Source organism: Mycobacterium sp. DL99 (assembly GCF_004762045.1).
Lineage (GTDB): Bacteria > Actinomycetota > Actinomycetes > Mycobacteriales > Mycobacteriaceae > Mycobacterium.
The window spans coordinates 5,950,353-6,006,098 of sequence record NZ_SJOM01000007.1 but is presented as its reverse complement, the minus strand read 5'-3'; the positions used below and the strand labels follow the sequence as shown (position 1 = coordinate 6,006,098).

The 55,746-nt window shown below is 67.8% G+C and carries 56 protein-coding genes, 1 tRNA gene and 2 pseudogenes (2 of these 59 running past the window's edge); 25 read left to right on the top strand and 34 right to left on the bottom strand.

Translation table 11 applies throughout. From position 1 onward, the window contains the following. The 6 genes from EYZ64_RS29250 to EYZ64_RS29225 all read right to left on the bottom strand — a co-directional run. Positions 1-985, bottom strand: partial view of a PPE domain-containing protein gene (locus tag EYZ64_RS29250; RefSeq protein ID WP_135459185.1) — the 5' portion only. 98 nt of this gene lie to the left of the window's left edge; only the first 985 of its 1,083 coding nucleotides appear in the window; the start codon lies at positions 983-985; its stop codon lies beyond the left edge, outside the window. 48 nt (positions 986-1,033) lie between these two features. After that, on the bottom strand, positions 1,034-1,327 hold the full coding sequence (locus EYZ64_RS29245; protein ID WP_135459183.1) for a PE domain-containing protein: 294 nt from the start codon (positions 1,325-1,327) through the stop codon (positions 1,034-1,036). 24 nt (positions 1,328-1,351) lie between these two features. After that, a complete protein-coding gene (locus EYZ64_RS29240) occupies positions 1,352-2,530 on the bottom strand; it encodes a hypothetical protein (protein WP_135459181.1) in 1,179 nt (392 codons plus the stop codon). A 135-nt stretch (positions 2,531-2,665) separates the two neighbouring features. After that, a complete protein-coding gene (locus EYZ64_RS29235) occupies positions 2,666-2,950 on the bottom strand; it encodes a hypothetical protein (RefSeq protein WP_135459179.1) in 285 nt (94 codons plus the stop codon). A 403-nt stretch (positions 2,951-3,353) separates the two neighbouring features. Further along, entirely contained in the window at positions 3,354-3,707 is a 354-nt protein-coding gene (locus EYZ64_RS29230; protein WP_135459178.1) for a YbaB/EbfC family nucleoid-associated protein, read from the bottom strand. Next, entirely contained in the window at positions 3,704-4,021 is a 318-nt protein-coding gene (locus EYZ64_RS29225; RefSeq protein WP_135459175.1) for a hypothetical protein, read from the bottom strand. Before EYZ64_RS29225 ends, EYZ64_RS29230 begins: the two co-directional genes overlap by 4 nt. Positions 4,022-4,090: 69 nt before the next feature. On the opposite strand from EYZ64_RS29225, the gene eccA reads away from it, so the two are divergent. Together eccA and EYZ64_RS29215 are read left to right on the top strand one after the other, a co-directional pair. Further along, positions 4,091-5,899, top strand: a complete 1,809-nt coding sequence (gene eccA, locus EYZ64_RS29220) for a type VII secretion AAA-ATPase EccA (protein ID WP_135459173.1) — start codon at positions 4,091-4,093, stop codon at positions 5,897-5,899. Positions 5,900-5,953: 54 nt separating this feature from the next. Next, a pseudogene (locus tag EYZ64_RS29215) lies at positions 5,954-6,943 on the top strand (MinD/ParA family ATP-binding protein); the annotation flags it as partial. Positions 6,944-6,949: 6 nt separating this feature from the next. On the opposite strand, the gene EYZ64_RS29210 reads toward EYZ64_RS29215, so the two are convergent. Next, a complete protein-coding gene (locus tag EYZ64_RS29210) occupies positions 6,950-7,669 on the bottom strand; it encodes a class I SAM-dependent methyltransferase (protein WP_135459169.1) in 720 nt (239 codons plus the stop codon). 101 nt (positions 7,670-7,770) lie between these two features. Between EYZ64_RS29210 and glpK the strand changes: the two genes are divergently transcribed. Continuing rightward, positions 7,771-9,237 (top strand): glycerol kinase GlpK, encoded by a 1,467-nt coding sequence (gene glpK / locus EYZ64_RS29205; RefSeq protein ID WP_286175351.1) that lies wholly within the window; start codon positions 7,771-7,773, stop codon positions 9,235-9,237. A 1-nt stretch (position 9,238) separates the two neighbouring features. Here the strand turns inward: glpK and EYZ64_RS29200 are convergent, their stop codons facing one another. The 3 genes from EYZ64_RS29200 to EYZ64_RS29190 all read right to left on the bottom strand — a co-directional run bounded on the left by EYZ64_RS29200 (position 9,239) and on the right by EYZ64_RS29190 (position 11,250). Beyond that, entirely contained in the window at positions 9,239-9,919 is a 681-nt protein-coding gene (locus EYZ64_RS29200; protein ID WP_135459165.1) for a hypothetical protein, read from the bottom strand. A 20-nt stretch (positions 9,920-9,939) separates the two neighbouring features. Continuing rightward, positions 9,940-10,662 (bottom strand): PadR family transcriptional regulator, encoded by a 723-nt coding sequence (locus tag EYZ64_RS29195; RefSeq protein ID WP_135459163.1) that lies wholly within the window; start codon positions 10,660-10,662, stop codon positions 9,940-9,942. Between the two features lie 69 nt (positions 10,663-10,731). Continuing rightward, positions 10,732-11,250: a PadR family transcriptional regulator gene (locus tag EYZ64_RS29190; protein ID WP_135459161.1), complete on the bottom strand. Its 519-nt coding sequence runs from the start codon at positions 11,248-11,250 to the stop codon at positions 10,732-10,734. 58 nt (positions 11,251-11,308) lie between these two features. Here EYZ64_RS29190 and EYZ64_RS29185 point away from each other — a divergent pair, with 58 nt between their 5' ends. Together EYZ64_RS29185 and EYZ64_RS29180 are read left to right on the top strand one after the other, a co-directional pair. After that, a complete protein-coding gene (locus tag EYZ64_RS29185; RefSeq protein WP_135459159.1) occupies positions 11,309-12,619 on the top strand; it encodes a carotenoid oxygenase family protein in 1,311 nt (436 codons plus the stop codon). Positions 12,620-12,628: 9 nt separating this feature from the next. Next, a complete protein-coding gene (locus EYZ64_RS29180; protein WP_135459157.1) occupies positions 12,629-13,798 on the top strand; it encodes a cation:proton antiporter in 1,170 nt (389 codons plus the stop codon). Here the strand turns inward: EYZ64_RS29180 and EYZ64_RS29175 are convergent. Both EYZ64_RS29175 and EYZ64_RS29170 read right to left on the bottom strand, forming a co-directional pair. Continuing rightward, positions 13,770-14,696: an AraC family transcriptional regulator gene (locus EYZ64_RS29175; RefSeq protein ID WP_135459156.1), complete on the bottom strand. Its 927-nt coding sequence runs from the start codon at positions 14,694-14,696 to the stop codon at positions 13,770-13,772. The genes EYZ64_RS29180 and EYZ64_RS29175 overlap by 29 nt on opposite strands. A gap of 16 nt (positions 14,697-14,712) precedes the next feature. Further along, positions 14,713-15,465, bottom strand: a complete 753-nt coding sequence (locus EYZ64_RS29170) for a class I SAM-dependent methyltransferase (protein WP_135459154.1) — start codon at positions 15,463-15,465, stop codon at positions 14,713-14,715. A 98-nt stretch (positions 15,466-15,563) separates the two neighbouring features. Between EYZ64_RS29170 and EYZ64_RS29165 the strand changes: the two genes are divergently transcribed. Further along, positions 15,564-16,043, top strand: coding sequence for an anthrone oxygenase family protein (locus tag EYZ64_RS29165; RefSeq protein ID WP_135459152.1), 480 nt, complete (start codon positions 15,564-15,566; stop codon positions 16,041-16,043). Here EYZ64_RS29165 and lfrA read toward each other — a convergent pair. The 3 genes from lfrA to EYZ64_RS29150 are packed head-to-tail and all read right to left on the bottom strand — an operon-like array spanning position 16,034 to position 19,046. Next, positions 16,034-17,560, bottom strand: a complete 1,527-nt coding sequence (lfrA, locus tag EYZ64_RS29160; protein WP_135459150.1) for an efflux MFS transporter LfrA — start codon at positions 17,558-17,560, stop codon at positions 16,034-16,036. The two genes, EYZ64_RS29165 and lfrA, sit on opposite strands and share 10 nt — an antisense overlap. 24 nt (positions 17,561-17,584) lie before the next feature. After that, complete coding sequence (locus EYZ64_RS29155) at positions 17,585-18,160, bottom strand: TetR/AcrR family transcriptional regulator (RefSeq protein WP_135459148.1); 576 nt, start codon at positions 18,158-18,160, stop codon at positions 17,585-17,587. A 52-nt stretch (positions 18,161-18,212) separates the two neighbouring features. Beyond that, a complete protein-coding gene (locus tag EYZ64_RS29150) occupies positions 18,213-19,046 on the bottom strand; it encodes an RDD family protein (protein ID WP_135459146.1) in 834 nt (277 codons plus the stop codon). Between the two features lie 32 nt (positions 19,047-19,078). On the opposite strand from EYZ64_RS29150, the gene EYZ64_RS29145 reads away from it, so the two are divergent. After that, entirely contained in the window at positions 19,079-20,071 is a 993-nt protein-coding gene (locus tag EYZ64_RS29145) for a stage II sporulation protein M (RefSeq protein WP_135459144.1), read from the top strand. Here EYZ64_RS29145 and EYZ64_RS29140 read toward each other — a convergent pair. From EYZ64_RS29140 to EYZ64_RS29120, 5 genes are read right to left on the bottom strand one after another with little or no spacing between them, the layout of a single operon-like run. Then, positions 20,068-21,390: a DUF58 domain-containing protein gene (locus tag EYZ64_RS29140; protein ID WP_135459142.1), complete on the bottom strand. Its 1,323-nt coding sequence runs from the start codon at positions 21,388-21,390 to the stop codon at positions 20,068-20,070. The genes EYZ64_RS29145 and EYZ64_RS29140 overlap by 4 nt on opposite strands. Then, complete coding sequence (locus EYZ64_RS29135) at positions 21,390-22,349, bottom strand: AAA family ATPase (RefSeq protein WP_210115595.1); 960 nt, start codon at positions 22,347-22,349, stop codon at positions 21,390-21,392. The genes EYZ64_RS29140 and EYZ64_RS29135 overlap by 1 nt, the downstream gene beginning before the upstream one ends. Then, entirely contained in the window at positions 22,346-23,458 is a 1,113-nt protein-coding gene (locus EYZ64_RS29130; RefSeq protein ID WP_135459140.1) for a DUF4350 domain-containing protein, read from the bottom strand. Before EYZ64_RS29130 ends, EYZ64_RS29135 begins: the two co-directional genes overlap by 4 nt. Next, positions 23,455-24,042 carry a DUF4129 domain-containing protein gene (locus EYZ64_RS29125; RefSeq protein ID WP_135459138.1) on the bottom strand — a complete coding sequence of 196 codons (588 nt, stop codon included), beginning with the start codon at positions 24,040-24,042 and terminating at the stop codon, positions 23,455-23,457. The genes EYZ64_RS29130 and EYZ64_RS29125 overlap by 4 nt, the downstream gene beginning before the upstream one ends. Before the next feature lies 1 nt (position 24,043). After that, positions 24,044-25,015, bottom strand: coding sequence for a DUF7847 domain-containing protein (locus EYZ64_RS29120; protein WP_135459136.1), 972 nt, complete (start codon positions 25,013-25,015; stop codon positions 24,044-24,046). A 39-nt stretch (positions 25,016-25,054) separates the two neighbouring features. On the opposite strand from EYZ64_RS29120, the gene EYZ64_RS29115 reads away from it, so the two are divergent. Next, complete coding sequence (locus EYZ64_RS29115; protein WP_135459135.1) at positions 25,055-25,729, top strand: SIMPL domain-containing protein; 675 nt, start codon at positions 25,055-25,057, stop codon at positions 25,727-25,729. Between the two features lie 20 nt (positions 25,730-25,749). Then, entirely contained in the window at positions 25,750-26,214 is a 465-nt protein-coding gene (locus tag EYZ64_RS29110; RefSeq protein ID WP_135459133.1) for a GatB/YqeY domain-containing protein, read from the top strand. Positions 26,215-26,220: 6 nt separating this feature from the next. Here EYZ64_RS29110 and EYZ64_RS29105 read toward each other — a convergent pair whose 3' ends face one another. Next, a complete protein-coding gene (locus tag EYZ64_RS29105) occupies positions 26,221-27,015 on the bottom strand; it encodes an acyl-CoA thioesterase (protein ID WP_135459130.1) in 795 nt (264 codons plus the stop codon). A gap of 36 nt (positions 27,016-27,051) precedes the next feature. Continuing rightward, a complete protein-coding gene (locus EYZ64_RS29100) occupies positions 27,052-27,549 on the bottom strand; it encodes an SRPBCC family protein (protein ID WP_135459127.1) in 498 nt (165 codons plus the stop codon). A 69-nt stretch (positions 27,550-27,618) separates the two neighbouring features. On the opposite strand from EYZ64_RS29100, the gene EYZ64_RS29095 reads away from it, so the two are divergent. Next, positions 27,619-28,752, top strand: a complete 1,134-nt coding sequence (locus EYZ64_RS29095) for a serine/threonine-protein kinase (protein ID WP_135459124.1) — start codon at positions 27,619-27,621, stop codon at positions 28,750-28,752. Between the two features lie 48 nt (positions 28,753-28,800). Here the strand turns inward: EYZ64_RS29095 and EYZ64_RS29090 are convergent. From EYZ64_RS29090 to ponA2, 4 genes are all read right to left on the bottom strand, one after another. After that, a tRNA-Pro gene (locus tag EYZ64_RS29090) sits at positions 28,801-28,874 on the bottom strand. Positions 28,875-29,118: 244 nt separating this feature from the next. Continuing rightward, complete coding sequence (gene cds1 / locus EYZ64_RS29085; RefSeq protein ID WP_135459122.1) at positions 29,119-30,225, bottom strand: L-cysteine desulfhydrase Cds1; 1,107 nt, start codon at positions 30,223-30,225, stop codon at positions 29,119-29,121. Next, the gene (locus tag EYZ64_RS29080) at positions 30,222-31,166 is read right to left on the bottom strand and encodes a metallophosphoesterase (protein WP_135459120.1); all 945 of its coding nucleotides are present in this window, start codon (positions 31,164-31,166) and stop codon (positions 30,222-30,224) included. Before EYZ64_RS29080 ends, cds1 begins: the two co-directional genes overlap by 4 nt. Positions 31,167-31,193: 27 nt before the next feature. After that, complete coding sequence (ponA2, locus tag EYZ64_RS29075; protein ID WP_167858018.1) at positions 31,194-33,644, bottom strand: transglycosylase/D,D-transpeptidase PonA2; 2,451 nt, start codon at positions 33,642-33,644, stop codon at positions 31,194-31,196. Positions 33,645-33,969: 325 nt separating this feature from the next. Between ponA2 and EYZ64_RS29065 the strand changes: the two genes are divergently transcribed. The 5 genes from EYZ64_RS29065 to EYZ64_RS29045 all read left to right on the top strand — a co-directional run bounded on the left by EYZ64_RS29065 (position 33,970) and on the right by EYZ64_RS29045 (position 39,794). Continuing rightward, positions 33,970-34,299 (top strand): WhiB family transcriptional regulator, encoded by a 330-nt coding sequence (locus tag EYZ64_RS29065; protein WP_090430830.1) that lies wholly within the window; start codon positions 33,970-33,972, stop codon positions 34,297-34,299. A 94-nt stretch (positions 34,300-34,393) separates the two neighbouring features. Beyond that, positions 34,394-36,007, top strand: coding sequence for a PucR family transcriptional regulator (locus EYZ64_RS29060; RefSeq protein ID WP_135459117.1), 1,614 nt, complete (start codon positions 34,394-34,396; stop codon positions 36,005-36,007). Positions 36,008-36,130: 123 nt separating this feature from the next. After that, a complete protein-coding gene (locus tag EYZ64_RS29055; RefSeq protein WP_135459115.1) occupies positions 36,131-37,498 on the top strand; it encodes a type III PLP-dependent enzyme domain-containing protein in 1,368 nt (455 codons plus the stop codon). Between the two features lie 26 nt (positions 37,499-37,524). After that, positions 37,525-38,937 carry an amino acid permease gene (locus EYZ64_RS29050; RefSeq protein WP_135459114.1) on the top strand — a complete coding sequence of 471 codons (1,413 nt, stop codon included), beginning with the start codon at positions 37,525-37,527 and terminating at the stop codon, positions 38,935-38,937. Beyond that, positions 38,934-39,794, top strand: coding sequence for a serine hydrolase (locus EYZ64_RS29045; protein WP_135459112.1), 861 nt, complete (start codon positions 38,934-38,936; stop codon positions 39,792-39,794). Before EYZ64_RS29050 ends, EYZ64_RS29045 begins: the two co-directional genes overlap by 4 nt. On the opposite strand, the gene bagB is transcribed toward EYZ64_RS29045, so the two are convergent. Then, entirely contained in the window at positions 39,761-40,894 is a 1,134-nt protein-coding gene (bagB, locus tag EYZ64_RS29040) for an ATPase BagB (protein WP_135459110.1), read from the bottom strand. The genes EYZ64_RS29045 and bagB overlap by 34 nt on opposite strands. Next, positions 40,894-41,925 carry an ATPase BagA gene (gene bagA / locus EYZ64_RS29035; protein ID WP_167858202.1) on the bottom strand — a complete coding sequence of 344 codons (1,032 nt, stop codon included), beginning with the start codon at positions 41,923-41,925 and terminating at the stop codon, positions 40,894-40,896. The genes bagB and bagA overlap by 1 nt, the downstream gene beginning before the upstream one ends. 44 nt (positions 41,926-41,969) lie before the next feature. On the opposite strand from bagA, the gene sp36 reads away from it, so the two are divergent. The 3 genes from sp36 to EYZ64_RS29020 are packed head-to-tail and all read left to right on the top strand — an operon-like array spanning position 41,970 to position 43,365. Next, on the top strand, positions 41,970-42,131 hold the full coding sequence (gene sp36, locus EYZ64_RS29030; RefSeq protein WP_018603531.1) for a Sp36 family protein: 162 nt from the start codon (positions 41,970-41,972) through the stop codon (positions 42,129-42,131). Next, positions 42,128-42,583: a RidA family protein gene (locus tag EYZ64_RS29025; protein ID WP_135459106.1), complete on the top strand. Its 456-nt coding sequence runs from the start codon at positions 42,128-42,130 to the stop codon at positions 42,581-42,583. Before sp36 ends, EYZ64_RS29025 begins: the two co-directional genes overlap by 4 nt. Further along, complete coding sequence (locus EYZ64_RS29020; protein ID WP_502702994.1) at positions 42,580-43,365, top strand: MBL fold metallo-hydrolase; 786 nt, start codon at positions 42,580-42,582, stop codon at positions 43,363-43,365. Before EYZ64_RS29025 ends, EYZ64_RS29020 begins: the two co-directional genes overlap by 4 nt. Positions 43,366-43,450: 85 nt before the next feature. Here the strand turns inward: EYZ64_RS29020 and crp are convergent, their stop codons facing one another. Together crp and EYZ64_RS32815 are read right to left on the bottom strand one after the other, a co-directional pair. Next, positions 43,451-44,125, bottom strand: coding sequence for a cAMP-activated global transcriptional regulator CRP (crp, locus tag EYZ64_RS29015; protein ID WP_003883807.1), 675 nt, complete (start codon positions 44,123-44,125; stop codon positions 43,451-43,453). Between the two features lie 230 nt (positions 44,126-44,355). Then, positions 44,356-44,443: pseudogene (locus tag EYZ64_RS32815) on the bottom strand (hypothetical protein); the annotation flags it as partial. Positions 44,444-44,632: 189 nt separating this feature from the next. On the opposite strand from EYZ64_RS32815, the gene nth reads away from it, so the two are divergent. The 4 genes from nth to marP are packed head-to-tail and all read left to right on the top strand — an operon-like array spanning position 44,633 to position 47,957. Continuing rightward, positions 44,633-45,313 carry an endonuclease III gene (gene nth, locus EYZ64_RS29005; RefSeq protein ID WP_167858201.1) on the top strand — a complete coding sequence of 227 codons (681 nt, stop codon included), beginning with the start codon at positions 44,633-44,635 and terminating at the stop codon, positions 45,311-45,313. A 6-nt stretch (positions 45,314-45,319) separates the two neighbouring features. After that, positions 45,320-45,967, top strand: a complete 648-nt coding sequence (locus EYZ64_RS29000) for a TlpA family protein disulfide reductase (protein ID WP_135459097.1) — start codon at positions 45,320-45,322, stop codon at positions 45,965-45,967. 11 nt (positions 45,968-45,978) lie between these two features. Beyond that, the gene (locus tag EYZ64_RS28995) at positions 45,979-46,755 is read left to right on the top strand and encodes an NUDIX hydrolase (RefSeq protein ID WP_135459095.1); all 777 of its coding nucleotides are present in this window, start codon (positions 45,979-45,981) and stop codon (positions 46,753-46,755) included. A gap of 11 nt (positions 46,756-46,766) precedes the next feature. Further along, positions 46,767-47,957: an acid resistance serine protease MarP gene (gene marP / locus EYZ64_RS28990; RefSeq protein ID WP_135459093.1), complete on the top strand. Its 1,191-nt coding sequence runs from the start codon at positions 46,767-46,769 to the stop codon at positions 47,955-47,957. Here marP and EYZ64_RS28985 read toward each other — a convergent pair whose 3' ends face one another. Next, positions 47,958-48,899 (bottom strand): alpha/beta fold hydrolase, encoded by a 942-nt coding sequence (locus tag EYZ64_RS28985; RefSeq protein WP_135459091.1) that lies wholly within the window; start codon positions 48,897-48,899, stop codon positions 47,958-47,960. Further along, positions 48,899-49,405, bottom strand: coding sequence for a phage holin family protein (locus tag EYZ64_RS28980; protein WP_135459089.1), 507 nt, complete (start codon positions 49,403-49,405; stop codon positions 48,899-48,901). Before EYZ64_RS28980 ends, EYZ64_RS28985 begins: the two co-directional genes overlap by 1 nt. 174 nt (positions 49,406-49,579) lie before the next feature. Between EYZ64_RS28980 and EYZ64_RS28975 the strand changes: the two genes are divergently transcribed. Continuing rightward, positions 49,580-50,215, top strand: a complete 636-nt coding sequence (locus tag EYZ64_RS28975) for a S1 family peptidase (protein ID WP_135460313.1) — start codon at positions 49,580-49,582, stop codon at positions 50,213-50,215. A 66-nt stretch (positions 50,216-50,281) separates the two neighbouring features. Here the strand turns inward: EYZ64_RS28975 and acs are convergent, their stop codons facing one another. Then, positions 50,282-52,243 carry an acetate--CoA ligase gene (gene acs / locus EYZ64_RS28970; protein WP_135459088.1) on the bottom strand — a complete coding sequence of 654 codons (1,962 nt, stop codon included), beginning with the start codon at positions 52,241-52,243 and terminating at the stop codon, positions 50,282-50,284. Positions 52,244-52,369: 126 nt separating this feature from the next. On the opposite strand from acs, the gene EYZ64_RS28965 reads away from it, so the two are divergent. Then, a complete protein-coding gene (locus EYZ64_RS28965) occupies positions 52,370-53,110 on the top strand; it encodes a Fic family protein (RefSeq protein ID WP_135459085.1) in 741 nt (246 codons plus the stop codon). A gap of 427 nt (positions 53,111-53,537) precedes the next feature. Here the strand turns inward: EYZ64_RS28965 and EYZ64_RS28955 are convergent, their stop codons facing one another. Next, complete coding sequence (locus EYZ64_RS28955) at positions 53,538-54,395, bottom strand: HAD-IB family hydrolase (protein ID WP_502702993.1); 858 nt, start codon at positions 54,393-54,395, stop codon at positions 53,538-53,540. 422 nt (positions 54,396-54,817) lie between these two features. On the opposite strand from EYZ64_RS28955, the gene ssd reads away from it, so the two are divergent. Next, positions 54,818-55,746: the 5' portion of a septum site-determining protein Ssd gene (ssd, locus tag EYZ64_RS28950; RefSeq protein WP_135459081.1), read on the top strand. The gene runs 157 nt beyond the window's last position; only the first 929 of its 1,086 coding nucleotides appear in the window; it begins with the start codon at positions 54,818-54,820; its stop codon lies off the right edge, out of view.

The window sequence follows — 55,746 nt, the reverse complement described above, 5'->3', positions numbered from 1 at the left end:
CGCCGGCGGGCACCTCGGGGGCGGCCAGTTCGTCGAACACCGCGGTGTCGGGACCCCAACTGACGTTCGACACCGTGAACGGTGCGTCGTTCTGCTGCGCGGTGGGAAGCCAGGACTGTCCGGCGTCGGACACCCCGGCACCCGGTTCGCCCGCCCCGTCGAGAGTTGCCGCAGGCTGCACCGACTCGTAGTCGCGGCTCTGGTCGTTACGTCCCATGGCACCCATCGGTGCATAGGGAGCCCCACCCATGCCGGTGCCCGAGGAGCCTCCGGCACCGGTGAATCCGGTCTTCTGCAGCGCCTTCGGGTCAGCGCTCGACTTGACGCCCGGTGCGAACATGGGGGCCAGCGGCGGCGGTGGCACCGCCGCAACCCCGCCGGAGGCACCGCCGCCACCGCCGGGTGCGCCGTCGGTGCCCTGTTCGGCCTTGAGCGCATTGCCTTTTGACACCTGCGGAGGCAGAGGCTGATCCCACGGCTGGGCCAGCGGAGCAGCGGCCTCCTCGTACTGTTGCATGACGGCCGCGGCGTTGGCCGCATCAGCGGTGGCGGCCGCGTCGAACTCGGCGAACATCCCGGTCAGGACGGCCCCGTTGTACGCCGCCAGCGAGGCCATCATGTCCTGGGCGGTCTTTGTCTCGACGGCCGCCGCCACGCTGGGCATCGCGAGTACCGCCACCGTGTTCGCGACCGCGGCTTCCTCGGCGCGTTGGCCGTTGCCTGCTGCGCTGAGGCTGATCGCCTGCAGCCACTGGCCGAACTCTTCCAGGCGTTGCGCCGCCGCGCTGGAGGCCTGGCTGTCCCAGGCGGTCCGCAGGCGTGCCACCAGCTTGTCGAAATCAACGGAGACATTTGCCAATTCGTTGGCGACCCGGATCCAGGCCGCGCCGGCACCGCCGACCGATGACGGACCGGGCCCCTCGGTGAGGTCACGAGCCAGCTGCTCGGTGCTGCGTGACTCCCACGCAACGTCGGTGAACCCCACGCCCAGCAACCTCCCCTCGCGAAACAGAACCGGATGTACGTGTGACGGTCAGGCGGAGAAGTCCTCCGAGGCGGCAATGTTGGACGAATGGCCGCGCAGTGTCGCGGCCACCTCGTGGACCTCGGCCATACCCTGATCGGTGGAGGTGCCGAACGAGGTGTGGACCTCGTTGAGAGTCTGGGCAATTCGTTGTGACACCTCGTCACGGGCCGACGGGGTCACCGTGAGGTTGGGCGCCTCGTCTGTCATCACCCGCTGAACCCGGTTGGCGAGTTCGTCGAGCTGGCGGCTGATCTCCTGCACCTCTGCGGGCTGGATGGACATTCCGTCGGTGTCGGCCATGACCGTTCTCCTTGGTTGGGATGACTAGATCCGGAGTTCGACGTCCGGAGGCTGATACGGGTCGGCCTCCCCGAGGACCGGGGGTGCCGCAGTGCCGAGATCGCCGACGATCTCGCTGCCCTGGTCGGTGGTGTGCAGGAAGGACGCCGACGTGTGGTTGTTGCCGGACGAGGCGTTCGCGCCCTGGCCGGCGCCCATCGCCCCCATGGGCGCGCCCCCCATCATGCCGGGCGAGCCGACGCCGCCGACCCGTGGTGCAGCTGATTGTGATGGGGCGCTGGCACTTTCGGCCTGAATCATGGCCGACATCGGTAGCGACCGGGGCGCGGGCGTTCCGCCGCCCCCGATTCCGCCGCCGACACCGCCGGCACCCATTCCCCCACCCGCGAGCGCGGGGTCGCCTTCACCTTCTCCCAGAGCGTCGGCGGCCGGGTCCATCGGATCGATCGCGGGATTCGCGGCGTTCTGACTGGCCGCCGACGCCGCGCCGGTGCCGGCCTGCACTCCCGCCTCGGCGCCTTTGATCGCCATCGGCATCAGCGGGGCCAGGCCGGCCAGCGACGAGGCGCCCTCGGGGGCGGCGGTGATGCCCACCGGTGCACCGGCCGTGGTGACCTGGGCGGCCTGGGTGGCGAGCGAAGTCTGCAGCTCCGTCATCACCTCGGCAGTGGTGGCAATTGCCTTGTTGGCAGCGGCGATTGCCGCGGCCCACCCCCACGGGAAGATGATCATGGGCCCGATGGCCGCGATCGTCGCGGCGAACTCGGTGATGATGGCGATGAGCCGGACCCTGGCCTGGCCGACGTTGGCGGCGGCCGCGGTCAAACTGCTATTCAGGGCTTCGGATTGGGCACCTACCTCGGCCCCGTTGGAAATGGCGGTCGTGGTCTTGGCCGCCGCGGCGGTACCGGACGCGCCCTGCCAGGCGTCGCCCGCCGAGCTGACCGACCTCGCCATGGGGCCGCCGGTGGCCTGGAACATCTTGGCGATGGCCGGCAGCATCGTCGTCGGATCGACCCCGTCGAACATGCCGCTGCCCAGCGTGCTGAGCGCATCGGTGACCGGGCTGATCAACGCACTCGGATCCATCGGATTGGCGGGTGGCTGCTGTTCGGGTTGGCCTTCGGGCGGCGGTTCTTCTGCCGGCTTTTGATCCGCAATTGGCGGCAAACCCAGGCGGTCGAGAATTTGTTGGACTGGCAAATTCAGAAAGTCTTGCAGATTCTGTTCTTGAGCAGCGATAACCGGTGTGGCGTCGTAGCCGGGAATGCGTTGAGCCAACTGTCCAACGGGGGATACCGGCTGGGGAGGCAAAACTGTGGGCATGTGGCGTCGGGCCTAGGCGTCGTCGTTGGACAGGACGGCGGACCGAGCGCCTTCGGTGGCGGCCCCGGTGGCGGCGTGCACGCCGCCCACGAGCAGTGTGCCGGCCAAATTGTTGGCTTGAGCTGGGCCGAATGCTGCCAGATAGACCGCTCCGATCGGGCCTAGGGCGGCGGCCGCGGACATCAGCATCGCCGCTGAGTCGGCCGATCCGGCTGTGGTTATCGCGGATCCGGCCGCCTCGTTCGCGGCTGAAAAGGTGGCCATCCCCGAAGGTTGGGCGGCGAAAATATCGCTCATCGTGCTAATACCTTTCCAGCTGGAAGCGGGGCTGTGTGGGCACGAGACCAATAAACTATAGCCGCGCCTGCCGTCCGCAGCTAACTGAATTTTCCGCGAATAATGCGTGTAGATCGTTCGTTTTGGTAATTAGCGCAATGGCAAAAATTGCTGATCACGGTGATTTTGGATGGTTTCTGCGTGCACGCTGGGAAGGAGCTGTCGTCGGGTGTTTGCCGGATCGGGCGGCGATGTGGCGCGAGTGAATCATCTTGTGTTGAAACCCAATCCATGTCCCCGCGCTGATAGTTGCGGGTAACGCCCTGTGCGGTAACCGATTCGAATATCGACAGCGAACGTCAATTTTCAGCGCTGATAGCGGACTGTCAGCGTGAAACCCGCACGGATTGCAGATGAGCGAACCCTAGGCGCGTGGTTCGAAAGCGCCGCCGTCCCACCGCGTCAGCGGAGCCTGGTTCAACTCCCGCAGCCGCTGCGCGAATTCCTGGGACAAGAACTGCTGGCGGGCCGTCGCCACCTGCGCGGCAGCGCCTGCGGTTTCGACGATGAGCTTGGCCAGCGCGTCTGCACCCAGCTTGTGTGCGGTGGGTCCGAGCCAGAGCCCGGTCATCGCGCCCATGCCGTCGACTTCGGCGCTGACGTTCCCGTCACGGCTGGTGACCCGCGCCGAAATCGATTGGCAGTGCTCATCCATGGCTTGGACGAGATCACGTTGCTTGCGGATGCGGCCGATGAGGGAGTCGGCGAGACCGGTCACACTGACCTGCCCCAGGTCGTCGGGAGGTATTCCTCCTCGCCCAGGGCCTCGTCCTCCGCGCGGCCCAACTCGTCTTCGGTCGCCAACTTCAGTGGATCGATGACCGATGCGCTGTAACCCTTTTCGACCAGCTCGCGCCTGCGCTCGACCTGGGCGCGCGCCGCTGACAAACGGCACAGCGCCAGGATCTCATCGGCCAGTTGTGCAGGCGGTTTCTTCAACTCGACGGCGTCGAGGCGTAGCGCGACCGGCAGACCGCGTTCGGTGGTGCGCACCGTAATCGTTCCGCCAGCTGACTGCACCGGCTGTGCCATTCTGCTCAACTTAGTACACTCGCGGGCGGATCGCGGCTGACCGTGCAGTGAGGAGATGTGTCACCTCCGATGAGTGGATCTACCGATGCGCAGCGGGTTTTCGATGCCGGGGTGCTGTCGCTCGGCATTCCCATCGACGGGTTGGAGACCGAGCGCGACCTGCAGTACGCGACGCTGGCGTTCCGCCGGGCCACCGAGTACGACCCGGACATGTGCGATGCGTGGTTGGGCCGCGCGGCCACCGGAGACACGAGCCCCGAGGTCGTCTACCACCTCTACCGCACCAGCACACTCTCGTTGTTCCGTGAACAGCGCCGACTCGGGCTGCCGCAACGGGCATTGAGCGGACGCTTCCAGACCGGCTTGTACCTCGACTACCCCTTGAGCACCAAGACCGAGATGTGGCTTGCCTACGCGGCCAGCATGATTGGCGCCAGGGATTTCGACGAGGCCGAGCAGGTGCTCGACAAGCTGGAGCAGACCCTGGCGGCGTCGGACGGTGATACCGGCGAGATCTGTGCGTATATGCGTGGGGTACTGCATTTCACCACGCAGCGCTGGCCTGACGTACTGAGCGCGTTGAGCAAGTCGGGATCGTTCACCGACAGCTACATCGGCGCCGGCGCCGATCTGATGGTCGGGTCGGCCTGCGCGCAGATGGGATTGTTCGGAGAGGGCATCCGGCGGCTCGACCGGGCGATCGAGGGGCCGGTTCCGGGAGCGCGGCGCGCTGCGGAATTCTGCAAGGGGCTGACCCTGCGGGAGATGGGCGAGGAGCAGGACGCCCGGGTGATCTTCGAACGGATCTACAGCGAGGACCCCGGATTCGAGGCGAACGCCGCGGCGTTGGCCGATCCGAAGTACCGCCTGGTGATCACCTCGAAGGAGATCGTCGACTCGCGCTCCGACCGATGGGATCCGGCCAGCGTGCCGTCGGCAGAAGACCTGCTGGCGGACGATCTCTCTGAGCGCGGCAACGAATACCTGCGGGCAGCGCAGGAGGAGCTGGACCGGCAGATCGGCTTGTCGGAGGTCAAACTTCAAGTAGCCAAACTGAAGTCGGCGGCGATGCTGGCAAAGGTCCGCGGGGACAAGGGGCTCAGCTCCGCGGCGCGCAGCCTGCACCTGGCGTTCACCGGACCGCCCGGGACCGGCAAGACCACGATCGCCCGGGTGGTGGCGCAGACCTACTGCGGGCTGGGGTTGCTGAGAACACCGAACATCGTGGAGGCCAAGCGGCACGACTTCGTCGGCCAGCATCTCGGTAGCACGGCGATCAAGACGACCGCGCTGATCGACTCGGCAATGGACGGGGTGCTGTTCATCGACGAGGCCTACACACTGATTCAGACCGGGCTTTCCGGCGGCGACGCCTTCGGTCGTGAGGCGGTCGATACCTTGCTGGCCCGCATGGAGAACGACCGCGACCGCCTGGTCGTGATCATTGCCGGCTACGACGCGGAGATCGATCGCTTCCTGGCTTCCAACGATGGTCTGGCGTCACGGTTCACCAAACGTATCCGGTTCGGCTCGTACGGCCCCCACGAACTCGGGGACATCGGAAAGCTGGTCGCACGCACGAGGGATTCGGAACTGTCGCAGGCCGCCCACGAGGAACTCGTCAGCTCGTGCGTCGGGCTGTGCCAGAGCGAGGCGCTCGATTCGACGGGACAACTGCGGCCCGGCATCGACCTGGCCGGCAATGGCCGATTCGTGCGCAACGTGATCGAGGCGGCCGAAGAGGAACGGGAATACCGGCTCAGCGAGGTCCACGGTACGAACCTGTCGGAACTCGATGAGACGCAGCTGATGCGGATCGAATTGGCCGATATGCAGGCGGCACTCAAACAGGTGCTCGGTATGACGGCATCGAGTTGACGGAAGGAAGCAGCCATGACCGACAGCGATGACCAGCGGCTTGTGCTCGGGCCGCCGGAGCAGACTCCGTTCACGTCCATCAAGCCGGAGACTGCGACGAGTCATCGCCCGTCGCTGGTGCCGAGCAACGGCGATCTCGGGCTGGTCCGTGCCGCGCCCACCCCGAAATCGGGCTGGCGCAAGGCCGTCTACCGGGCTACCGGCATCAACCCGGGAGTCTCCGAGCAGGAAGCCGACCGCAAGTCACTCCTCGATCGGGTCAACCAGCCGGTGGTCGGCGGTCCGTTCAACATCGCTCTGTTGTCTCAGAAGGGCGGGGTGGGCAAGACGACCACCACGGTCGGGTTGGGGGCCACACTGGCGGCGACCCGCGGTGACCGGGTGATCGCGGTGGACGCCAACCCCGACTTCGGCACCCTGGCCCAGCGCGGACCCAACGAATGCGATTCCACGGTGCGTGACGTGCTCCTCGATGACGGCATATCGCGGTACTCCGACATCCGTCGCCACACCTCTCAAAGCACGAGCCGCCTGGAGATCTTGGCATCCGAGCGGGACCCGGCCACCTCGGAAGCCTTCTCGGAGTACGACTATCGCGGTGTTCTGAGTGTTTTGCAGCGCTTCTACAACATCATCCTGACGGACTGCGGCACCGGCCTGGTGCACTCGGCGATGGCGGGGGTACTCGATGCCGCGGATGCGATCGTGATCGTGGCCTCGCCTGCCATCGATTCGGCGCGCAGTGCGCTGGCGACCCTGGATTGGCTTGAGCGCAATGGTTATTCGCACCTGGTCCCGAAGGCGGTCGTGGTGGTCAGCGCGTCACGGCCGGGCGCACTCGGGCTCGACATGGGGCAGCTGTCCAACCACTTCCTGCCCAGGGTGCGAGCCCTGCACGTGATTCCGTTCGACGATCACCTGGCCGAGGGGGCCGAAGTGGACCTGGGCTTCCTGAGCGGGCCCACGCGGCAGGCGTTTCTGGAGCTGGCTTCCACTGTGGCCGACCTCTTCTCGGTGGCGCCGCAGGTCAAAAGGCGCGCCTGATGCGATTCACCTTGTGCGCCTTGCGATGACGATCTGGGGCAGGTTGAGTCCGCCGCGCAGGGTGAGCTCGATCGAGGGGTCGGCGTGACGAGCGAGGCTGCGCAATGCCGAGGGGCTGTAGCTGTGCAACGAGCTGATGACACCGTCGTGCACGAACGGCAGCAGCACGGCCGCGGGCAGCATCGTCGCCACGCCCAACAGATGCAGCGGGGCGGGCGGTCGCGGCAGATCGATGATCAGCAGGGTGTCGGCAACCCGGGTGCCCTCGGCGAACACCCGCGCCGCCTGCGCCGGGCGCAGGCGGTGGAACGACAATGCGAACAGGGCCAGGTCGTAACTGCCGTCGGCGGCGTCGATCGCCGTGGCGTCCATCTGACGGACCTCGGCGCGGGGATGGCTGCCCACATCACTCGCGGCGATGCGGGCCACCGACTCCGGGTCGACGTCGGTGACGGTGACCCGCGCCGACGGGTGATCGGCCAGCAGTTGACGCGACACCCCGCCGGGCCCGGCGCCCAACTCCAGGATCCGCGGATCGGGCACGTCGGCGACCAGATCGAGCGCGATCGCGGCGAACCGCTGGTCATTGTTGAAAAGCCGACTGGTCCAGTCCAACGCGCCGCTCGCCTGCCGGTCGGTCTCGAGCAGCCGATCCAGGCACGACGCGCGGAACCCGCCCCGTGGCATCCGGTCGATATCTGAGGGGTCGGGAGCCATGTAAGCCATGATGGACGTTTCGGCGGGCAGGAGCGACAGCGACCCGGGAAAGGGGCACAGTGGCCGACTTCGTAGCTGCAATCGACCAGGGCACCACCAGCACCCGATGCATGATCTTCGATCACGCCGGTGCCGAGGTGGGGCGCCATCAACTCGAGCACCAACAGATCCTGCCCAAGGCCGGGTGGGTGGAACACAACCCGGTCGAGATCTGGGAACGCACCTCCGCGGTGATCATGACCGCCCTGAACAAGACCAACCTGGTGGCCGGCGATCTTGCCGCGCTGGGCATCACGAACCAGCGGGAGACCACGCTGGTCTGGAACCGCCACACCGGGCGGCCGTATCACAACGCCATCGTCTGGCAGGACACCCGCACCGACCGCATCGCCGCCGCGCTCGACCGTGACGGCCGCGGTGACGTGATCCGGCGCAAGGCGGGCCTACCGCCGGCGACCTACTTCTCGGGCGGCAAGATCCAGTGGATCCTGGACAACGTCGAGGGGGTCCGGCGCGACGCGGAGAACGGCGACGCGATCTTCGGCACCCCCGATAGCTGGGTGGCCTGGAATCTCACCGGCGGCTACCGCGGCGGCGTACACGTCACCGACGTCACCAACGCCAGCCGCACCATGTTGATGAACCTGGAAACTTTGGACTGGGACGACGAACTGTTGTCGTTCTTCTCGATTCCGCGGCAGATGCTGCCCGAGATCAAGCCCTCGTCATACCCGGCCTCGTTCGGGATCACCCGCGACAACGGGCCGCTGGCCGGGCAGGTACCGGTGACGGGAATCCTCGGCGATCAGCAGGCCGCCATGGTGGGGCAGGTGTGCCTGGAACCCGGTGAGGCCAAGAACACCTACGGCACAGGCAATTTCCTGCTGCTCAATACGGGCGAGAAGATCGTGCGTTCGGACAACGGACTGCTCACCACGGTGTGCTACCAATTCGGCGACTCGAAACCCGTTTATGCCCTTGAGGGTTCGATTGCGGTGACCGGGTCGGCGGTGCAGTGGCTGCGCGATCAGCTGGGCATCATCAGCGGTGCGGCGCAGAGCGAGGCGCTGGCCAGGCAGGTGGCCGACAACGGCGGCGTCTACTTCGTGCCCGCGTTCTCCGGGTTGTTTGCCCCGTACTGGCGTTCCGACGCCAGGGGCGTCATCGTCGGGCTGTCCCGCTTCAACACCAACGCCCACCTGGCGCGGGCCACCCTGGAGGCGATCTGTTACCAGAGCCGCGACGTGGTGGAGGCCATGGAGGCCGATTCCGGTGTGCACCTTGAGGTTCTGAAGGTCGACGGCGGTATCACCGCCAATTCGCTGTGCATGCAGATCCAGGCTGACGTGCTGGGAGTCGACGTGGTCAAGCCCGTGGTGGCCGAGACCACCGCGCTGGGTGCGGCGTATGCGGCCGGGCTCGCGGTGGGGTTCTGGGAGAGCGCCGACGATCTGCGGGCCAACTGGCAGGAAGGCCAGCGGTGGAGCCCGCATTGGGATGACGAACAGCGTTCCGGCGGTTACGCCGGTTGGCGCAAAGCTGTGTCACGCACCCTGGACTGGGTCGAGATCGACTGATCTACTGTCGCTGGCACTTGGCGACGATCGCCTTGAACTCGTCGGAATACTGCACGCCGAGAACCGCGTGGTCGGCGCTCTGCTTGTTGCGGACGGCATCGGTGATCTGTCCGGCCAGCTCGGCCATCTTGTGGGCGTGCGGCCCGACCTCGCCGTCGGTCACCTGATCGGCGGCCTCGCGGATGAGTTTCGACCAATTCTCGTAGTCGCCCACTGCCGGACCTGGCTTGCCGGGGGGCGGGGGTGTGAGCGCGCCCAAGCTCGCGTTCGTGTAGTCCACCAGTAGCTGGGCCTGCCGGCAGCCCTTGTTCCCGGTGTAGGTCAGTGCGGTCACGCCCACGATCACCAGGACGGCGCACGCGGCGGCGGCGGTCGCGATAGCAATGTTGCGTGGCTCGGCATCGGGGACGCGTCGACGCCACATCACATGCGCGACGACAACGGCGGCCACACCCACCACCGCCATGATGATGGCATCCCGCAGGTCCCCGGAACCGACACCGGATGCCGAGCCGACGGCCCCCATCGTCGCGGCGGCGGCGAGAAGGACCAGAAGCCACTGCCAGATACCGCGCCGGCGCTGGTAGGCGTCGACGTCACGGAATTGGAGTCCGATGACCGCGCCGGCCGCGGTCAGGACTGCGACGACGGCCGGCGCGATGATTGTGACGAGGCTGCTCACAAAGGGCAGCCTACGGGCCGCTACTCCTCGCCGAGGATCTGGTAGATCTCGCGGCGGGCGTTGTTGACGGCGTCGAGGATGCGTTGGCGCTGGTCCTCGCTCGCGGTGAAGCTCGACTGACCGACGGCGGCCATCAGTTGGCTGGCGGCCGCGTGCAGGTTGGCTGCGCCGGGGTCGACATCATCGGCGATCTGCGCCCACGGCGGGGTTTCGATCTGGGCCGCGGCCTTCCGGCCCTCTTCGGTCAGCTCGAAGGTCTTCTTGCTGCCGTCGGATTCGGCCGGGATGATCAGTCCCTCATCGACGAGCAGTTGCAGCGTCGGGTACACCGAGCCGGGGCTGGGCTTCCACAGGTTGTTGCTGCGGGCGGCGATTTCCTGCGTCATCTCGTAGCCGTGCATGGGCCGTTCGGCCAGCAGGGTCAGGATGGCGGCACGGACGTCGCCGCGCCGGCCGCGTCGCCCGCCGCGGCCCCGGTGGCCGCCGAAAGGTCCGCCCATGGGGCCGCCGAGAGGTCCCGGCCCGAAACCGAAGCCGAAGCCTCGGGCGCCGCGCGGGTCGAAATTGAATCCGGTCTGGCAGGTGGGGTCGACGCCCTCTTCGCAGGCCGCCTCCGCCTGCGCGCGCATCTGCTCGCGCAGGTCCCGTCGGGCGTGGCGGATCTGGTGAAACATCGTGCGGGCTTCTTCGCGCCCGAAGGGTACGAAACCGAAGCCGCTCTGTGGGTTGAATGGGTTGGTCATTGGATAAGTCCTTCGTTGTCGTGGAGGAGCGCTGTCAGCGCTTCCGATGCGTCAACGATATATCGGGATCTATCGGTTGTCGATAGTCTTTTTGAGCCAATGTGCCCACTCGGCCTGCATGGCGTTGAAGCGCAGGCCGTACTCCAGGGCCCCGTGCCCGTACCGGTCCTCGTCGGTGTCGGCCCAGGGGATGGAGGCCTCCAGTTCCTTGAGTCGCGATACCTCGGATTCGGAGTGGGCGGCCAGGGCGGTGAGATGGTCAAGTGCCTGGTCGCGGGGCAATTCGCCGAGTAGGAACACCCGCAGCAGCCCGGCGCTGCGCTCGGGTGGGTCGTCGGCGGGATTGGTGATCCAGCGCTCGAGTTCGGTGCGGCCGGCGGCGGTGATGCGGTACTCCTTGCGGCCGCGGGGGCCGATCGCCGACACCTCGATCAGGCCGGCGTCGGCGAGCTTGTTGAGCTCGCCGTACAGCTGGCTCTGGGTGGCCGGCCAGACGTTCGCCATCGATTTCTCGAACCGCTTGAGCAGGTCGTACCCGCTGCCGGGGTGCTGTGCCAACAGGCCAAGTGCCGCCATGCGCAGACTCATGCCCGGAGTCTACCGTCCACTATTGACATGTCAGTTATGGAATGTCACCGTGGAGTGCATGACTTCAGCCCTGCCCATCGGTGAAGCCGACTTCTTCCGGCGCGGCAACTACGCGCCCGTCGCCGACGAACTCACCGAATACGACGTGCCCGTCGACGGCGCCATCCCCGCCGAACTCGACGGCTGGTACCTGCGCAACGGCCCGAACCCACGTCAGGCGACCGAGCACTGGTTCACCGGCGACGGCATGATCCACGGCATCCGCATCGAGAACGGCGCGGCCAAGTGGTACCGCAACCGCTGGGTGCGCACCGACAGCTTCATCAAGGACTTCCCGCTGTACAACAAGGACGGCACCCGCAACCTGCGGTCAGCCGTCGCCAACACCCACGTCGTCAACCATGCGGGAAAGACCCTGGCGCTGGTGGAAAGCTCGCTGCCGTACGAGATCACCAACGAGCTGGAAACGGTGGGCGCCTACGACTTCGGGGGAAAGCTCGCCGATTCGATGACGGCGCACCCCAAGATCTGCCCGACGACCGGCGAGCTGCATTTCTTCGGATACGGCAGCATCTTCGAGCCCTACGTCACCTATCACCGGGCCGACGCCGACGGTGAATTGACCGTCAACCAGCCGGTGGATGTCAAGGCGCACACCATGATGCACGACTTCGCGATGACATCGCGTCACGTCATCTTCATGGATCTTCCGGTGGTGTTCGACCTCGACATCGCCGTCAAGGGTGAAGGCGACATGCCCTACCGGTGGAGTGACGACTACGGCGCCCGCTTCGGCGTCATGCGCCGTGATGATCCGGCCGCCCCGATCCGCTGGTTCGACATCGACCCGTGCTACGTGTTCCACGTGGCGAACGCCCACGAAGACGGCAATTCCATCGTGCTGCAGGCAGTTCGATATCCCGAGCTGTGGCGTAACAACGGCGGGTTCGATGTCGAAGGCGTGCTGTGGGAGTGGCGGATCGACCTGGCGGCCGGCAGCGTCCGCGAACGCCAGCTCGACGACCTGGGGGTGGAGTTCCCGCGCATCGACGATCGCCTGGCCGGCCTGCCCGCCCGGTACTCGGTGTCCGTCGCGGACAACGCCTGGATCCGCCATGACCTGACCACCGGTGCCGGACTGCGCCACGACCTCGGGTCCGGCGGACCCGGCGAAGCCGTCTTCATCCCCGGCGCGGGTCCGGCCGACGAGAGCAACGGGTGGTACCTCGGCTACGTCTACAACCCCGAGCGCGACGGCAGCGACCTCGTGATCCTCGATGCGTCGGACTTCGGCGGAAAACCCGTCGCCACCATCAAACTGCCGCAACGCGTTCCATATGGCTTCCACGGGAACTGGATCAGCGCCTAATGTGAGCCGGTGGCCGCGTTCGGGTTCGACACATTGGCGCTGGTCACGGTCATCGGCCTGACCGGACCGGCGTTGGCCGCCGTGCCGCGGTTGCGCATCCCGGTGATCATCGGTGAGCTGGTCGCGGGGATCGTGGTCGGTAGCACCGGATTCGGCATCGTCGATCACACCGACCCGACATTCACCCTGCTGGCCAACATCGGTTTCGCGTTGGTAATGTTCGTCGTCGGCACCCACGTCCCGGTGCGCGACACCACGCTGCGCACCGCGATCCCCAAGGCGCTGCTGCGGGCGGTCTTCGTGGGTGCGGTGGCCGCGGTGCTCGGCGTTGTGATCGCGCGTGCGTTCGGCTCCGGGCACGCGGCGCTGTACGCCGTGGTGATGGCCTCGTCTTCGGCAGCCCTGGCCCTGCCGGTGATCGACGGGTTGCGCCTGGAAGGGCCGCCCGTGCTGTCCGTGACCGCTCAGATCGCCATCGCCGACACCGCGTCGATCGTGTTGCTGCCGTTGGTGATCGACATCCAGCGGGCCCCACGCGCGGCCCTGGGGGCGCTGGCCATCGCGGGTTGCGCGGGCGTTCTGTTCGTCGTGTTGCGGGCCGGGTACGCGCGGGGCCTGCGCCGGCGCGTGCACCACTACTCGGCGAAACACAAGTTCGCGCTCGAGCTCCGGTTCAGCCTGATCTTCCTGTTCGGGCTGTCGGCGGTCGCGCTGACCACCCACGTCTCGATCATGCTCGCCGGTTTCGCGCTGGGCCTGGTGGTGTCGGCGATCGGTGAGCCCCGCCGGCTGGCCAGGCAGCTGTTCGGTATCACCGACGGGTTCTTCGGCCCATTGTTCTTCGTCTGGCTGGGCGCCTCGCTGCAGGTGCGCGAACTCGCCGACCATCCCGAATTCATCCTGCTCGGTGTGGCGTTGGGCCTCGGTGCGGTGCTCGCGCACGGCGCGGGCCGGTTGTTCGGCCAGCCGGTGACGCTCGCGGTGTTCTCCGCTGCCCAGCTCGGCGTCCCGGTCGCGGCCGCCACCCTGGGTACCGAGCAGCACCTGTTGGCGCCGGGTGAGCCCGCGGCCCTGATGCTCGGTGCGCTGGTCACCATCGCCACCACGTCGATCGCCGGGGCGTTGGCGGCGCGGCGGGCAGGTGCGCCGATCAAACCGCCCGATGTTCATTCGGACTGACCCCGTAGGACCGCTTGAATGCGCTGCTCAACGCGAACGGTGTGGAGTAGCCGACCTGCCGGGCCACGGCGGCGATCGTGGCCTCACTGCCGCGCAGCAGGTCGGCCGCCAGCGCCAGACGCCAGCCGGTGAGGAACGCGATCGGTGGTTCGCCGACCTGATCGGTGAACCGGCGGGCGAACGCCGCCCGCGAACACCCCACGGCTGCAGCAAGATTGGCGACGGTCCAGGGATGCGCCGGATTGTTGTAGATCAGTTTGAGGGCAGGTCCGACGACAGGGTCCTGTTCGGCCTGCCACCACGACGGTGCATTGCCGTCCCGGTCGAACCACATGCGCAGCACGCCGATCAGCAGCAGGTCGAGCAGGCGGTCGAGGTAGGCCTCCTGGCCGGGTCCGTCGCGGCCCGCCTCGGTGGACAGCAGGTCGATCAGCGGGGTGTCCCACTCGTCCGCCCGCAGCACCAGCACCGCTGGCAGCGCATCGAGCAGACGGGCGCTGACCTCGCTGCGGCCCTCGTAGGCGCAGACGATCGACTCCGATGATCCGGTCGCGCTGTTGCCCCAGCTGCGAAGGCCCAGCGACATCTCGAATTGCAGATCTTCACCGGACAGGGTCGTGCAGCGTTGGCCGGGATTGATGACGACGCTCGGCGGCGTGGCCGGATCGTCTGCGAAGACATAGTTTTCGGTGCCGCGGGTCAGGGCGACGTCGCCCGCGCCCAACCGGAACGTGCCACTGTGCGTCCCGACGACGACCGCGTCACCGCGGGTCTGACAGATCAGCGCCAAAGGTGCTTCGTCGCGGATGGCCAGCGACCAGGGCGGATCCATGCGCAACCGCAGAACGAACGCGCCCCGCGCGCGTACCCCGTCGAGCAGTCCGACCAGGGCGTCCACGACCGTAGGGTAGCGCTCAACCCGGCTTGCGCGCCTCGATCAGGTGGCGTGACGAGTGCGCGACGAACGAACCGTCGGCCTGGATCTGCCGGTGCAACGCGGCGAGATGGTCCCGGTAGGCGCCAACGGTGAAGCCGGGCACGATCCAGATGACCTTGCGCAGGAAGTACACCACCGCGCCGATGTCGAAGAACTCCACCCGCAGCCGCTCGGCACGCAGGTCGACGATGTCGAGGCCGGCGGCCCGCGCCGCGACGGACTCGGTTTCGGGGTCGCGGGCCCTGCGGGCCTCCGGCTGTGGCCCGAGAAAGTACTCGGTCAGCTCGAAAATACTTGCCGGGCCGACATGTTGGGCCAGATACGTACCGCCCGGGGTCAACACGCGGACGATCTCGTCCCACCACACGGTGGCCGGATGCCGGCTGAGCACCAGATCGAATGCCGCGTCGGCGAACGGCAGCGGCGGCTCGTCGGGATCGGCGACCACGACGACGCCGCGGGGTCCCAGCAGCCGGGTGGCGCGGTCGAGATTGGGTGGCCAGGATTCGGTGGCCGCCATGGTCGGTGGGAACTCCGTCGCTCCGGCGAGCACCTCGCCGCCACCGGTCTGGACGTCCAGCGCTGAAGACACGTTCGCCAACCGCCGGCTCATCAGGCGCTGATAGCCCCACGACGGCCGGGCCTCGGTGGCCCGGCCCTCCAGCCAGGAGAAGTCCCAGCCGTCCACCGATGCAGCGTCGGCCTCGGCCACCAATTCGTCGAACGTCACCGCCCCACCATGGCAGTGCGAAGTCGGTGAGACAACCGAATATGTAATCGGGACTCTCGACTATGGAACGTCTTTCGGTGACGCCGTTGACTGAAGCCATGACCAACAGCCCCGTCGTCGTCCTCACCGCAGCCGCCGCCCTCGGCAGTGCCGCTGCCGGTGGAATCTTCTACGCGTTCTCCACTTTCGTGATGCGCGGCCTCGACCGCACCGGCCCGGCCGCTGCGATCACCGCCATGCGCGGCATGAACGCCGAAGCCAATTCCAACGCGCCGTTTCTGCTGTTTCTGCTCGGTTCGGCGCTGTTATCGGCGATCGTCGGCGTGATCGCGGTGGCCCAGATCGGCCGGCCGGGCAGTTGGTTCCTGCTGGCCGGCGCGATCTTCGGGGTCCTCGGCATTGTGGTCACGATGGCGTTCAACGTGCCGCTCAACAACCATCTCGACCAGATTGACCTGGCCGATGCGGCGGCCGAATGGCAGGCCTACTTCAGCACCTGGACGGCCTGGAACCACATGCGCACCGCCTCGGGGTTCATCGGCGCCGTGCTGCTGCTGACCGGTCTGCGTTACCGCTGAGCCTGCCTGCGGAACGCCGCCGCCACGATCCCGGCCGCCGTCAGTGCCAGCACCGCCGCGATGACCGCCGTCGGCGCGATGCCGGAATCGAACGCCGTGCGGGCCGAATCCAGCAGGCGCTCCCCGATTTCCGCGGGAAGATCCGCGGCCACCGAGGTGGCACCGCCGATGCTCTCACCGGCGTCGGCGGCCTGCGCCGGGGTCAGCCCGGCCGGTACCTGGATGTTGTTGCGGTAGAACGCCGTGAAGATCGTGCCCAGTGTCGCGGTGCCCACCACCGCGCCCAGCTCGTACGCCGTCTCCGAGACAGCGGACGCCGCACCGGCTTTCGCCGCGGGCACCGACGCCACGATGGTGTCGTTGGACACCGTCTGTGAGACACCGACACCGAGCTCCAGCACCAGGAACGACGCGATCACCGCGGCCACCGACAGATCGTGACGGAAGGCCAGGATCAAGCCGAACCCGGCGGCGACGAACACCAGACCGAAGATCATCAGCTTGTCCGGCGCAAACCGTTTGGCGGCCTTGACCACCGCCAGACCGGCGATCATCGACACCACCGCACCCGGCAGCGTCACCAGACCGGCCGCCAGCGGCGACAGGCCGAGCACCAGCTGCAGATGCTGCGAGATGAAGAAGATGAACCCGATCAGGCCGACGATCGACAGGAAGTTCGCCAGGATCGACGCGCTGAACGGCGCGTAGGAGAACAGCCCCATGTCGAGCATCGGTGTGGCACTGCGGTTCTGCCGGCGCACGAACAGCACGCCGGAGGCGATGCCGATCGCGAACGCCGCGACGACGCCGGCCGAGAGACCGTCGTGGGCAGCGGTCTTGATCGCCCATACGAACGGCAGCATCGCGGTGAACGACAGCGTCACGCTCACCAGATCCAGCGGGCCCGGGTTCGGGTCACGCGATTCCGGCACCAGCCGGGGGCCCAGCACCAGTAGCGGCAGCAGGATCGGCACGGCCACGAGGAACACCGAACCCCAATGGAAATGCTGCAGCAGCGCGCCGCCGACGATCGGGCCCAGCGTCGAGCCGGCCGTGAAGCACGAGGCCCAGATGGCGATCGCGAGCCGGCGCGACGACGCCTCGGTGAAGATGTTGCGGATCAGCGACAGCGTCGACGGCATCAGCATCGCGCCGAACACGCCGAGCGCCGCGCGGGCGGCGACCAGATAGGCCGCGCTCGGCGCGAAAGCCGCGGCGGCCGAGACGATCGCGAAGCCCGTGGCGCCGATCAGCAACAGGCGGCGCCGGCCGAACCGGTCACCGAGCCCGCCCATGGCGACCAGCAGCGCGGCCAGCACCAGGGAGTAGACGTCGACGATCCACAGCTGAGTGGACGCCGCGGGACGGAAATCCTCGGCGATCGCCGGAAGGGCGAAGGCCAGGACAGTGTTGTCGATGGCGATCAGCAGTACCGGCAGCATCAGGACCGCGAGCGCCACCCAGGCGCGTTTCGGGGTCGGTGTCACAGCCGGGCTGCCGTCGAGGCAGGTGGACATTGGGTTTCTCCAAGCAAGTTTGGGTCAGCCGCGCGGGAGTTGGATGGTGCCCGCGGTCAGGCTGGTCATGATGGCGTCGACGATCTGGTGGCGCGGTGTGCGGTCCTGCTTGGCGGCTTCATAGCCGGCGTCGAGCAGTGCCCAGAACACTCGCCGGGCCCACCCTGGGGGGTATTCGGGCCTGTCGACCGAGGCGCGGTTGAGAACCTCGACGATCGCCTCATCGCCGGTGTCCAGGTAGGCCGCCAGCTCGCGATCGGCCAGGATCGTCGGCTCGCTGTAGACGAACAGGACGATCGGCCCCAGATCGAGCTGGCATTCCACCACGCGACGCAGCGCCGCATCGACCGGCCCGTGCATCGGATCCGCGCGGTCGATCGCGGCGGTACTGAGCTCGTGGACGTGCCGGGCCAGGGCGCGCAGCAGATCGGAGCGCTCCGGGTAGTACCGGTGCACGGTGCTGCGGCCGACGTCGGCGGCGGTCGCGATATCGCTGAGCGAGGCCGTCGGATTGTCGGCCAGGACCGTCATCGCGGCATCGAGAATCGCCTTGCGGGTGCGCTCACGCGGCCCGCTGTGCGTCGTTGCCGAACTGGTCATGGATCAAAATGTAGCACGGCTGGGCCAAAATGGGACAGTGATGTCCCACACGTCAGCTGGGCGGAGTGAAACCGCTGGTCGGAGGTGGTGGCGGATAGCTCGGATAGGGCGCCGGGTACACCGCCGCAGGCGCTTGCGGCATCAGCCGGGCCAGCGCTCGACGGTGGCGCTCGGCCAGCACCGCGGCCAGCACATACTCGGCCGGTGCACCCGGCGGAGGCGGGGGTGAGATGCGCGAGGCGACCTCGCCGAAGATCCGATGCGCCATCTCATGACGTATCCGCGGATCGAGCTGCCCCGACCGGGACAGGAACTGCCTGGCCAACTCGGCCTGCTCGGGACCCAGGCCCGACAGTTCCAGCGAGCCGGCCCACCACGCCAGCGCCGGCGGCATGACCGGCGGCGGATTCAGCTTGGGTCCGCGCTCACTGATCACCACCGTGCCGGCGAAGATGTCACCGAGCCGTTTGCCCTTGGCCGACACCAGGCTGCAGATCACCGCGGGCCCACCGGTGAGCATCCAGATCTCGACGAAGCCGGCCAGCCCACGAAACAGGGCCTGGCGGAAGCGTTCCGGGCCGCCGTCCTCGGATACCACCCGCAGCCCCAGCGCCATCTTGCCCAGCGAACGGCCCCGGGTCGCCGTCTCCATCACCACCGGATAACCCACCAGGGTCAGCACCGTGAAGATGATCAGGATCGCGGCCGACAAGGCCTCGTCGAACTGGGTCAGGGTGATCGACCACAACACCACCCCCACCACATACCCGACGGCGATCACCACGATGTCGATCAGTGCGGCCAGGGTGCGCACCGGCAACTGGGCGATCGCCACGTCGAGGACGACGGCGTCCCCGGTCACCACCGGCGCGGGCTGCCAAACCATACCGACACACGCTACCGACTACGCTTTGCCAGGTGGATGTCGATGCGTTCGTCGTGGCCCATCGCCCCACCTGGGACCGGTTGGAGCAGTTGGTAAGACGACGCCGACGGTTGACCGGTGCCGAGGTCGACGAGCTCGTCGACCTCTATCAACGGGTCTCCACGCATCTGTCGATGGTGCGATCGGCCTCGCAGGATTCGGTACTGGTCGGGCGGTTGTCGGGGCTCGTGGCCCGGGCTCGCGCCGCGGTGACCGGTGCGCATGCCCCGCTGTGGCGTGAATTCGTCCGGTTCTGGACGGTGTCCTTCCCGGTGGTGGCCTACCGGTCCTGGCGCTGGTGGCTCGGATCGGCGGTGGCATTCTTCATCGTCGCCGTGGCAATGGCGCTGTGGATATCGGGCAACCCCGAGGTGCACGCCGCTATCGGAACCCCCAGCGAGATCGACGAATTGGTCAACCACGACTTCGAGTCGTATTACAGCGAGCACCCGGCCGCCTCATTTGCGTTGCAGGTCTGGGTGAACAACTCCTGGGTGGCCGCCCAGTGCATCGCCTTCGCGATCCTGCTCGGGCTGCCCATCCCGTACGTGTTGTTCCAGAACGCGGCGAACCTCGGCGTGAACGCCGGGCTGATGTTCAGCGCGGGCAAGGGGGACCTCTTCCTCGGCCTGATCACCCCGCACGGACTGCTCGAGCTGACCGCGGTGTTCCTGGCCGCGGCGGTGGGGATGCGGCTGGGCTGGACCGTGATCGCCCCCGGCGACCGGCCCCGCGGCCAGGTGCTGGCCGAACAGGGCCGGGCGGTGGTCGCGGCCGCCGCCGGACTGGCCGTCGTGCTGCTGGTGTCCGGTCTGATCGAGGCGCTGGTGACGCCGTCGCCGCTGCCCACCTGGATGCGGATCGGCATCGGCGTCGCCGCCGAACTGGCCTTCCTGGGCTACGTGTTCCATTTCGGGCGCAAGGCTGTGCGGGCGGGGGAGAGCGGCGACCTCGAGGACGCACCCGATGTAGTTCCCACTGCTTAGAGCTTGCCTGCCGCCTTCATCGCCAGGTAGTGGTCGGCCAGCGCCGGCGCCAGGTCTTCCGGCCGAGCGTCGACCACATCGACACCGTGCCCCCGCAACCGCGAGGCGATGGCCCGGCGGTCATTACGGGCCCGCTCGGCGGCGGCGGCGTCATAAACCTGTGCGGCATCGGAACGACCGGCGGCCAACTGGTCCACCCGTGGATCGGCGACCGCGGCCAGCAGCACCTGATGGCGCGCCGACAGTTGCGGCAGAACCGTCATCAATCCCTCATCGAGGGCCGAGGCATTCAGATCGGTCAGCAGCACCACCAGGGCCCGGCCCCGCACCCGGCGCAACACCGCCGAAACCATTGCGGTGGCATCGGATTCCACCAGCGCCGGCTGTATCGGTGCCATCGCCGCGACGAGTGAGGCCAGTAGTTCGGTGCGCGAGGCGCCCCACACCCCGGCGCGGGTGATGCGGTCGATGGCCAGGAAGTCGACGTGATCGCCCGCCCGCGAGGCCAGGGCCGCCAGCAGCAGCGCCGCGTCCATCGACCAGTCCAGTCGCGGCCACCCGCCCGGATCCAGCGAGGTCGGGTCCACCCCGACCCGGCCGGCCGAGGTACGTCCGGTGTCGAGCACGATCACCACCCGCCGGTCGCGCTCCGGGCGCCAGGTACGCACCACCACGTCGGCGCGCCGTGCAGTGGCCCGCCAGTCGATGGAGCGGACATCGTCGCCGACCACATATTCACGCAGGGAGTCGAATTCGGTGCCCTGACCGCGGATCAACACCGGTACCGCACCGTCCAGCTGCCGCAGCCTGGCCAGCCGGGACGGCAGGTGCTTGCGGGACAGGAACGGCGGCAGGATGCGTACCTGCCCGGGCAGCCGCTGCGAACGTTGCCGCCCCGCCAACCCCAACGGGCCGATCGAGCGCACCGTGACCAGCTCGCTGCGTTGGTCACCGCGTCGCACCGGATGCAACCGGGTGGCCAGGGAAACCTGCTGTCCGGCAGCGATGTTCACCTGGTGCGAGCGTGGCTGCGCCGACGCGCTGGGCGGCCAGGCGTCGCGAATCGCGCCGCGCACCGGGCGGCGTCCGGTGTTGTGCACGCTGAGCACCGCGTCGACCGTCTGGCCCAGGCGTGCGGTGGACTCACCGCCGCGGGCCAGGCGCAGTCCGCCGATCCGGCCGGCCAGCGCCACATCGGCGGCCACGGCCACGGTCAGCAGCGTCCCCAACACCGCGAAAGCCGTTGCCGGCCAGGGGGCCAACGCGATCGGCAGCACACAGACCAGGGCCACCAGACCGGCGCGGCCGGTGAGAATCATCAGCGCGGTACCGGAACAGCGGCCAGGATGCCGTCCAGCACTCCGTCGGCGGTGGCACCCTCCAGCTCGGCCTCCGGGCGCAGCGCCACCCGGTGGCGCAGCGTGGACCGCGCCATCGCCTTGACGTCGTCGGGGGTGACGTAGTTGCGGCCGGAGAGCCACGCCCAGGACCGTGACGTACCCAGCAGTGCGGTCGCGCCACGCGGTGACACGCCGAGCTGCAGTGACGGGGAATGCCGGGTGGCCCCGACGATGTCGACGATGTACCCCAGCACCTCGTCGCCGGCCAGCACCTGCCGCACCGCATCTCGGGCGGCCGCCAGCTCAGCAGCCCCGGCCACCGGCTGTACGGCCGACAGGTCACGCGGGTCGAACCCCTGCGCGTGCCGGCCCAGGATGGCGATCTCCTGATCCCGCGGCGGCAGCGGCACCGTGAGCTTCAACAGAAAGCGGTCCAGCTGAGCCTCGGGCAGCTGGTAGGTGCCCTCGTACTCGATCGGGTTCTGGGTCGCAGCGACGATGAACGGGTCGGGCAGCGGACGCGGCAGGCCGTCGACGCTGACCTGACGCTCCTCCATGGCCTCCAGAAGTGCCGCTTGGGTTTTCGGCGGTGTCCGGTTGATCTCGTCGGCCAACAGCAGATTGGTGAACACCGGGCCGGAGCGGAACTCGAACTCGGCGGTGCGCGCGTCGTACACCAGCGAGCCCGTGACGTCGCCGGGCATCAGGTCCGGTGTGAACTGCACCCGCTTGAACTCCAGTTGCAGGGCCGCGGCCAGCGTGCGCACCAGCAGCGTCTTGGCCACACCGGGTACCCCCTCCAGCAGCACGTGCCCGCGGCACAGCAGCGCCACCACCAGTCCGCTGATCACGGCGTCCTGACCGACCACCACCTTCGCGATCTCGTTGCGCAGGGCCAGCAGCGCTTCACGGGCCTGGTCGGAGGTGGGCTGAGTCACGAGTGTGCGACCTGCCTTTCGATATCGTCGAGTTGGTGTGCGAGGTGGACGAGTTCGGCGTCGGTGGCCGGGGGCGGGCCGAACAGGATGTAGCCGGCCGAGTTCGCGGCGGTGCCGCAGCGCGCGGCGACAGCGGCCGCGACGGCCCGCGGTGGCGCTGCGGTGTTCAAGCCGAGTCTCGGCAACAGCCGGCCCAGCGCCCCGGTGCGCAACGCGTCGGCGGCCCGGTCGCGCGCCCGGCGGGAGCGGTACAACCGCCCACGGCCCTCGACGGTCTCCGAGGCGCGGACCACGACCGGCAGGGATTCTGCCACCAATGGGCCGAGGCGCCGGGCCCGCGCCACCGCCAGTAGCGCCACCACCAGACACAGCTGCAGGACGATCCACCGGACCTGCGGCGGCATCAGATCCGACAACTTGCCGTCACCGGTCGAACTGGCCTCGAAATGCTGTGGTGCATACCAGATCACCCGTGGCGCGGTGCCGGCCAGATTCATCGCCAAGGCGGCGTTGCCCTCTTTGAGCAGACGTGAGTTCGTCATGAAGTCGCCGGTGCCGACCACGGTCACGGTGCGCGGCCCGTCGTGGTAGCGGGCCAGTGCGCCGTCGTAACAGAGGGTTACCGGGGTACTTCCGGCGGCGGCATAGGTATCGGTGGTGCCCAGCTGTGTCCGGCCGGCCCGATTTGCCTCGGGCAGCTCGCAATCCGGCTCGCCGCCGCCGAACTCCGTGGGCGTGTCGAGCCGGACCTGCGGGGCCAGCTTCTCCCTGGTGAGCCCTGAGGGCGCCACGAGCAGCAGGTCGCCGGGGGCATCGGTCAGCCGGGCCACGGTTTCTTGGCTGGCCAGGAACATGGTCTGCGCCACCACAAGCAGGGTGCCGGGGCGCGCGGCCCGCTGTGCCTCGTCGGCGGTGTCGGCGATGACCACCTCGACACCGTGGTCGCGCAGCAGGCTGACCAACGCGTGCGTCCCGTCCGGCGAAGTCGACTCGGGATCCATCACCCCACCCGGGCGTGGGGCGGTCAGGTAGACCGTCGCGACCGCCAGCACGACGATGACGACGAATGTCAGCAGCACCCAGCGGGCCGTGCGAAGACGCTCTCTCATGCGGGGACCACTTCGTCGAGCGCTGCGATGGCCCGGTAGGCCGATTCGGTGCCCGGCTGCTCACCGTAGGTGACGTCGTTGAATGTGGTTGCCGCGCTGAATAGTTCGGCCGACAGGCTGGGCAGTGCTGCCGCGGCGTCGCGGGCGAGTTCGGTCGCGGTGCGCCCGGGGACGGCGTCGAGCACGCCGGTTTCCTCAAGGTGGCGGGCCAGCGCGCGGACCCGATGCCGGATCGCCGCCGACCAATCGCCTTGTGCGGCATATTGTTCAGCGATCGACCGGTGCTGTGCGGCGCTGAGCTCCTGGCTGCCGAACAGGGCCTGGTCCGCGGTACGGGAGGTCCGCATCGTGCGACGCGCGATCCGCACCGCCACCACAACGGCCACCACGATGAGGATCACCAGCACCGAGATGGTGAACCAGCCACCGGGAATCGTGGAACCCGCGGCGGTGATCCGGTACAGCAGATCTTTGAGCCACTCGCCGATCTGATCGATCGGTGACGCCCGAGGGTAGATCGGCTTGGTCAGTTCGTTCTGCGCAGCGTCGTGCGCCGCGTCCCGGTCGATGTCGATGCTCGTCACCTCAGATGGTCCGGGGCAGCCATAGTTGGTCGGCGGTCTCGACCGGTGCACCCGCACCCGTCGCCAGCATCAGATCGAACGCCTCGGCCCGGAACCGGCGATCGGCATACAGCAGCACCACCACGCCCGCGCTGAACGGTGCGGTGACGATCTGCCCGATCGCGGCACCGACGGTGCTCAGGATCAGCGCCGGCATCGTGGGGCCGTCGGCGACCATCGTCATGATCTCCCCGGCCACGTTGAACGGCGCACCCACTCCCCAGCCGATCACCGCGGCCACGATCGTGGCCAGCACCCAGATGCCGAACACACGCCAGAAATCCTTGTTCACCAACGTGAATGAGCGCCTGACCGCCGCGACGATGCCGAGGTGCTCCAAGACGATCACCGCGGGGGCGAACAACAGAACCGTCGACACGTAGAGCACGCCGAGCAGCGCCAGCGGCACCAACAGCGCGCCGACCGCGAACGCGGCCAGGCCGCCGCCGAGGGCGCTCGCACCGACGATGACGATGGCGACGCCGCCGGCAACGACGGCCAACGCCATGGCCTGTAACGCGGTCAGCCCGATCAGCGCGGGTAACCGGCCGCGCAGCCGCTGCCAGGCCTCACCGACCGTGATGCTTCCACCGAACACCGAGCGGCCGATGACCACCGTGAGCATGCCGCTGAGCAGAAGTGAGGCCAGCGTGGTGACCACGATGCCGGTGAACGCACCACCGGCGAACGCCGCGATCGCCCCGGCGGACGGCGCCTCGCCCTGCAGCGTGGAGTCGAATTCGCCGAGCGCGGACAACGGCCCGACTTGCAGTGCGAGCGTGATGATCTGCGAGGCGAGCACGACCACGGTGGCAAGCCCCAGCGTCGCTTTCGGGTTGGTGCGGACGTAGGCGACCGCGCCGTTGAAGATGTCGGTCAGGCTCAACGGACGAAGCGGGATGACGCTCCCGAGATAAGGCCGACCGCTCGTCATCCCTTCACCGTAGTTCCCGTCAGCAACTACGGTGTGGGCATGCCGACCGAGATCATCGTGCGCGGGTCGTTCTCCGCCTTTCAGCCGCCCGAACGTGCGACGGTCCACGCCACCCTCGGCTACGAAGGCCCGGCCATCGAGCCGGTGTACCAGCGGGTGGTCCGCGACATGGACGCGGTGAAATCCTCGATCACACCGCTACACAACCCCGATGGCGGCCCGGTCACCTGGTGGTCCACCGGCCAGGTGCGTACTTGGGCCGACCGCCCCTGGAACAACGAGGGCAAGCAGCTGCCGCTGGTGCACCATGCCAGCGTCGACATCAAGGTCAAATTCAGCGATTTCACCGCGCTGTCGCGGTGGGTCGGCGGCCACGTCACCGAGACCGGCGGGTTCGCGTTGTCGCGGATCGAATGGGCACTGACCGCAGAACATCGCGACGAACTCGTCGTCGAGGTGCACACCGCCGCCGTGCGGGACGCCGTCACCCGGGCCCAGCGTTATTCCGACGCACTGGGCCTCGGGCCGGTCCGGCCGGTGGTGATCGGCGATGCCGGCATGGTGAGTCGGCCGCCCGAGGACTCGTCGCCCCCGCGGGCCCTGCGGGCGATGGCCACCACCCGCGGTGGTGGTGCGCCAGAACTGGACTTTTCACCCGCCGATATCGAGGTCGCGATATCGGTCGATGCGAAATTCGTGGCGGGCGAGGGCTAGTCGCAGCGTAGGTTGACGCTATGGCCGAGCTCAAGGACAAGCTGCGCGCGGATCTGACCAGCGCGATGAAGTCGCAGGACAAGTTGCGCACCGCAACCCTGCGGATGGTGTTGGCCGCGATCGGAAGCGAGGAGGTCTCGGGCAAGCAGGCTCGCGAGCTGTCCGATGCCGAGGTGATCGCGGTGCTGGCCCGCGAATCGAAGAAGCGCGGCGAGGCGGCCGAGATCTATACCCAGAACGGCCGCGGCGAACTGGCGGCCAACGAGCACGCCGAGGCCCGCGTCATCGACGAGTACCTGCCCACCCCGTTGACCGACGCCGAACTCGCCGACGTCGCCGACACCGCAATCGCACAGGTCGCCGAGCAGATCGGGGAGCGCCCCGGCATGCGTCAGATGGGCCAGGTGATGAAGGCCGCCACGGCAATTGCGGCGGGCAAGGCCGACGGTGCGCGGCTTTCCTCGGCGGTCAAGGCGCGGCTGTAGCGCGGCTCAGACGGGGATCCGCCAGAGCGCTTCCTGGCTGACGCTGGCGATCAGCGTGCCCGCAGCGTCGTAGAGCGAGCCGCGAGCCAGCCCACGGGAATCGTTGTGGTTCGCCGACTCCAACTCGTAACGGTGCCAGCCGCGGGGCACGAACGGGCGATGGAACCAGATCGAGTGGTCGAGGCTGGCGGCGAAGCCGAGATCGGACCGCAGCGGGACCGACGGCGGAAGCGCCGAGGGGACCGGTCCGAGGTCGGACAGAAACGTCAGGGTGCAGGCCCGGATCAGCGGATCGTCCTCGATCTCGTGCTGTGTGCGGATCCAGAACGGCGAGATCGCGAACTCGGAGTGGTCGGTGGGCATGGTGCGCAGGTCGAACTTGTCACCGAAATCCATGACATCGTGCTTGGGGCTGGCCGCGTCGAACTCCAAGGCCGGCGGAGTCTCGGGGGACCAGTCCAGACCCGGCTCGGGCTGGTGGAACGAGGCCATCATCTCCAGGATGACCTTGCCGTCCTGGCTGGCGGTGACGTGCCGGGTGGCGAACGCGCGCCCGTCGCGGGTGCGGTCGACGTGGAATTCGACGTCGGCGTTGTAGCTGCCGCCCCGGACGAAGTAGGCGTGCAGCGACTGTGGCAGCTTGCCGTCATCCACGGTGGCCCCGGCCACTGCCAGCGACTGCGCCGCGATCAGGCCGCCGAACAGCCGCTCGGTCGCCCCTCTGCGTGGTTCGCGAATGCAGAAGTCATCGCCGTGACGGTCGAACTGCAACAGTTGGGCGATCCAGCTCAGCGCGGCCATCGGCCGAGGCTATCAACTGCTTGGTTGGGGCTTCGCTCACACCTGCTTGGCGAAATAACGCCCGCCGTCGGAGGCCAGTCGCCCGAACGCCGCCTTGACCACCGGCGCCAGCCCCTTGAACGGCAGCGCGAACAGCGGCTTCGGCTCGATCGCGACGATCCAGGTGAACTGTGTCTGTCCGTCGCCCGCTGGTTCGACCAGGTAGTCCTCGGCGAACCGGCGCAACGACGGAATGTTGGCGTGATCAACGGTGAACGAGTAGCGGCGGCCCTCCTCCCAGCGGAAGAACGTCTCATGCACCCGGACCACCCCGGGTGCCAGCGTCACTTCACGGGAGCTGCCGACACCGAAGGGCCGCGGCGTCAACCAGTTCACCTTGGTGACCGACGGACCCCACGCAGCTAGGGACTCGTCGGATACCAGCGACTCCCACACCTTTTCGGGCGGTGCGGCGAAGCGCTTGTGATAGGCGAAGATGTGCGGCGCCGTCGTGAAGAAATCGGGATCGGCGGGTTCCAGCGTGAACCGGGGCATGGTGCCAGCATGCCGCAGAACGGCACTGCGGGATACTGGGTTGCAAGCCCATTTCCGGAGGGGAGAAATATGACGGCGGCGCTCGGCGGCCGCTACGAGCTACGCGGCGTGCTCGGCCGCGGCGGCATGGCCGAGGTGCACGATGGCTGGGACACCAGGCTGTCGCGTCCGGTCGCGGTCAAACTGCTCTATCCGGCCCTGGCCGCCGACGAGGTGACGCGTCGGCGGTTCGAGAACGAGGCGCGGGCCGCCGCCGCGCTGAACCACCCGAACATCGTCGCGGTCCACGACAGCGGTGAAGACCGCGGGACGCCGTACATCGTGATGGAGCGGCTGCCCGGGCCCACTCTGGCCGAGGAGATCGCGGCCGGACCGCTGTCCGCTGACCGCGTGCGCTGGGTGCTGGCCGACCTGCTCGGTGCGCTGACCGCAGCACACGAGGCAGGAATCCTGCACCGCGACATCAAACCCGGCAACGTCCTGATCACCGCGTCCGGTACCGCCAAGCTCGCCGACTTCGGAATCGCCAAGACCGACGGGGCCGCCCACACCCGCGTCGGGATGGTCTTCGGCACCGCGAACTACCTTAGCCCACAACGGATTACCGGCCGGCCGGCGTCGCCGTCGGATGATCTGTACGCCCTCGGCGTGCTCGGATACGAGGCATTGACCAGGCGGCTTCCGTTCGAACGCGACAACCCCGTGGCCACCATGCGGGCTGTTCTGGAGGAGCCGCTGGTGCCGATCGGGGTGCTGCGTCCGGACGTCGATCCGGTTCTGATCCGCGTGCTGGAACGCGCGATGGCGCGGGATCCGGCCTACCGCTTCGCCGATGCCGCCGAGATGCGGGCTGCCCTGCAGGCTGCGCCACCGGCGCGGCCCGCGACCCTGCTGCTGCCGGCTTCACCCCCGCCGCCCGCGCCCCGTCGCTCCCGCGTCCGGATGGCCCTGCTGACCGCAGGCCTTCTGGCCGGTGTCATCCTCGCGGTCATCTTGTTGATCTCGGACCCTCCGCCGCAGCGTGCGCCCGTCACGCCGGTGACCACGTCTGTTGAGCCGACCGTGCCGGCCGCGACGAGCATCCCGACGTTCACGCCGACCGTGCCCGAGGACCAGTGGGATCAGGGCAACAACGGGAACGGCAATGGCAATGGCAACGGCCATGGGAATGGCAAGGGCCACGGCAAGAAGGGCCACGGATAAAAGCAAGGCCCAGACCGGATTTCTCTGGTCTGGGCCTTGCTTGCACTGTCGGGGTGGCGGGATTCGAACCCACGACCTCTTCGTCCCGAACGAAGCGCGCTACCAAGCTGCGCCACACCCCGCGTGAAGCTTCGACAGCCTATCGCACCGGGTACCTCGAAAGCCAAACGGCCACCTCTGCGCCGATTTCTACCTCTGGGTTGTGGCGCGGCGCGGATCACAGCCCAGGCGTAGAAAACGGCGGGCAACGGGAAGGAATGCGTGGGTGGGTGGCGTTATACAACTCATGACTGTCCTGGGCGCCTCCGTCTACCTAGGGTTCTTCGCCCTGGCAGCGTTGTGGCTGTTCCTGACGGCCGAGACGGATCAGGACCAGCTGCCCGAGCGCTCGAACTCCGAGAGCACCGCCGCGGACTCCGAGGTGTCCAGCCCCTGGGCGCTGAGCCAGTCCGCATCGAAGTAGGTATCCGCGTAGCGGTCACCGCTGTCGGCCAGCAGGGTCACCACCGACCCGCTGCGGCCGTGCGCGATCATCTCGGCCAGCAGCCGGAACGCGCCCCACAGGTTGGTTCCGGTCGACGGCCCGACCCGCCTACCCAGCACCCGGCTCGCGTGATGGGCCGCGGCCACCGACCCGCCGTCGGGGACGGCAATCATCTGATCGACCACACCCGGCAGGAACGACGGCTCGACCCGCGGCCTGCCGATGCCCTCGATACGTGAGGACGCGCCCGTGACGACGTCATCGCGGCCCTGCGAGTAGCCGGGGAAGAACGCCGAATTCTCCGGGTCGACGACACACAACTGTGTGGCATGTCTGCGGTAGCGGATGTAGCGGCCGATCGTCGCGCTGGTGCCGCCGGTGCCGGCCCCCACCACGATCCACTCCGGGACCGGATGCGGCTCCAGGCGCATCTGCTCATAGATCGACTCGGCGATGTTGTTGTTGCCGCGCCAGTCGGTGGCCCGCTCGGCATTGGTGAACTGGTCCAGATAGTGCCCGCCGGTCTCCTCGGCCAACCGGTGCGCCTCGGCATACACCTGCGACGACTCGGCGACGAAATGGCAACGGCCGCCCTGGGCTTCGATCAGCGCGATCTTCGAACCGCTCGTCGAGGCCGGCACCACGGCGATGAACGGCAGACCGAGCAGCGCTGCGAAGTACGCCTCCGACACCGCCGTCGACCCCGAGGACGCCTCGATGATCGTGGTGCCCTCACCGATCCAGCCGTTGCACAACCCGTACAGGAACAGGGAACGGGCCAGCCGGTGCTTGAGGCTGCCGGTGATGTGGGTGGACTCGTCCTTGAGGTACAGCGCGACGTCCACTTCCTCGCGCCATCTGGTGGGCAGCGGATACCGCAACAGGTGGGTGTCGGCGCTGCGCTTGGAATCGGCCTCGATCAGCCGCACCGCGTTGTCGACCCACCGGCGTGGCCGGGGCCGCGACGCGGTACAGCCCGCTCCGCTCAATGGGCCGAGACGGTCGGGCTGGATTGCCCGGCCCTGATCCCGACGTGCCCGCCACCGGTCGGCGCTGCGACCAGCGTCAGCAGCGTGGCCTCCGGGCGGCAGCAGAACCGCACGGGCGCGAACGGCGACGTGCCGATGCCCGCCGACACATGCAGCTGCATGTGCGATCCCCACTTCGAGGCGCCCTTGGCCCGGGACCGGTCCAGCTCGCAGTTGGTCACGATGGCCCCGTAGAACGGCAGGCACAGCTGCCCGCCGTGGGTGTGCCCGGCCAGCACCAGCTGATAGCCGTCGGCGGCGAAGCGGTCCAGCACCCGCGGTTCGGGGGAGTGGGTGAGACCCAACGTCAGATTCGCCGCACCGTTGGCCCGGCCGGCGATGGTGTCGTAGCGGTCGCGCTTGAGATGAGGATCGTCGACGCCGGCCACCGAGATGTGCAGCCCGGCCACCTCGACGTCGCGACGGATGTGGGTCATGTCGAGCCAGCCGCGCTCGGTGAACGCCGCGCGCAGGTCCTGCCACGGCAGCGGCTCACCGTGCGTCCGGTGCTGCGGATTGGTGACGTAGTTCAGAGGGTTCTTCAGCCGCGGTGCGAAATAGTCGTTGCTGCCGAACACGAACAGGCCGGGCGCCGACAGCAGGTCGGTCAATGACTGGACCACGGCAGGCACGGCCTTCGGGTGGGCCAGGTTGTCGCCGGTGTTCACCACCAGATCGGGCTCGAGGCGCGCGAGGTCACGCAGCCAGGCCTGCTTGCGTCGCTGGTTGGGACGCATATGCAGATCGGAAAGGTGCAGCACCCGCAGGGGTGAGGAGCCCGGCGCCAGTACCGGCATGGTCGCTTCCCGCAGTACGAACGCATTGCGCTCGATGAGGGACGCGTAGCCGATTCCGGCAACCAGCGAACCGGCGGTGACGGCAGCTGCCTTCTTCACTGACATGCAGGCAAGCCTACTGCGAACCGCTCATCACGGGGGCGGTGGAGGCCCGAGCACCGGAACGGTGATCGGCGGCAGACCCGGGATTTCGACCACCGTCTGGCCGATCTCGGGCGGCGGACCACCTGGCATCGGGAACGGGAACTCGGGCGGCGGCGGGGCCGGCGGGATGCCGTTGCTGATCTGGATGGTGATGATCGAGCCGGGAATCGTCTGCCCGCTGGGAGCGGTCCCGACCACGGTGCCGGCGCGCGAGCTGCTGTTGACCGAGGCGGAACCGTCGGCCACCTGGAATCCGGATTCCTTGAGCCGCAGGCGCGCGGCCGTCTCATCCAGTCCGGTCACGGTCGGCACCACCGAACCCGGCCCGCCGTCGACGTAGCGCGGGTCGGTCGGCGGCAGGGCGACCGGGCCGAAGTTGTTGGCGATCGGCTTCAGCGCCGTGAACCACGTACGGGCCGGCTCGTTACCGCCGAACAGATTGCCGTCGCCGCACTGGCGCAGCGGGAACGAGCACAGCTCGCCGGGGGTGGTGGAGTCGTCATAGATGTAGTTGGCCGCGGCGTACTGGTTGGTGAAGCCCAGGAAGCCCGACGAGCGGTGCGCCTCGGTGGTGCCGGTCTTGCCCGACATGGGCAGGTCCCAGCCCACCGAACCGGCCGAACCGGAGGCGGTACCGCCGGCCTGGTCGTCCTTGCTCATGGCATTGGCCAGGGTGTTGGCCAGGCCCTCGGGCACTGCCTGATCGCACGTCTCGGTGGTCACCGACACCTCATTGCCGCGCCGGTCGAGTACCTGGGCGATCGGGTTGGGCGGGCACCAGGTCCCGCCCGAGGCCAACGTGGCCGCCACATTCGACAACTCGAGTGCGTTGACCTCGATGGGGCCCAGGGTGAACGAGCCGATGTTCTGGCGTTTGACGAAGTCGGCGAGGCTCTCGTTGCTCTCCGGGTCGTAGTCGCGGGCGGTGCCGGGCAACGCGTAGGACCGCAGCCCCAGCTTGACCGCCATGTCGACCGACCGCTGCACGCCGATCTGCGAGATGAGCTTGGCGAATGCGGTGTTCGGCGAGGTGGCCAGGGCATCGGTGACGCTCATCGAGCCTCGGTAGCCGCCGGCGTTCTTCACACACCAGGTTTCCTTCGGGCATCCCGGGGTGTCGCTACTGCCCAGCCCCTTGGCCTGAAAGAACGGAGGCACCTGCAGCTGAGTGTTGATGCCCATTCCCATGTCCATGGCCGCGGCCGTGGTGAAGATCTTGAAGATCGACCCGGCGCCGTCGCCGACGAGTGAGAACGGCTGCGGCTGCATGGTCTCGCCGGCGTCGGTGTTCAGGCCGTACGTGCGATTGCTGCCCATCGCCAGGACCGGATGAGATTCCTTACCGGGCTTGATCACGCTCATGACGCTGGCGACGCCGGGGGTGTCCGGCCGGGCGATGCTGTCGATCGCCGACTTCACCGTGCCCTGCACGTCCGGGTCCAGCGTGGTCTTGATCAGATAACCGCCCTTGGCGACCTGCTCCTTGGACAGCCCGGCGCGGGCCAGATACTCCAGCGCGTAATCGCAGAAGAACGCCCGGTCACCGGCGGCGATGCAGCCGCGCGGGAGCTCGTTGGGCTGCGGCAGGATGCCCAGCGGCTGCTGCTTGGCATCCCGCAGCGCCTCGGCTTCCTGAGGGATGTTGTCGATCATGGTGTCCAGCACCAGGTTCCGCCGAGCCAGGGCACCGTCCGGGTTGGTGTAGGGATTGAGCGCGCTGGTGGACTGCACCATGCCGGCGAGCAGGGCGGCCTGCTGCCAATTCAGCTCCGAGGCATTGACACCGAAATAGGTCTGGGCGGCGTCCTGAACGCCGAACGCGCCGCTACCGAACGAGACCAGGTTGAGATAGCGGGTCAGGATCTCGGGCTTGGTGAACGTCTTGTCCAGCGTGAGCGCCATCCGGATCTCGCGCAGTTTGCGGGCCGGAGTGGTCTCGATCGCGGCGCGGCGCTCGGCATCGGTCTGGGCGACGACGAGAAGTTGGTAGTTCTTCACGTACTGCTGCTCGATCGTCGAACCGCCGCGGGTGTCCATGTCGCCGCTCATATATCCGGTCAGGCCGGTCAGCGTGCCCTGCCAGTCCACGCCGTTGTGTTCGGCGAACCGCTTATCCTCGATCGAGACCAGGGCGAGCTTCATGGTGTTGGCGATCTGGTCGGTGGGCACCTCGAAGCGGCGCTGTGAATACAGCCAGGCGATCGTGTTGCCCTTGGCGTCGACCATCGTCGAGACCTGCGGAACCTCGCCGTCCACCAGGGCGGCCGAGCCGTTGGCCACCACATCGGAGGCCCGGTTGGACATCAGGCCGAATCCACCCACGAGGGGGAACATGAACGTGGCCACCAACACGCTGGCCAACAGGCAGCACCAGGCGAGTTTGATGATGGTGACCGCTTGGGGTGGCTGCGCGGGCGGTCGTGTCGGCTGCTCCGGCATGGGTACAGAGTAACTATCTCGCTGAGGCGGCCTTCTGGCGAGCGGGGCCACCGTCATATCCCGCTTGCCTGCAGAAACACCTCAGAGGGCCACGACTCCGGCTAGACGGCACGGCCGTCCCAAAAAAGTGGGTCGCAAACTGTTGCGTTAATACCCTCTGACCACCTAGCTTGGACACACAGTGCGATCCAGGTTACACGGGCTGGCGCAATGTGGCGTAGATCGCATAGGCGCTCTACACCGGGAGGTTCAAGGCCCGCCGTCTGGGGAGATGGCTGGAACGAAGGGATCGCTGGTGTCAGGTACACGAACTGTCGCAGACAAGATGAACGCTTCCGCCCCAGCCGCCAACCTGGTTCACCGAGGCGAGGGGGAAGCCCGGATCGCCTGGGTTTCCCAGGCGAGATGCCGCCAGGCCGATCCGGACGAGTTGTTCGTTCGCGGTGCAGCTCAGCGCAAGGCCGCGGTGATCTGCAGGCACTGCCCCGTGATCCTCGAATGCGGTGCAGATGCACTGGACAACCGCGTGGAATTCGGAGTTTGGGGCGGCATGACAGAACGTCAGCGTCGTGCCCTGCTCAAGCAGCATCCCGAAGTCATCTCCTGGTCCGAGTTCTTCGCCGCCCAGCGCAAGCACCACCGCAGCGCGGTCTAGCCTCCGTGTCCTTACGCGGGCTCACTCGGCCCGCGCGCGCCAAAATGCAGCCGACGGTAGTGTTTTCGGTTGTGGCACATGGTAATCAGCAGCAGTGAGTGAGCCTGCCAGCGTTCTTCCGTTGTCGGCGATGGTTTCTGGTGCCGCCGGCATGCTGATACCGCTGCCTGCGGCGGAAACCGGCGACGATCCGTTGTTGAGCGACGTCGCCCTGCATGAGCCCGGCACCCCGGCGGACTACAGCGGCACCATCGTGTTCGTCAGCACTCGCGTCGAGGACCGCTTCGCGCTCGGGTCGTTGCTCGATGAGGTGGGAACCGCTGCGGCCGTTGTGCTTCCACCCGACGCGACAACCGACGTGTCGATGTTGCCCAGCCACTCCACCAGACTGTTCCGGCGTTCACCATGGGTGGGCTGGAGCGAGCTGTTCCGGGTCCTGGTCCGGCTGCTCGGTGCGGGCCGCATCGTCAGCCCGGCCCCGCAGGTGGACAACTTGCAGGCTCTGGCCCGGTGGATCAGCAGCCAGACCGGCGCTCCGGTGACGATCGAGGACCTGGATTCCAGAGTCCTGGCGTATGCCGTCGTCGGGCCGGGTGTCGACCCGATCCGGAACCAGACGATCCTGGGTGGTGCGGTACCCGCCTGGCGGGTCGAGCGGCTGATGTCCACCGGATTCCTGCCCGCGGTCTGGCGATCCGATGACGTGGTCGTGCGCAATGCCGAGGATGACGACCCGGCCCGCATGGTGGTCGCGATGAAATCCGGCACCGAAACGCTCGGCACGATCTGGGCGGCGTTGGACGACGACACCGATCGCGAAGAACTACGGCAGCTGCTGCTGCAGGTGCGTCAGACCGCCGCGGCGATGATGCTGCGAGAAGTCCACCGCGACCAATACGAACGCCGACTCCAGGAGTCGGCTCTGGTCGATCTGCTATCGCGCGGGGTGGACCCCGGAGTCCCGGCGGCGTTGCTCGGGCTGCAACCGGACAGCAGACACACCGTGGTCGCGCTGGGGTCCGATACGCCCGCGTCGCGCGCCCTGATGTTCCATGTTCAGGCCCTGCGGGCCGGCGCCCGGACAGCGCGGGTCGGGGACGATCTGTTCGTCGTGCTGCCAGTGCTGGACGACGAGTCCGCCGAGGCGGATCTGGCCGACAGCCTGTCGAGGCATTTGACCCGGGTTTCGGCTGCCCACGCCGGCCCGGTCGCGGTCGGTCCCGTCGTCGACGCCATCGCCTACTTGCGGAATTCCGCAATCGTCGCCCGTCAGGTCCTCGACGCAGCCGCACTCAGCGTCGCGCAACAGCCGCGCGACCAGCGGCCTGTGCTCACCGCTGCCGACGTGCAGGACGCGCTGACCCTGGTTCGGGCGGCCGATCTGCTCGATCCGATGACCGACACGATCACCGAACCGCTGTCTGCCCTGCGCCGGCACGACACCGATCACGGCACCGCGTTCATCGACACGGTCGCGGCCGTGCTCGACCACCCGGGCAATCTGAGCGGGGCGGCCCGGGAACTGGGCATCCACGCCAATTCGCTGCGGTACCGACTGGACCGGATCCGTGTGGTCTCCGGTATCGACCTGCACTCGGCGGCAGCCCGCCTCCGCGCGTCCCTGGGGCTGCTGGTGTGGGAACGACGCGGTGAGGTCCGCGCCGCCCGCCCGCCCGTCGACATCGACAAGAATCGCGGATCCGGTTAGTGCATTTCGGAGATACCGCCATCAGGGTCTCGGGGGCTTCCTCCGAATCCGACGAAGATCCGCGCGGAATTCCTCAGCCCGCGTGGCTCTCCCCACCATGGGCTGTATTCATAGGATTTATCTGTGATTGATGCACCACTGCGTACCGGGCAACCACTGCCGGATCCGGACACGCTCCTGCACCGGCGCGGCGAAATCGTGGCCGGTGTGGTTCGGCAGGGATTCATCGGCGACCTGCACCCGATGTGCGGAGTCATCGACCTGGACACCCTCGATGAACTGATGCGGTCGCTGACCGAGGCCTACCCGTCGAGCATGCCGGCACTGCACACCATCGCGGCCAAGGCGATCACCCTGCGCCCGGTGCTCGCGCGGTTCGCCCAGGCGGGATTCGGATGCGAGGTGGCCAGCCCCGGTGAGCTCGAACTGGCGCTGGCCGCGGGCTTCCCGGCAGAACGCATCGTGTTCGACTCTCCGGCCAAGACCACGACGGAGATAGAGCGGGCGCTCGCGCTGGGGGTGTCGTTCAACATCGACAACTTCGAGGAGCTGACGCGGGTCGATCAGGCGATCGCCCGGGCGGCTGGGCATCGGTCGGTGATCGGGATGAGGCTGAATCCCCAGACCGGCGCCGGCACCATCGGCGCCATGAGCACGGCCACCACCACCTCCAAGTTCGGGATCGGGCTGGCCGACCATCGCGACGAAATCGTCGACGCCTTCGCGGACCGGCCGTGGTTGACCCAGCTGCACGTGCACAGCGGATCGCAGGGGATGAGCCTCGCGCACGCCGCCGAGGGCGTACGGCTGGTGGCCGAGCTCGCCGCCGAGATCACCGCACGGGTCGGCTTCCGGCAGATTCAGCGGATCGACATCGGCGGAGGATTGCCGGTCAACTTCGAATCCGACGACATCACACCAAGTTTCGCCGATCACCGCGCCGCGTTGGAGGCTGCGGTACCGCAGCTGTTCGACGGCACGTACGCCTTGGTGACCGAGTTCGGACGGGCGCTGACGGCCAAGGCCGGCACCATCGTCGCCCGGGTCGAGTACACGAAAGTCACCGGCGGCCGGCCGATCGCCATCACCCACGCCGGTGTGCAGGTGGCCACCCGTACGATCTTCGCGCCCGAGGCGTGGCCGTTGCGGGTCGAGATCTACGACCGGCAGGGGCGGCGCCGCGACGACGGTATGCGGGTACAGGATGTGGCCGGGCCCGCCTGCTTCTCCGGTGACATGATGGCCGTCGGCCGCGAATTGCCGTTCATTCGCGGGGGAGACCTGGTGGCTGTTCCGGATACCGGCGGCTACTACTTCTCCACTCACTTCTCGTACAACGCGCTGCCCCGACCCGCGGTCTACACCGTGGGGACCGACGCCGAGGGCGACCGACGCTGGTCGCTTGCCCGTCGGGCCCAGACGATCGAACAGATCGTCACCGAGGCCGGAGAACCGTCTCTTGTGCCGCTGCCTCTGCTCCCGTCCGCCTGACCCTCCGACTGATTGCGACCGCCCACATGCTCGAATCGACATCCCAGTCGTCCTCCACCGACGAACCCCGCTCCGGCCTGGCCAGGTCGCTGAAAACGCGACACATGACGATGATCGCGATCGGCGGTGCCATCGGAGCCGGGCTGTTCGTCGGTAGCGGTGCGGTCATCAAGACCGCCGGCCCCGCCGCGATCCTGTCCTACGTTCTGGCCGGCGCGCTGGTGTTGTGCACCCTGCGCATGCTGGGCGAGATGGTGGTCGCAAAGCCGCGGACCGGTGCGTTCGCCGACTACGCCCGGATGGGCATCGGGCCCTGGGCGGGCTTCACCCTCGGCTGGTTGTACTGGTACTACTACGTGATCATCATCGCGGTGGAAGCCGTTGCCGGGGCGAAGATCCTGTCCGTCTGGGTCGGTTTGCCGTTGTGGATCATGGCCATGCTGTTGATGGCCGTGATGACCGTGACCAACCTGATCTCGGTGCGGTGGTTCGGTGAGTTCGAGTTCTGGTTCTCCGGCATCAAGGTCGCCGCCATCGTGTCCTTCATCGTGCTGGGCTTGCTGTGGGTCCTGGGGCTGTGGCCGGGCGATACCAGCGGACTGAGCAATCTGGTGTCCCACGGCGGCTTCGCGCCCAACGGCGTCGGGGCGATCCTGGGCGCCGTGGTGGTGGTGATCTTCGCCTTCGGTGGAGCCGAAATCGTCACCATCGCAGCCGCGGAGAGCGCCGAGCCGGCGAAGTCGGTGGCCAGGGCCACCACCGGAGTCATCTGGCGGATCATCCTGTTCTACGTCGGATCGATCTTCCTCGTCGTGTGCATCCTGCCGTGGAACGACGCATCCGTGCTGTCCAGCCCGTATGTGGCCGCGCTGGACAAACTGGAGATTCCCGGTGCCGGCGCGATCATGAACTTCGTCATCCTCACCGCGGTGCTATCGGTGCTGAACTCGTCGATCTACACGTCCTCGCGCATGCTGCGGGTCCTCGCGTCACACGGCGACGCGCCGGAGTGGTTGGTGCGCACCAACTCCCGCGGCGTACCGACTCGGGCCGTACTGGCCAGCACGGTCATCGGCTGGATCTCCGTGGTGCTCGCCTACATCGCTCCCGATTCACTGTTCCTGTTCCTGGTGAACTCGTGCGGCGTGGTCGCGATCTTCATGTACATCATGATCGGCATCTCCGAACTGCGGGTACGCCGGGCCATCGAACGTGAAGACCCGTCCAAGCTGACGCTGAAGATGTGGTTCTTCCCGTATCTGACCATCGTGGTGATCGCGTGTTTCGTCCTGGTGCTGCTGGCCATGCTCTTCGACGTCGATCAGCGCGTCCAGCTGCTGGCCAGCGTGGTGAGCCTCGTCGTGGTCGTGGTGGCCTACGTCCTGCGCAAGCGGTTCGGGCGGGTGCCCGTCGACGCCGAGGTCGCCGAACTGGCATGAGCGGCTTCTTCTCCCGGGCCTCGTCCTGGCTGGCCGGCGCGGCGACCTGGTCGGCCCGCGTCACGGACCTCAACACCGGCCAGACCTTGTGGGAGCACACTCCGGACCGCGTGCTCAAGACGGCGAGTGTGGGGAAGGTCTTCCTGCTGGCCGAGGTGGCACGCCGGTTCGACGACGTGACCCTGAACCCCGGTGAAGTCGTCGCCGCCACCGCCGAGGACCAGGTGGCGGATTCCGGCATCCTTTATCTCCTGCGGCAGCAGGACCACCGGATCGATGACCTGTGCCTGCTGATCGGTGCGGTCAGCGACAACATGGCCACCAACATGCTGCTTCGCCGGCTGGGGCTCGACGAGGTGCAGCGCGCCACCCGCGACCTCGGGTTCACCGCCAGCGGGTTGCGGGACCGGGTGCGGCTGAACCGATCCCAGGATGATCCGCTCACTCTCTCAACGGGCAGCGCGGCAGAACTGTGCGACTTCGTCGGACGTCTGCACGCGGGTGACATCCACGGCGCCGCGGCGTCGGAGCGGGTGCGGCGATGGCTCGGCGTCAACACCGATCTGTCCATGGTGGCGCGGGCATTCGGCCTGGACCCACTGGCCCACACCGAGCCCGACGCCGGCTTCGAACTCTGGAACAAGACCGGGACCATCTCCGACGCGCGCATCGACATCGGATTCGTCGGGCACGCCGTGAGTGGACGCCGGGTGGCCTACGCCGTCCTGGCGAACTGGGCCTGGGGTGAGGACCATCGCGATCCGTGCTTGGCGGCGATGGGGCTGCTGGGCAGCGAGATCCGCCGATATCTGGAGGATGCCGGTCAGGCGGCCTCGGCCGCTTCTCCGGTGATCTGATCGGCGATCGCCCGCAGCGCTTCGAGATCGGATACATCGAACGGCAGCGACGGCACGCCGACGATCGCCACATGCGGGTTGGCGCCGGTGAACCGCGACAGCAGTCGGATCTCACGCTTGGCGGTGTGTGCCCGCTCGGCGTGGATGCGCAGCACTGCTGCGGTCAGCGATTCCGGATCCTGCGCCGCCAACTCGTCAGCGGCTTCCTCGGCCTTCTCAGCATGCAGATCGCACAGCGTGGGGTGGGTGCGGTTGAGGATCAGCCCGGCCAGCGGCATGTGCTCAGTCGACAGCCGATCGACGAAGAACGAAGCCTCACGCAGGGCATCAGGCTCGGCTGCCGACACCACCACGAATTGGGTGCCGCGCCGCTTGAGCAATTCGTAGGTGCGGTCGGCCTTCTCGCGGAACCCGCCGAACGTGGCATCCAGTGACTGCACGAAACCTGCCGCGTCGGAAAGCATTTGCGACCCCAGCACGGTGGACAGGGCCTTCATGGCCAGCCCGACGGCGCCGGTGACCAACCGCCCGATGCCGCGTCCCGGCGCCAGCAGCATCCGCCACAGCCGGCTGTCCATGAAGCTGCCCAACCGCTTCGGCGCGTCGAGGAAGTCCAGGGCGTTGCGCGACGGCGGGGTGTCCACCACCACCAGATCCCACTTGTCCTCGGCCAGCAACTGGCCGAGTTTCTCCATCGCCATGTACTCCTGCGTGCCCGCCAGCGACGTCGCCACGGTTTGGTAGAACTGGTTCTCCAGAATGCTGTCGGCGCGGTCCGACCCGGAGTACTGCACCACCATCTCGTCGAAGGTGCGGCGCATGTCCAGCATCATCGCGTGCAGTTCACCGGTGACCTCGGGAGCCAGCGGGACCCGCTGCGGGGTGTTGCCGAGATCCTTGATGCCCAGCGCCTGGGCCAGCCGCTTGGCCGGATCGATGGTGAGCACCACGACGGTGCGGCCGTATTCGGCAGCCCGTAGCGCCATCGCGGCCGCGGTGGTGGTTTTGCCGACTCCGCCTGCGCCGCAACAGACTACGACGCGGTTGGCGGTGTCGGACAGGATGGCGTGCATGTCAAGGGTGGGCGGTTTCGTGCTCACTATCGGACCCCCTGCTGTTCGAGTGCTTCGGCGAGTTCATACAGGCTGCCCAGGTCGACACCGTCGGCCAGCGCCGGCAGCTCGAGGCGGGGTACATCGATGGCGTCGAGTAGTTCGGCACTCTCGGCGCGGGCCGCGATCCGGGTGGCATGCTGGATCGACTCGGTGAGCAGGCCGGCGAAGTCGTTGTCCGCCAAGGTGATTCCAGCCTTTTTCAGGTCGGCGCGGACGGCATCGGCGTCGATGTCGCCCTCGGCGGCCTTGGCCAGATCCTCGGCGGGTAGGTAGGCCGGGATGTTGCGGTTGACGATGACGCTCCCGATCGGCAGGCCCATCTCGGTGAGCTCGTCGATCGCCTCCAGCGTCTCCTGGATCGGAAGTGCCTCCAGCAGCGTCACCAGGTGAATGGCGGTCTGCTCGGAGTGCAGCAGCTTGACCACGCCATCGGCCTGGGAGTGCACCGGGCCGCCCTTGGCCAGGTCGGAGACCGCCTTGGTGACATCCAGGAACCGCGAAATACGGCCGGTGGGAGGAGAATCCACCACCACAGCGTCATAGACGCCGCGCTTGCCCTTGGCGTCCTTGGCGGTCCGTGTCACGATCTCTTTGATCTTGCCGGTGAGCAGCACGTCGCGCAGACCCGGCGCGATGGTGGTGGCGAACTCGATGGCCCCGATGCGGCGCATCGCCCGGCCGGCCAGCCCGAGGTTGTAGAACATGTCGAGGTATTCCAGAAACGCGGCCTCGATGTCGATCGCGAGTGCGTTGACCTGACCGCCGCCGTCGGCCGTGGCGACCTTGACCTCCTCGTACGGCAGCGGCGGCACGTCGAACAGCTGCGCGATGCCCTGGCGCCCCTCGACCTCGACCAGCAGCACCTTGCGGCCGCCGGCCGCCAAGGCCAGGGCCAGGGCGGCAGCGACGGTGGACTTGCCGGTGCCGCCCTTACCCGATACGAAATGCAGCCGGGCCTTGGTCAGCCGCGACGGCCAGCCGACGTGTTTGGCGCCGCTCTCAGTGGTTGCCACCAGTGCATGCTAACCAAGCCTGAGCGTCCGACCGATAAGCTCAGCCCATGAGCGAACCAACCCGGTGGGAGTACGCCACGGTGCCGTTGTTGACCCATGCCACCAAACAGATTCTCGACCAGTGGGGACATGACGGCTGGGAGCTGGTCTCGGTGCTGCCCGGCCCGACCGGCGAACAGCATGTCGCCTACCTGAAGCGGCCGAAGTGACCGTGAGCGGACGGCTGGCCGAACTCGGGATCGAACTGCCCGACGTGGTCGCGCCGCTGGCCGCCTACGTGCCCGCGGTCCGGACCGGCAACCTGGTCTACACCGCTGGTCAACTGCCGATCCAGGGCGGCGAGCTGCAGGCCACCGGCAAGGTCGGCGCCGAGGTCAGCCCCGAGCAGGGCGCGGAGCTCGCCCGGATCTGCGGACTCAACGCGCTGGCCGCGGTGCACGCGTTGGTGGGCATCGACTCCGTCGTCAGGATCGTCAAAGTGACCGGGTTCGTCGCCTCCGCGCCCGGGTTCAGCGGGCAGCCTGGTGTCATCAACGGCGCCTCGGAGTTGTTCGGTGAGATCTTCGGTGAGGCAGGCGCTCACGCGCGTTCAGCCGTTGGCGTGTCGGAACTGCCGCGCAACGCGCCGGTCGAAGTCGAGATCATCGTCGAAACCGTGTGAGTGCCAGCGTGACCGAACACCCGGCCTACGGGCTGCTGAGGCCCGTGACCGGATCGGCCTCGGTCCTGCTGTGTGACAACCCTGGGCTCATGACCCTGGAGGGCACCAACACGTGGGTGCTGCGCGGCCCTGGTAGCGACGAGATGGTCGTGGTGGACCCCGGTCCCGACGATGAGGCGCACATCGCCCGCATCGCCGAACTGGGCACCGTCGCGCTGGTGTTGATCAGTCACAAGCACGAGGACCACACCGGCGGAATCGACAAGCTCGTTGAGTTGACTGGCGCCACCGTCCGATCAGTCGGCAGCGGTTTCCTGCGTGGCCTGGGGGGTCCGTTGACCGACGGCGAGGTGATCGACGCCGCGGGCTTGCGGATCAAGGTGATGGCCACCCCGGGGCACACCGTGGATTCACTGTCGTTCGTGCTCGACGACGCCGTGTTGACTGCGGACACCGTGCTGGGCCGCGGCACCACCGTCATCGACACCGAGGACGGCAGCCTGCGCGACTATCTGGAATCCCTGCACCGGCTGCAAGGTCTCGGCGCCCGCACGGTGCTTCCCGGGCACGGACCGGACCTTCCCGATCTTCAGGCGGTGACCGCGATGTACCTGGCCCACCGCGAGGAGCGGTTGGACCAGGTACGGGCAGCGCTGAGAGAACTCGGGGACGACGCCGGGGCACGACAGGTCGTCGAGCACGTCTACACCGACGTCGACCAAAAACTCTGGGATGCCGCAGAGAAGAGCGTCCAAGCTCAACTTGATTACCTGCGGAGCTGAGTAAACGCCGAAACGGTATTCCGGCAGCCGATTGCTCGAACGAATGCTGCCGGAATACCGTTTCGCGGAAAAACTAGCGGGCGCACTACCGTGCGCGCCGCGCCAACCTTTCAGAGTCGCTGATCAGCACGCTCTTGCCCTCCAGCCGGATCCAGCCGCGGTGGGCGAAATCGGCCAGTGCCTTGTTGACGGTCTCGCGGGACGCGCCGACGAGCTGGGCGATCTCTTCCTGCGTCAGGTCGTGCGTGACGCGCAGCGCCCCGCCCTCCTGGGTTCCGAACCGCTGGGCCAGCTGCAGCAGCTGCTTGGCCACCCGGCCGGGAACGTCGGTGAAGATCAGATCGGCCAGGTTGTTGTTGGTGCGACGCAGACGGCGTGCGAGCACGCGCAGCAGCTGCTCCGCGATCTCGGGACGGTCGGCGATCCACGCGCGCAGCGCGTCACGGTCCATCGACACGGCGCGCACCTCGGTGATGGTGGTGGCGCTCGAGGTACGGGGCCCCGGGTCGAAGATCGACAGCTCGCCGAACATGTCCGACGGACCCATGATGGTCAGCAGGTTCTCGCGACCGTCCGGTGACCGGCGGCCGATCTTCACCTTGCCGGAAATGATGATGTACAGGCGGTCGCCGGGCTCGCCCTCGGCGAAGACTGTATGCCCGCGCGGGAAGTCGACGGGCTGCAACTGCTTCGTCAGCGCCGACACGGCGGTCGGTTCGACGCCCTGGAAGATTCCGGCCCTGGCCAGGATCTCGTCCACGTTGCCCCTTAAGCTATTGGGTGTGTTGTCCTCTTACTGATACTTCCTGCTCAGTCTAGAGGTACGCGGTTTCGCGACTAGCCCACGCTACACACGATTGACAGGTCGAGACGCAGGAAACCCGGTTTTGATGGCCTGCGGCTCGTAGTACCGCGTCGGCAAACGCTCACTATCGAGGTCGATGATCACCGGCTTGACCCGTGGTATCACGGCCGCCGCCGGGCCCGGTTTTCGGTCCAACCCCGATTCGAGTCGCTCGAGCCCGAACGCCGCCAGCATGAGCAACCCCGGGATGAGCGCTACCAGCAACCACGACACAAGGCAGTAGTTAACACGGCGCAGGTCTCAGCGGGGTCACGAATCATCACCGGTCCGCGCCACGGTATGTCCGTCGAGGTCAGTACGCTGACTGTCGTGACTGCGGCTGCCGCCCCAACAGGGAAAACGCGCCGGTCCAAGAAGTGGGACACCGAAACCCACCTGGGCCTGGTGCGTCGGGCTCGACGGATGAATCGTGAACTGGCCCGAGCATTTCCGCATGTCTACTGCGAGCTGGACTTCACCAACCCGCTGGAGTTGGCGGTGGCGACCATCCTGTCGGCGCAGAGCACTGACAAACGGGTGAACCTGACCACCCCGGCCCTGTTCAAGAAGTACCGCACGGCGCTGGACTACGCGCAGGCCGATCGCACCGAGATGGAGGAGCTGATCCGGCCGACCGGTTTCTACCGGAACAAGGCCAACTCGCTGATCCGGCTCGGCCAGGAGCTCGTGGCCCGGTTCGACGGCCAGGTGCCCGACAACATCGAAGACCTGGTGACTCTGCCGGGGGTGGGGCGCAAGACGGCCAACGTCATCCTGGGTAATGCCTTCGACATCCCCGGGATCACCGTCGACACGCACTTCGGGCGGCTGGTGCGGCGCTGGCGCTGGACGACCGAGGAGGATCCGGTCAAGGTCGAGTTCGCGATCGGTGAGCTCATCGAACGCAAGGAATGGACCCTGCTGAGCCACCGGGTGATCTTCCACGGGCGCCGGGTCTGCCACGCCCGCAAGCCCGCGTGCGGGGTGTGTGTGCTGGCCAAGGACTGCCCGTCGTTCGGGCTCGGGCCCACGGATCCGGAGACCGCCGCGGCCCTGGTCAAGGGTCCCGAGACCGAGCATCTGCTGGCGCTGGCCGGGCTGTGAACCCAGATGAGTAGATCGGCCCGCTGGACCGTGGTGGTCCTGGTGGTCTTGGTGGCGCTGGGTACCGCGCTCTGGATGGAATTGCGCGACGAGCCGGCACCGCAGGCCGGGGCGGGGCAGTCCACCTCCCGTGATCACCGCGACGCCGATACCCCCGAGGCCCTCGCCGGGCCCCGGGCCCGCGCGGATCTGCCGCCGTGCCCGGGCCCCGGGACCGGAGAGGGGCCGGAAGCCTTGCGCGGCATCACCCTGGACTGCGCAGGTGACGGGAAGTCCGTCGACGTGGCGTCCGCGCTCGCGGGCCGGACCGTGGTGCTCAACCTGTGGGCCTACTGGTGCGGGCCGTGCGCCGACGAGTTGCCGGCGATGGCCGAATACCAACGCCGGGTCGGTGACGATGTGCTGGTGGTGACCGTGCACCAGGATGAGAACGAGACCGCGGCGCTGGTGCGGCTGGCCGAACTCGGAGTGCGGCTGCCGACGCTGCAGGACGGCCGGCGGCTGGTCGCGGCCGCGCTCAAGGTGCCCAACGTCATGCCTGCGACGGTGGTACTGCGCGCAGACGGTAGCGTGGCCGGGACCCTGCCCCGCTCGTTCGTCAGCGCCGACGAGATCGCGGCGGCGGTCGACGAGAAGATCCGCTCTAGCCGATAGGAGCACCCGGGGTGAGATCGACGCGCGACGGGCTGTTCCCGGATGCCGCCCCGGCATGGCTCAAGCCGCTGGTCGACAACCTCGACCGGGTGCCCGACGCCTATCGCCGGCGGGTGCCCCCGGACGTACTGGCCGGCATCGTCGAAGCCAACAACCAAGCCGCCCAGGCCGGCGCTCTGCGCGACGCCGCGGTGCTGGTGCTGTTCTCGGGCCCGCCCGAGGGTGCACCCCCACTCCTTCCCGAGGGCGCCGACCTGCTGGTGACGGTCCGCGCCTCGACACTGCGCCACCACGCCGGCCAGGCCGCGTTCCCCGGCGGCGCCACCGATCCCGGCGACCAGGGCCCCGTCGGCACGGCTTTCCGCGAAGCGTGGGAGGAGACCGGCATCGACACCAGCCGGCTGTACCCACTGGCCACTCTGGAGAAGATGTTCATCCCGCCGTCAGGGTTCCACGTGGTCCCGGTGCTGGCGTATTCACCCGACCCGGGCCCGGTGGCCGTCGTCGACGAATCCGAGACCGCCGTCGTGGCACGGGTTCCGGTGCGGGCCTTCATCAATCCGGAGAACCGGATCATGGTGTGCCGGGAAGCCAGCACCAGTCGGTTCGCCGGGCCGGCCTTTCTCCTCAACGAGATGCTGGTGTGGGGTTTCACTGGCCAGGTCATCTCGGCGATCCTCGACGTCGCGGGCTGGGCCAAGCCCTGGAACACCGAGGACGTCCGCGGACTCGATGACGCAATGGCCCTCGTCGGGCATGACAACGGTTACGGTGAAGCCCCATGTTGAAGTGGATATAGATGACACCCTCGGTCTGGCTCGATTTCGCAATCCTCGGCATCGGCTTCGTCGCAGCCATCTCAGGCTGGCGCTCCGGCGCGCTCGGTTCCCTGCTGTCGTTCATCGGTGTGGTGCTGGGTGCGGTGGCAGGCGTGCTGTTGGCGCCGCACGTGATCCCGCACGTCAGCGGTGACCGCACCAAGCTGTTCGCGACGCTGTTCCTGATCCTCGCGCTTGTGGTGATCGGTGAGATCGCCGGTGTGGTGCTTGGCCGTGCCGTGCGCGGCACCATCCGCAACCGCCTGTTCCGGGCGTTGGACTCGGTGGTCGGAGTCAGCCTGATGCTGGTCGCGGTCCTGGTCGCGTCGTGGCTGCTCGGTAGCCTGCTGACCTCCTCCGATCAGCCCAATCTGGCTGCGGCAGTGAAGAATTCGCGGGTGCTGACCGAGGTCGACAAGGTGGCGCCGGACTGGATGCGCTCCGTCCCGAACCGGTTGTCGGCGCTGCTGGACACCTCCGGGCTGCCCGATGTGCTCGAACCGTTCGGCCGCACCCCGATCGTCAACGTCGACGCCCCCGACGCCTCGCTGGCGACCGATCCCATCGTGACGACGAGCCGGCCCAGCGTGGTCAAGATCCGCGGTATCGCACCGAGCTGCCAGAAGGTGTTGGAGGGCAGCGGGTTCGTGGTCGCGCCCAATCGCGTGATGTCCAATGCCCACGTGGTGGCCGGCGCCGACAGCGTGACCATCGAGGCCGACGGCAAGACCTACGACGCGGGCGTGGTGTCGTACGACCCCAACGCCGACATCTCGATCCTCGATGTCCCGAATCTGCCGATCACACCGCTGCAGTTCGCCGAACAACCGGCCCCGAAGGGCACCGACGCGGTGGTGATGGGTTACCCGGGCGGCGGTGACTTCCTGGCCACCCCGGCCCGCGTGCGCGAGATCATCGAGCTCAACGGACCCGACATCTACCGGAGCACCACCGTCACCCGCGAGGTCTACACGGTCAGGGGCACAGTGCGGCAAGGCAATTCCGGCGGCCCGATGATCAACCGGGCCGGCAAGGTGCTCGGCGTGGTGTTCGGTGCGGCAGTCGACGACGCCGACACCGGGTTCGTGCTGACCGCCAAGGAAGTCGAGCGTCAGCTGGCCAAGGTCGGCAACACCCAGCGGGTGGCAACCGGGACGTGCATCAACTCCTGATCACTTGGCGTGCAGCTGGGCCAGGAAGCGGCCCAGCTGCTCGTTGACCGCCTCGGGCTGTTCCTCATGGCCGAAATGCCCTGCATCCGTGATCGATACGTAGCGGCCGTGCGGCGCATAACGTTGGGTCCGGTGCACCGGGTCGGTGAGGACATACGGGTCGGCGTCGCCGCGCATGTGCAACACCGGCACGTTGATCGGGCGTTTCATCGAGCGCATGAACCGCAGACCCTCGCCGCGCAGTTGGCTGCGAACCGCCCACCGCTGATATTCCAGTGCGCAGTGCGCGGCTCCCGGAATCTGGATGGCCTGGCGCAGATGGCCCATGGTGTCGGAGAAGTCTTGGCTGGTCTGCCATTTGGCCCCGGCCCGGCCGCGGATGAGGCGCTCCAACTCGGCGCCGTCGTGCCGGGTCAGCGCGTGTTCGGGCCACCCGGGCAGTTGGTAGCGCAGCATCGACGGCAACAGGGCCCGGCCCTGGTCCCGGCGGGTCAGTGTGGACGCCCGCAGAGCCACCGGGTGCGGTGAGCTGACGAGGGCGATCGCGTTGACCACGCGGGGGTGCAGCACAGCCGTCGCCCAGCACACCAGGCCACCGTCGGCATGACCGACCAGCGTCGCGGTCTTGTGTCCCAGCGCCCGGACCAGTCCGGCGGTGTCCCCGGCCAGGGTCCAGCCGTCGTAACCGCGCGGTGGTTTGTCGCTGTCGCCGTAGCCGCGCAGGTCGACCGCCACGACCCGGGCTCCGGTCAGTCCGGTGAGTTGGTGACGCCACGACCACCAGAACGAGCCGAACCCGTGCAGAAGGATGACCAGTGGACGGTCGGGCTGCGAGCTATCGTCTTCGCCCTCCACGACATGGAAGCGAATGCCGTTGGCGTGCACCTGCAGATGCCGCCATGGCCCCTCGATCCTGGTGATCGACGGGTCGGGTGGGGGCATTACCAGCCCGACGGGTCGGTGGCCGACTTGTTCTGGACGGCCGGCAGGGCGCCCTTGTCGTGGCCGGGCGTCAGTGCCTCGCGTGTCTCCTTGACCGATTCGATGGTCTGCTGGGGACCCTTGATCCGTCGCACCTTCAGGAAGCCGAACACCGCCAGCGCCCCGGTGGTCAGCACCATGAGGCCGAACACGATCAGGAAGGCAACCCAGCGCCAGAGCCAGGTGTCGAGCAGCTCGGCCAGGAAGAAGAAGAAAAAGAAGGTCGAGTAGAACAGGACGACCAGCGCGGCGATGAAGAACACGCTGCCGGTCAGGCCCTTCTTCACATCACGGGTGATCTCGGCCTTGGCCAGCTCCACCTCGGCGCGCAGCAGGGTGGAGACCTGCGCGGTGGCGTCTTTGACCAGGTCGCCGATCGAGGGGTCCGGCTTGGGGGCATGCGGGTCGACGAGCGGAATCGAGGTCACCGTCGTCGGAACGCCGTCCCTGCGGTCGCCTGTGCTCATGGCGTTCATGTTGCCATGCGGCGAACCCGTTAACGATCCCGGCCGACATCCGCGTCTTAGTAGACTGACCTCATTCTTGACTTGCGCGGGTCGGGCGCGTCGATCGGAGGACTCTTGACGAGCAGACACCGCTGGCAGTGGCTCATTGGTGCATCCGTCATCGGCATCGTGGCGATGCTGACCCCTGCCCCGGCGCGTGCTGATCCGCCGGTGGTGCTGGGCGGCGGCTCGGGCATCGTGGTCAACGGCGATGCGTTCTGCACGCTCACCACGATCGGGCACGACAGTGCCGGCCGGCTCATCGGTTTCACTTCGGCGCACTGCGGCGGACCGGGTGCCACGGTGTCGGCTGAAGGCGCCGACAGCGCGGGGGTGCTGGGCACGATGGTGGCCGGTAACGACGGCCTCGATTACGCGGTCATCCAGTTCGACCCGGCGAAGGTGACCCCGACCAACAACGTCAACGGGTTTCAGATCGACGGCCTGGGGCCGGATCCGGCGTTCGGTGAGATCGCGTGCAAGCTCGGGCGCACCACGGGATATTCGTGTGGCGTGACATGGGGTCCGGGCAAGGACCCGGGCACCATCGTCAACCAGGTGTGCGGGCAGCCCGGTGACTCGGGTGCGCCGGTGACCGTCAACAACCGGCTGGTCGGCATGATTCACGGCGCCTACTCCGAGGAACTGCCGACCTGCGTGGTGAAGTTCGTGCCGCTGCACACGCCGGCCGTGACGATGTCGTTCAACACGCAGCTGGCGGACATCACCGCCAAGAACCGACCGGGAACGGGATTCGTCCCGACTTCCTAGCGCCAGCAGACGCAAAACTGCCCCTTTTCAAGCGAAAAGGGGCAGTTTTGCGTCTGCTCGGCGGAGTTACTTGCTGGCGCGGATGGCCTCGAACACGCTCGGGTCCACCAGCGTCGAGGTGTCACCGAGCTCGCGGCCCTCGGCGACGTCGCGCAGTAGCCGGCGCATGATCTTGCCGCTGCGGGTCTTGGGCAGCTCGGGCACCACGTGGATCTCCCGCGGCTTGGCGATCGGGGAGATCTCGGTGGCCACCTGGGCGCGCAGCTCGTCGATCATGGTGTCGGCACCGCCGTGCGCGCTGGCCTTCAGGATCACGAACGCGCAGATGGCCTGTCCTGTGGTGTCGTCACTGGCGCCGACGACTGCCGCCTCGGCCACCCCGGAGTGCCCGACCAGGGCCGACTCCACCTCGGCGGTCGAGATGCGGTGCCCCGAGATGTTCATGACATCGTCGATGCGGCCCAGCACCCAGATGTTGCCGTCAGAGTCGTAGCGGGCGCCGTCACCGGCGAAGTACCAGCCCTGCTCGGCGAAGCGTGACCAGTAGGTTTCGGTGAACCGCTGCGGGTCACCCCAGATGCCGCGCAGCATCGCCGGCCACGGCTTGTCCAGCACCAGGTAGCCGGTGACGTGCTCGGCTTCGTCGGCGCCCGGTACCAGCTCGGTGCCTTCGTCGTCGACGATCCTGGCTGAGATGCCGGGCAGCGGAGTCATCGCCGAGCCGGGCTTGGCTGCGGTCACACCGGGCAGCGGCGAGATCATGATGGCCCCGGTCTCGGTCTGCCACCAGGTGTCCACGATCGGAGTCTTGTTGGCGCCGATGACTTCCCGGTACCAGCGCCAGGCCTCGGGATTGATCGGCTCGCCCACCGAACCGAGCAGCCGCAGGCTCGACAGGTTGTGCGCGGACGGGATCTGACGGCCCAGCTTCATGAAGGTGCGGATCAGCGTCGGCGCGGTGTAATAGATTGTGACGCCGTACTTTTCGATTATCTCGAAGTGGCGGTGCTCGGTCGGTGAGGTGGGGGTGCCCTCGTAGACCACCTGGGTGGCGCCGTTGGCCAGCGGTCCGTAGGTGATGTAGGTGTGCCCGGTCACCCAGCCGATGTCGGCGGTGCACCAGTACACGTCGGTCTCGGGTTTGAGGTCGAAAACGTTGTAGTGGGTGTACGCCGCCTGGGTGAGGTAGCCGCCCGAGGTGTGCACGATGCCCTTGGGCTTGCCGGTGGTGCCCGAGGTGTAGAGCAGGAACAGCGGCTGCTCGGAGTCGAACGACTCCGGGGTGTGATCGGTGGAGGCGTTATCCACGGTCTCGTGCCACCACAGGTCGCGGCCGTCGGTCCAGTTCACGTCGATTCCGGTGCGCCGCACCACCAGTACGTGGTCGACCGACGGCTGGTCTGAGACGGCGTCGTCGACGGCATCCTTCAATGAGGCGGCCTTGCCGCGCCGGTACTGGCCGTCGGTGGTGATGACGAGCTTGGCCTGGGCATCCTCGATGCGTGCCTTGAGTGCACTGGCGGAGAAACCGGCGAACACCACAGAGTGCATGGCGCCCAGTCGCGCGCAGGCCAGCATCGCCACGATCGCCTCGGGCACCATCGGCATGTAGATGGCGACGCGATCGCCGGCGGTCAGGCCGAGTGCGGTCAGGGCATTGGCCGCTCGGGAGACCTCGTCCTTGAGTTGGGCGTAGGTGATGTCGCGGGCGTCACCGACCGGTTCCCCCTCCCAGTGGATCGCGACCCGGTCGCCGTTGCCCGCCTCGACGTGACGGTCCACACAGTTGTAGGCGACGTTGAGCTTGCCGCCCACGAACCACTTCGCGAACGGTGCCTGCGACCAGTCGAGTACCTCGCTGAACGGGGTCTGCCAGCTCAGCCGGTTGGCCTGGGCGGCCCAGAACGCCAGCCGGTCTTGCTCGGCCTCGGCGTACAACTCACCCGTCGCGTTGGCGTTGGCCGCGAAATCGGCAGGCGGCGGATAGGCTGACGGAACTTCGGTAGACGTCGCTGGGGCGTTTGACATGCGTGTGAGCCTAGTCACCAAACGTTGCAGCGGCGTTGGGACATCACATGGCGGCTGCCGGGCGGCGGTCTTGATGCGCCCAACGGTCGGCGAGGTGACGTTCAGCGGTCGGCTAGCGTTTCGGCTATGACCGATCCACTCGCACCGCTGGTCGACCTGCCCGGTGTTTCTGCGGCCAGCGACGAGGCGCGTGAGGCCCTGGGCCGGGCGCATCGACACAAGTTCAATCTGCGCGGCTGGCCGCAGACCGCTGCCGAAGCCGCCCTGCGGGCGGCGCGGGCCTCGGCGGTGCTCGATGGTGGGGCCGTCCAGCTGTCCGCCGACGGTGAACCCGACGCGGTGACCGCGGGCGCCATCCGGGTCGCCGAGGCGCTCGAAGGCGGCGCCACCGCGCTGGTCGGGGTGTGGCAGCGGGCCCCGATGCAGGCACTGGCCCGGCTGCACGCGCTGGCCGCCGCCGACCTCACCGACGACGAGCACCTGGGCCGGCCGCGGACCGATCCCGACGTCGGTCGTCGTCTCGAGCTGCTGACCGAAATCCTGGCCGGCGGCTCCAAGGTTCCCGCCCCCGTGCTGGCCGCCGTCGCGCACGGCGAACTACTCAGCCTGGCTCCGTTCGGCACCGCCGACGGCGTGGTGGCCCGCGCGGTCTCGCGCCTGGTGACGATCGCCAGCGGGCTGGACCCGCACGGGCTCGGGGTTCCCGAGGTGCACTGGATGCGGAAGTCGGGGGAGTACCGGGCTGCCGCACGGGGATTCGCCTCGGGCACACCCGACGGGCTGACCGCATGGCTGCTGCTCAGTAGTGAGGCCTTGAAGGGCGGAGCGCGGGAAGCGCTGCAGATCGCGCAGTCGGCAGCCGGTTGACGCTCCCGGTCACAGGGCTCTCAGCAAACGAAAGCGGGCGACGTTCCGAAACGATGTTTCGGCTCGTCGCCCGCTAGCACGGATACCGGTTACCAAGCGTGCCAGATGGGTTACGTGGGTGGCCTCGGCGTCCTTGCAATGCGCTTCGGCTGCAACCCTACCCAAAGGACCGTCGGTGCCGTCCGCTCTTCGCAATCACGCAGGCCCGCAACACTTTTGCCTATTCCGCGGCATGTGCTCCGCGTGGGTGCCGGAACCCGTGCTGGGGAGCCCGGTTCGGGAGATCTAGCCTTCTCTTCCGGCTACACCTTGGCCTCATCCAAGCTTCCGTGGTTCCTTTGTACTACGTGACCACGGTCACAGCAAGGGTGAAATGCGCCTGACTTCTGATCGTTACGCCGGGGTGTCAGCTACTACGTGCGGTAGGTCAGGAAGTGAAGCGGCGAAGGAGTGAATATGTCAGTGCGCCGGCCGCCAGGGCGCTGATTCCGACGGCCGCAGTGGTGGCCACCGCGGCCCCCGACGGTGCCGGAATCCGGTCACGCAGCGACACCGGCCTGGTGAAGGTCAGCACCGGCCAGCCGCGCGAGGCGGCCTCCTTGCGCAGTCCCCGGTCCGGATTGACCGCGGTGGGGTGGCCCACGGACTCGAGCATCGGAACGTCGGTGATCGAATCCGAATAGGCATAGCAGTGGTCGAGGGTGTAGCCCTCGCGTGCGGCCAGGGCGCGGATCGCCTCGACCTTGCCCTCGCCGAAGCAGTAGAAGGCGATCTCGCCGGTGTAGCGGCCCTCTTCGACCACCATCCGGGTGGCCATGGCGTGGGTGGCACCCAGTGCCCTGGCGATCGGCGCGACGATCTCCTCGCCCGAGGCCGACACCACCACAACGTCGCGGCCGCACAGCTTGTGGTCGGCGATCAGCTCGGCCGCCTCGGCGAACACCAGTGGGTCGACGATGTCGTGCAACGTCTCGCCGACGATCGACTTGACCTGTTCGACATCCCATCCCGTGCACATGTTGGTGATGTAGCTGCGCATCCGGTCCATCTGCTCGTGGTCGGCGCCCGACATCAAGAACAGAAACTGGGCATACGTCGACTTGAGAACGGTGCGCCGGTTCAGCAGCCCCTGGTTGAAGAAAGGTTTGCTGAAAGCAAGCGTGCTGGACTTGGCGATGACGGTCTTGTCGAGGTCGAAGAAGGCCGCCGTACGCACCGGCCGACCGTCGCGCGGTCCGGATTGCTGTGCCATCAACTCCCCGGCAGCCCGATCGGATGCGGTCACAAGCGCCAGCATAGAGGCAGGTGCATCGTCTTATCCGACTGCCGGTGCAAAATGGCAGTTCACGACACATTCTTTCGGGCTTGACTCCCGGAATCCCGGTTGGTAGCCCGCACGGGTGTCTCTTGCATGTTTTGGCAGTTCCGTGTGTATAGTGAGCATTACTCGGCTTATGCCGAGGGTGTATCAGCCCGACCCCCCGGGGCTGATACACGACGACCTCCGCCTCCTCCCCCCCTGGCGGGGGTCGTCCCTTTTCTGGGGGAAGAATCCTCGGCGACCGAGCCTCGTTGGTTGCGGAACCGTATTTTCACTGGACCTGGTCGGTACGTTCGCGGACCGCGGTTCATCCCCAGCGCGCATTTCATCCACAATCCGTGAATTCGTGATGGTGCCCGGCGCGGGGTTGCCCGCAGGGTGGGCACATGGCCGTCCCGAACCCCTCGATCACCCCGACCGGCACCGTGCTGGCCTTGATCGGCGACCCACTGCTGCGTGAGGACGTGTCCCGGGTGGCCGCGGCCGCCGGCGTCGGTCTCGTCGTCGTCGACGAGCCGTCCGGGCGCAAGGCCTGGGTGGCGGCGGCCGCGGTCCTGCTCGACTCTCCGGCCGCGCAGCGGTGCGCCGCCCGGGCGCTGCCCCGGCGCACCCGGGTGATCCTGGTCGGTCACGACGACCCACGGCCGGGCGACTGGCAGGCCGCGATCTCCGTCGGCGCGCAACACGTGGTGACGCTTCCCGCCCAGGACGCCGACCTTGTGGCGGCCTTGTCCGAAGCCGCCTGCCACGACGATGCCGGCCGGGGTCCGGTGGTGGCCGTGGTGGGCGCCCGCGGGGGTGCCGGGGCATCGGTGTTCGCGGTGGCATTGGCGCAGTCGGCGCCGGCCGCGCTGCTGGTCGAGGCGGACCCGTGGAGTGGGGGGATCGATCTGGTGGCGGGCAGCGAGGACCTGGCCGGCCTGCGCTGGCCGGATCTGGCTCTGCAGGGCGGCCGGTTGGGTTATCCGGCGTTGCGTGACGCGCTGCCCCGCCGGGACGGGGTCAGCGTGCTCTCCAGCGGGCGCTCCGGTACCGACATCGAGGCCGGGCCGCTGGGCGCAGTCGTCGACGCGGGGTGCCGCGGCGGTGTCACGGTCGTGTGCGACGTGCCCCGGCGCGCCACCGAAGCGGCCGAAACCGCCTTGGACGCAGCCGATCTGGTGGTCCTGGTGACGCCCGCCGATGTGCGATCGTGTACCGCGGCGGCGGCCGCGCGACCGTGGGTGCTGGCCTGTAATCCGAATGCCGGTGTCGTGGTGCGGGGCCCATCGCCGGGAGGGCTGCGGGCTGCCGAGGTGGCCCGCATCGTGGATCT

Bases quoted from the DNA above. Each gene is read 5' to 3' on its own strand.
- EYZ64_RS29245 (WP_135459183.1), bottom strand. From the start codon at position 1,327: ATGGCCGACACCGACGGAATGTCCATCCAGCCCGCAGAGGTGCAGGAG.
- EYZ64_RS29235 (WP_135459179.1), bottom strand. From the start codon at position 2,950: ATGAGCGATATTTTCGCCGCCCAACCTTCGGGGATGGCCACCTTTTCA.
- EYZ64_RS29225 (WP_135459175.1), bottom strand. From the start codon at position 4,021: ATGGCACAGCCGGTGCAGTCAGCTGGCGGAACGATTACGGTGCGCACC.
- eccA (WP_135459173.1), top strand. From the start codon at position 4,091: ATGAGTGGATCTACCGATGCGCAGCGGGTTTTCGATGCCGGGGTGCTG.
- EYZ64_RS29210 (WP_135459169.1), bottom strand. From the start codon at position 7,669: ATGGCTTACATGGCTCCCGACCCCTCAGATATCGACCGGATGCCACGG.
- glpK (WP_286175351.1), top strand. From the start codon at position 7,771: ATGATCTTCGATCACGCCGGTGCCGAGGTGGGGCGCCATCAACTCGAG.
- EYZ64_RS29195 (WP_135459163.1), bottom strand. From the start codon at position 10,662: ATGACCAACCCATTCAACCCACAGAGCGGCTTCGGTTTCGTACCCTTC.
- EYZ64_RS29190 (WP_135459161.1), bottom strand. From the start codon at position 11,250: ATGAGTCTGCGCATGGCGGCACTTGGCCTGTTGGCACAGCACCCCGGC.
- EYZ64_RS29185 (WP_135459159.1), top strand. From the start codon at position 11,309: ATGACTTCAGCCCTGCCCATCGGTGAAGCCGACTTCTTCCGGCGCGGC.
- EYZ64_RS29165 (WP_135459152.1), top strand. From the start codon at position 15,564: ATGACCAACAGCCCCGTCGTCGTCCTCACCGCAGCCGCCGCCCTCGGC.
- lfrA (WP_135459150.1), bottom strand. From the start codon at position 17,560: ATGTCCACCTGCCTCGACGGCAGCCCGGCTGTGACACCGACCCCGAAA.
- EYZ64_RS29155 (WP_135459148.1), bottom strand. From the start codon at position 18,160: ATGACCAGTTCGGCAACGACGCACAGCGGGCCGCGTGAGCGCACCCGC.
- EYZ64_RS29150 (WP_135459146.1), bottom strand. From the start codon at position 19,046: ATGGTTTGGCAGCCCGCGCCGGTGGTGACCGGGGACGCCGTCGTCCTC.
- EYZ64_RS29140 (WP_135459142.1), bottom strand. From the start codon at position 21,390: ATGATTCTCACCGGCCGCGCCGGTCTGGTGGCCCTGGTCTGTGTGCTG.
- EYZ64_RS29130 (WP_135459140.1), bottom strand. From the start codon at position 23,458: ATGAGAGAGCGTCTTCGCACGGCCCGCTGGGTGCTGCTGACATTCGTC.
- EYZ64_RS29120 (WP_135459136.1), bottom strand. From the start codon at position 25,015: ATGACGAGCGGTCGGCCTTATCTCGGGAGCGTCATCCCGCTTCGTCCG.
- EYZ64_RS29115 (WP_135459135.1), top strand. From the start codon at position 25,055: ATGCCGACCGAGATCATCGTGCGCGGGTCGTTCTCCGCCTTTCAGCCG.
- EYZ64_RS29110 (WP_135459133.1), top strand. From the start codon at position 25,750: ATGGCCGAGCTCAAGGACAAGCTGCGCGCGGATCTGACCAGCGCGATG.
- EYZ64_RS29105 (WP_135459130.1), bottom strand. From the start codon at position 27,015: ATGGCCGCGCTGAGCTGGATCGCCCAACTGTTGCAGTTCGACCGTCAC.
- EYZ64_RS29100 (WP_135459127.1), bottom strand. From the start codon at position 27,549: ATGCCCCGGTTCACGCTGGAACCCGCCGATCCCGATTTCTTCACGACG.
- EYZ64_RS29095 (WP_135459124.1), top strand. From the start codon at position 27,619: ATGACGGCGGCGCTCGGCGGCCGCTACGAGCTACGCGGCGTGCTCGGC.
- EYZ64_RS29080 (WP_135459120.1), bottom strand. From the start codon at position 31,166: ATGTCAGTGAAGAAGGCAGCTGCCGTCACCGCCGGTTCGCTGGTTGCC.
- ponA2 (WP_167858018.1), bottom strand. From the start codon at position 33,644: ATGCCGGAGCAGCCGACACGACCGCCCGCGCAGCCACCCCAAGCGGTC.
- EYZ64_RS29065 (WP_090430830.1), top strand. From the start codon at position 33,970: ATGAACGCTTCCGCCCCAGCCGCCAACCTGGTTCACCGAGGCGAGGGG.
- EYZ64_RS29050 (WP_135459114.1), top strand. From the start codon at position 37,525: ATGCTCGAATCGACATCCCAGTCGTCCTCCACCGACGAACCCCGCTCC.
- EYZ64_RS29045 (WP_135459112.1), top strand. From the start codon at position 38,934: ATGAGCGGCTTCTTCTCCCGGGCCTCGTCCTGGCTGGCCGGCGCGGCG.
- sp36 (WP_018603531.1), top strand. From the start codon at position 41,970: ATGAGCGAACCAACCCGGTGGGAGTACGCCACGGTGCCGTTGTTGACC.
- nth (WP_167858201.1), top strand. From the start codon at position 44,633: ATGAATCGTGAACTGGCCCGAGCATTTCCGCATGTCTACTGCGAGCTG.
- EYZ64_RS29000 (WP_135459097.1), top strand. From the start codon at position 45,320: ATGAGTAGATCGGCCCGCTGGACCGTGGTGGTCCTGGTGGTCTTGGTG.
- marP (WP_135459093.1), top strand. From the start codon at position 46,767: ATGACACCCTCGGTCTGGCTCGATTTCGCAATCCTCGGCATCGGCTTC.
- EYZ64_RS28985 (WP_135459091.1), bottom strand. From the start codon at position 48,899: ATGCCCCCACCCGACCCGTCGATCACCAGGATCGAGGGGCCATGGCGG.
- EYZ64_RS28980 (WP_135459089.1), bottom strand. From the start codon at position 49,405: ATGAGCACAGGCGACCGCAGGGACGGCGTTCCGACGACGGTGACCTCG.
- EYZ64_RS28975 (WP_135460313.1), top strand. From the start codon at position 49,580: ATGCTGACCCCTGCCCCGGCGCGTGCTGATCCGCCGGTGGTGCTGGGC.
- acs (WP_135459088.1), bottom strand. From the start codon at position 52,243: ATGTCAAACGCCCCAGCGACGTCTACCGAAGTTCCGTCAGCCTATCCG.
- EYZ64_RS28965 (WP_135459085.1), top strand. From the start codon at position 52,370: ATGACCGATCCACTCGCACCGCTGGTCGACCTGCCCGGTGTTTCTGCG.